48 protein-coding genes and 1 other RNA gene are annotated in these 44,621 nt (G+C 69.6%); 12 read left to right on the top strand and 37 right to left on the bottom strand.

What is annotated here, in order from left to right; genetic code table 11:
* Positions 1–243: 243 nt before the first annotated feature.
* The 15 genes from C472_RS05995 to C472_RS06060 all read right to left on the bottom strand — a co-directional run bounded on the left by C472_RS05995 (position 244) and on the right by C472_RS06060 (position 10,841).
* Entirely contained in the window at positions 244–444 is a 201-nt protein-coding gene (locus C472_RS05995) for a dodecin (protein ID WP_006628913.1), read from the bottom strand.
* Between the two features lie 87 nt (positions 445–531).
* Positions 532–870 (bottom strand): DUF7116 family protein, encoded by a 339-nt coding sequence (locus C472_RS06000; protein ID WP_006628914.1) that lies wholly within the window; start codon positions 868–870, stop codon positions 532–534.
* 102 nt (positions 871–972) lie between these two features.
* A complete protein-coding gene (locus tag C472_RS06005; protein ID WP_006628915.1) occupies positions 973–1,218 on the bottom strand; it encodes a DUF5816 domain-containing protein in 246 nt (81 codons plus the stop codon).
* 106 nt (positions 1,219–1,324) lie between these two features.
* Positions 1,325–1,699 (bottom strand): HesB/IscA family protein, encoded by a 375-nt coding sequence (locus C472_RS06010; RefSeq protein WP_006628916.1) that lies wholly within the window; start codon positions 1,697–1,699, stop codon positions 1,325–1,327.
* A gap of 121 nt (positions 1,700–1,820) precedes the next feature.
* Entirely contained in the window at positions 1,821–2,567 is a 747-nt protein-coding gene (locus C472_RS06015) for an HAD family hydrolase (protein ID WP_006628917.1), read from the bottom strand.
* The gene (gene phnE, locus C472_RS06020) at positions 2,564–3,364 is read right to left on the bottom strand and encodes a phosphonate ABC transporter, permease protein PhnE (RefSeq protein ID WP_006628918.1); all 801 of its coding nucleotides are present in this window, start codon (positions 3,362–3,364) and stop codon (positions 2,564–2,566) included. The genes C472_RS06015 and phnE (C472_RS06020) overlap by 4 nt, the downstream gene beginning before the upstream one ends.
* Positions 3,361–4,161 carry a phosphonate ABC transporter, permease protein PhnE gene (gene phnE, locus C472_RS06025; RefSeq protein ID WP_006628919.1) on the bottom strand — a complete coding sequence of 267 codons (801 nt, stop codon included), beginning with the start codon at positions 4,159–4,161 and terminating at the stop codon, positions 3,361–3,363. Before phnE (C472_RS06025) ends, phnE (C472_RS06020) begins: the two co-directional genes overlap by 4 nt.
* Before the next feature lies 1 nt (position 4,162).
* Entirely contained in the window at positions 4,163–5,131 is a 969-nt protein-coding gene (phnC, locus tag C472_RS06030; RefSeq protein WP_006628920.1) for a phosphonate ABC transporter ATP-binding protein, read from the bottom strand.
* 4 nt (positions 5,132–5,135) lie between these two features.
* A complete protein-coding gene (gene phnD / locus C472_RS06035; RefSeq protein ID WP_006628921.1) occupies positions 5,136–6,356 on the bottom strand; it encodes a phosphate/phosphite/phosphonate ABC transporter substrate-binding protein in 1,221 nt (406 codons plus the stop codon).
* Between the two features lie 192 nt (positions 6,357–6,548).
* Complete coding sequence (gene hisD, locus C472_RS06040) at positions 6,549–7,826, bottom strand: histidinol dehydrogenase (RefSeq protein WP_006628922.1); 1,278 nt, start codon at positions 7,824–7,826, stop codon at positions 6,549–6,551.
* A 168-nt stretch (positions 7,827–7,994) separates the two neighbouring features.
* The gene (locus C472_RS06045) at positions 7,995–8,204 is read right to left on the bottom strand and encodes a hypothetical protein (protein ID WP_006628923.1); all 210 of its coding nucleotides are present in this window, start codon (positions 8,202–8,204) and stop codon (positions 7,995–7,997) included.
* A 10-nt stretch (positions 8,205–8,214) separates the two neighbouring features.
* Positions 8,215–9,180 carry a phytoene/squalene synthase family protein gene (locus C472_RS06050; RefSeq protein WP_006628924.1) on the bottom strand — a complete coding sequence of 322 codons (966 nt, stop codon included), beginning with the start codon at positions 9,178–9,180 and terminating at the stop codon, positions 8,215–8,217.
* A 159-nt stretch (positions 9,181–9,339) separates the two neighbouring features.
* Positions 9,340–9,471 carry an HVO_2523 family zinc finger protein gene (locus C472_RS17990; protein WP_006628925.1) on the bottom strand — a complete coding sequence of 44 codons (132 nt, stop codon included), beginning with the start codon at positions 9,469–9,471 and terminating at the stop codon, positions 9,340–9,342.
* Positions 9,472–9,588: 117 nt separating this feature from the next.
* Entirely contained in the window at positions 9,589–10,146 is a 558-nt protein-coding gene (locus C472_RS06055; protein ID WP_006628926.1) for a hypothetical protein, read from the bottom strand.
* 116 nt (positions 10,147–10,262) lie between these two features.
* Complete coding sequence (locus tag C472_RS06060; protein WP_006628927.1) at positions 10,263–10,841, bottom strand: cysteine hydrolase family protein; 579 nt, start codon at positions 10,839–10,841, stop codon at positions 10,263–10,265.
* Positions 10,842–11,087: 246 nt separating this feature from the next.
* On the opposite strand from C472_RS06060, the gene C472_RS06065 reads away from it, so the two are divergent.
* The 3 genes from C472_RS06065 to dpsA all read left to right on the top strand — a co-directional run bounded on the left by C472_RS06065 (position 11,088) and on the right by dpsA (position 14,858).
* Positions 11,088–12,938: an Hvo_1808 family surface protein gene (locus tag C472_RS06065; RefSeq protein WP_006628928.1), complete on the top strand. Its 1,851-nt coding sequence runs from the start codon at positions 11,088–11,090 to the stop codon at positions 12,936–12,938.
* Positions 12,939–13,013: 75 nt separating this feature from the next.
* The gene (locus C472_RS06070) at positions 13,014–14,174 is read left to right on the top strand and encodes a nicotinate phosphoribosyltransferase (protein WP_006628929.1); all 1,161 of its coding nucleotides are present in this window, start codon (positions 13,014–13,016) and stop codon (positions 14,172–14,174) included.
* Between the two features lie 138 nt (positions 14,175–14,312).
* Entirely contained in the window at positions 14,313–14,858 is a 546-nt protein-coding gene (gene dpsA, locus C472_RS06075; protein WP_006628930.1) for a DNA starvation/stationary phase protection protein DpsA, read from the top strand.
* Positions 14,859–14,904: 46 nt separating this feature from the next.
* On the opposite strand, the gene C472_RS06080 is transcribed toward dpsA, so the two are convergent.
* From C472_RS06080 to C472_RS06090, 4 genes are all read right to left on the bottom strand, one after another.
* A complete protein-coding gene (locus C472_RS06080; RefSeq protein WP_006628931.1) occupies positions 14,905–15,318 on the bottom strand; it encodes a metal-dependent transcriptional regulator in 414 nt (137 codons plus the stop codon).
* Entirely contained in the window at positions 15,315–15,479 is a 165-nt protein-coding gene (locus tag C472_RS17270; RefSeq protein ID WP_161612616.1) for a hypothetical protein, read from the bottom strand. The genes C472_RS06080 and C472_RS17270 overlap by 4 nt, the downstream gene beginning before the upstream one ends.
* 2 nt (positions 15,480–15,481) lie before the next feature.
* Positions 15,482–16,297, bottom strand: coding sequence for a DUF7260 family protein (locus tag C472_RS06085; RefSeq protein WP_006628932.1), 816 nt, complete (start codon positions 16,295–16,297; stop codon positions 15,482–15,484).
* 258 nt (positions 16,298–16,555) lie between these two features.
* Complete coding sequence (locus tag C472_RS06090; RefSeq protein ID WP_006628933.1) at positions 16,556–17,158, bottom strand: TIGR00296 family protein; 603 nt, start codon at positions 17,156–17,158, stop codon at positions 16,556–16,558.
* A 129-nt stretch (positions 17,159–17,287) separates the two neighbouring features.
* Between C472_RS06090 and rnpB the strand changes: the two genes are divergently transcribed.
* An RNA gene (rnpB, locus tag C472_RS06220) (RNase P RNA component) lies at positions 17,288–17,620 on the top strand.
* 528 nt (positions 17,621–18,148) lie between these two features.
* Here rnpB and htpX read toward each other — a convergent pair.
* The gene (gene htpX / locus C472_RS06095; RefSeq protein WP_006628934.1) at positions 18,149–19,021 is read right to left on the bottom strand and encodes a zinc metalloprotease HtpX; all 873 of its coding nucleotides are present in this window, start codon (positions 19,019–19,021) and stop codon (positions 18,149–18,151) included.
* A 110-nt stretch (positions 19,022–19,131) separates the two neighbouring features.
* Between htpX and C472_RS06100 the strand changes: the two genes are divergently transcribed.
* Complete coding sequence (locus tag C472_RS06100; RefSeq protein WP_006628935.1) at positions 19,132–20,067, top strand: NAD-dependent epimerase/dehydratase family protein; 936 nt, start codon at positions 19,132–19,134, stop codon at positions 20,065–20,067.
* 77 nt (positions 20,068–20,144) lie between these two features.
* Here C472_RS06100 and flaJ read toward each other — a convergent pair whose 3' ends face one another.
* From flaJ to C472_RS06150, 10 genes are all read right to left on the bottom strand, one after another.
* Positions 20,145–21,881 carry an archaellar assembly protein FlaJ gene (gene flaJ, locus C472_RS06105; RefSeq protein ID WP_006628936.1) on the bottom strand — a complete coding sequence of 579 codons (1,737 nt, stop codon included), beginning with the start codon at positions 21,879–21,881 and terminating at the stop codon, positions 20,145–20,147.
* Between the two features lie 63 nt (positions 21,882–21,944).
* Complete coding sequence (locus C472_RS06110; RefSeq protein ID WP_006628937.1) at positions 21,945–23,618, bottom strand: type II/IV secretion system ATPase subunit; 1,674 nt, start codon at positions 23,616–23,618, stop codon at positions 21,945–21,947.
* A 71-nt stretch (positions 23,619–23,689) separates the two neighbouring features.
* Positions 23,690–24,439, bottom strand: coding sequence for an ATPase domain-containing protein (locus tag C472_RS06115; protein WP_006628938.1), 750 nt, complete (start codon positions 24,437–24,439; stop codon positions 23,690–23,692).
* Between the two features lies 1 nt (position 24,440).
* A complete protein-coding gene (locus tag C472_RS06120; RefSeq protein ID WP_006628939.1) occupies positions 24,441–24,935 on the bottom strand; it encodes a flagellin in 495 nt (164 codons plus the stop codon).
* Positions 24,936–25,412, bottom strand: a complete 477-nt coding sequence (locus tag C472_RS06125; RefSeq protein ID WP_006628940.1) for a flagellin — start codon at positions 25,410–25,412, stop codon at positions 24,936–24,938. It abuts the gene before it with no gap.
* Entirely contained in the window at positions 25,402–27,339 is a 1,938-nt protein-coding gene (locus C472_RS06130; protein WP_006628941.1) for a FlaD/FlaE family flagellar protein, read from the bottom strand. Before C472_RS06130 ends, C472_RS06125 begins: the two co-directional genes overlap by 11 nt.
* A 149-nt stretch (positions 27,340–27,488) precedes the next feature.
* Positions 27,489–28,070, bottom strand: coding sequence for a chemotaxis protein CheD (locus C472_RS06135; protein WP_006628942.1), 582 nt, complete (start codon positions 28,068–28,070; stop codon positions 27,489–27,491).
* A complete protein-coding gene (locus tag C472_RS06140; RefSeq protein WP_006628943.1) occupies positions 28,067–29,269 on the bottom strand; it encodes a chemotaxis protein CheC in 1,203 nt (400 codons plus the stop codon). The genes C472_RS06135 and C472_RS06140 overlap by 4 nt, the downstream gene beginning before the upstream one ends.
* A complete protein-coding gene (gene cheY / locus C472_RS06145) occupies positions 29,269–29,625 on the bottom strand; it encodes a chemotaxis protein CheY (RefSeq protein WP_006628944.1) in 357 nt (118 codons plus the stop codon). The genes C472_RS06140 and cheY overlap by 1 nt, the downstream gene beginning before the upstream one ends.
* Positions 29,626–29,730: 105 nt before the next feature.
* Complete coding sequence (locus tag C472_RS06150; protein ID WP_006628945.1) at positions 29,731–32,052, bottom strand: BGTF surface domain-containing protein; 2,322 nt, start codon at positions 32,050–32,052, stop codon at positions 29,731–29,733.
* Between the two features lie 221 nt (positions 32,053–32,273).
* Between C472_RS06150 and C472_RS06155 the strand changes: the two genes are divergently transcribed.
* Positions 32,274–32,720: a zinc ribbon domain-containing protein gene (locus tag C472_RS06155; RefSeq protein ID WP_006628946.1), complete on the top strand. Its 447-nt coding sequence runs from the start codon at positions 32,274–32,276 to the stop codon at positions 32,718–32,720.
* Positions 32,721–32,755: 35 nt separating this feature from the next.
* Here the strand turns inward: C472_RS06155 and C472_RS06160 are convergent, their stop codons facing one another.
* The 5 genes from C472_RS06160 to C472_RS06180 form a co-directional block, all read right to left on the bottom strand.
* Positions 32,756–33,520 carry a DUF7500 family protein gene (locus C472_RS06160; RefSeq protein ID WP_006628947.1) on the bottom strand — a complete coding sequence of 255 codons (765 nt, stop codon included), beginning with the start codon at positions 33,518–33,520 and terminating at the stop codon, positions 32,756–32,758.
* An 81-nt stretch (positions 33,521–33,601) separates the two neighbouring features.
* Positions 33,602–34,321: an archaellin/type IV pilin N-terminal domain-containing protein gene (locus C472_RS06165; RefSeq protein ID WP_006628948.1), complete on the bottom strand. Its 720-nt coding sequence runs from the start codon at positions 34,319–34,321 to the stop codon at positions 33,602–33,604.
* 2 nt (positions 34,322–34,323) lie between these two features.
* Positions 34,324–34,950: an archaellin/type IV pilin N-terminal domain-containing protein gene (locus C472_RS06170; protein ID WP_006628949.1), complete on the bottom strand. Its 627-nt coding sequence runs from the start codon at positions 34,948–34,950 to the stop codon at positions 34,324–34,326.
* 308 nt (positions 34,951–35,258) lie between these two features.
* Positions 35,259–35,846, bottom strand: coding sequence for an SHOCT domain-containing protein (locus C472_RS06175; protein WP_006628950.1), 588 nt, complete (start codon positions 35,844–35,846; stop codon positions 35,259–35,261).
* 220 nt (positions 35,847–36,066) lie between these two features.
* A complete protein-coding gene (locus tag C472_RS06180; protein WP_006628951.1) occupies positions 36,067–36,405 on the bottom strand; it encodes a hypothetical protein in 339 nt (112 codons plus the stop codon).
* A gap of 186 nt (positions 36,406–36,591) precedes the next feature.
* Between C472_RS06180 and C472_RS06185 the strand changes: the two genes are divergently transcribed.
* Complete coding sequence (locus tag C472_RS06185) at positions 36,592–36,930, top strand: helix-turn-helix domain-containing protein (protein WP_004597591.1); 339 nt, start codon at positions 36,592–36,594, stop codon at positions 36,928–36,930.
* A gap of 27 nt (positions 36,931–36,957) precedes the next feature.
* Here the strand turns inward: C472_RS06185 and C472_RS06190 are convergent, their stop codons facing one another.
* Positions 36,958–37,689 carry an RAD55 family ATPase gene (locus C472_RS06190; protein WP_006628952.1) on the bottom strand — a complete coding sequence of 244 codons (732 nt, stop codon included), beginning with the start codon at positions 37,687–37,689 and terminating at the stop codon, positions 36,958–36,960.
* A 144-nt stretch (positions 37,690–37,833) separates the two neighbouring features.
* Here C472_RS06190 and C472_RS06195 point away from each other — a divergent pair, with 144 nt between their 5' ends.
* The 3 genes from C472_RS06195 (at position 37,834) to C472_RS06200 (ending at position 40,242) form a co-directional block, all read left to right on the top strand.
* Positions 37,834–38,397: a HalX domain-containing protein gene (locus tag C472_RS06195; protein ID WP_006628953.1), complete on the top strand. Its 564-nt coding sequence runs from the start codon at positions 37,834–37,836 to the stop codon at positions 38,395–38,397.
* Positions 38,398–38,568: 171 nt separating this feature from the next.
* Positions 38,569–38,721 carry a hypothetical protein gene (locus tag C472_RS17350; RefSeq protein ID WP_162471229.1) on the top strand — a complete coding sequence of 51 codons (153 nt, stop codon included), beginning with the start codon at positions 38,569–38,571 and terminating at the stop codon, positions 38,719–38,721.
* Between the two features lie 3 nt (positions 38,722–38,724).
* Positions 38,725–40,242 carry a molybdopterin-dependent oxidoreductase gene (locus tag C472_RS06200; RefSeq protein WP_006628954.1) on the top strand — a complete coding sequence of 506 codons (1,518 nt, stop codon included), beginning with the start codon at positions 38,725–38,727 and terminating at the stop codon, positions 40,240–40,242.
* Positions 40,243–40,270: 28 nt separating this feature from the next.
* Here C472_RS06200 and C472_RS06205 read toward each other — a convergent pair whose 3' ends face one another.
* The gene (locus tag C472_RS06205) at positions 40,271–41,689 is read right to left on the bottom strand and encodes a single-stranded-DNA-specific exonuclease RecJ (RefSeq protein ID WP_006628955.1); all 1,419 of its coding nucleotides are present in this window, start codon (positions 41,687–41,689) and stop codon (positions 40,271–40,273) included.
* Positions 41,690–41,841: 152 nt separating this feature from the next.
* Here C472_RS06205 and C472_RS06210 point away from each other — a divergent pair, with 152 nt between their 5' ends.
* Positions 41,842–43,179, top strand: coding sequence for an O-acetylhomoserine aminocarboxypropyltransferase/cysteine synthase family protein (locus C472_RS06210; protein ID WP_006628956.1), 1,338 nt, complete (start codon positions 41,842–41,844; stop codon positions 43,177–43,179).
* Positions 43,176–44,480, top strand: coding sequence for a homoserine O-acetyltransferase MetX (metX, locus tag C472_RS06215; protein ID WP_006628957.1), 1,305 nt, complete (start codon positions 43,176–43,178; stop codon positions 44,478–44,480). Before C472_RS06210 ends, metX begins: the two co-directional genes overlap by 4 nt.
* Positions 44,481–44,621: the final 141 nt, after the last annotated feature.

Raw genomic sequence — 44,621 nt, forward strand, 5'->3', positions numbered from 1 at the left:
GCGGTCGCTGTGCGGTGCGGGGCGGGACTCGAAGGGGCAGCCGGGAGGCGGGCAGAGGCGACGTAAGCACCGCAGGAGCGAACGGAGTGAGCGACGAGGAGCACAACGAGCGTCTGCCCGCCTCGCGACTGGGGCTTCGGTGGTGTTCGTGGCGATCGGTCGTTTATAAATAGCAACCTCGTATCGCCGAGCGACTGGGGCTTCGGCGTGTTCACTCCAAAAATGAAAACGCGATCCGGCCGCTCAGCCCTCCAGCTCGAACGCGACCTCGACTTCGGCCTGATACTCGCGGTCGGCGTCCCCCTGTAGCTCGACCCCGAACTCCTCCACCTCGGCCCAGTAGACGTTGTCGAGGGTGTCCTCGGCGCGGTCGAGGGCGTCGTCCGCCGCGGCGTCGAAGCTCTCCTCGCTCGTCCCGATCAGCGTGATCTTCTTGAACACCATGTCGCGTGTGGGTAGGGCGCACGGTGGCATAAAAATACGCGTCCGGCGGGTCGACCCGCGGCCGGGTCGGCCCTCAAAAGGCGGCGGCTACGGACTGCCCGGCGCGCCTTCCATCACGGCGAAGTCCTCGCCGTCGCGGTCGACGCCGATGACCGCCCAGTCGTAGGGCGGCTTCGCGGAGACGAGCCGTTCCTGGAGGTCGGCCGCGCGGTCGCGCCACGTGACGAAACACCGGAGTCGCGGTGTCTCGCCGCCGTCTGCGAGATACGGGTCGAGGTCGTCGTCGTCCAGACACAACACCGTCACGAGCACGCGCCGCCACTTGCGTTCCGCGACGAACTCTCGTCCGCCCTCGGAGACGGTGTATCCCAGTTCGCGGAAGACGTCTCTGGCCTCGGTCGTCGGGGGGATGCTCGCAGTGGCCATCTACCTCGGAGTTGGTCGCCATCCGTGATAAACTTTCTCACGATTTCGCTCGCGGAGAATCGGCGCGCCGCCGAGAACGGTCGAGAGCGGCGCGAGCGCGGCTCACTCGTGCGCGGCGTCCCACTCGTCCGGCTTCCGGAGGTTGCCGCACTCGGTGCACTGGATCCGGCCCATCGTGTCCATCGCGGTGTCGAACGACTCGCAGTTGCCGCAGCGGAACCCCCAGCGCGACTCCCCCGCCTCGTCGGCGAACACGACGTAGAAGGGACCGTCCGCCCCGCGCTCGGTGTCCGATCGATCGGTGTACACCCGCTCGCCGCTCGGCGTCGTCGTCGCTTCCAGAGTCATGACTCCCGCTACCCGACGGAGCGACTTAAGCGGGGGACTCGCGCGTCGCGAAAAGGAATCGGAAATGACGGACCGGAGATGGCGGGGCGCTGCGCGGACGGGACGACTACGTCCGGAACGACTCGCCGCAGCCGCACTCGGAGACGACGTTGGGGTTCTCGACCTCGAAGCCGGCGGCCTGAAGCCCGTGTTCGTAGTCGAGCGTGCTGCCGCCGATGTAGTTCTTGCTCGCGGGGTCGACGAACACCCGAAGCCCGTGGTGTTCCACGACGAGGTCGTCCTCCTCCGGTTCGGTGTCGAAACGCATCCCGTACGACAGCCCCGCGCAGCCGCCCTGCTGGACGAACAGCCGCAGTCCGGCGATGTCCGTGTCGAGCCCCTCGCCCTGAAGGAGCGAGATCGCTTCTTCGGCGGCGTCCGGCGTGACCTCGATCGCCGGGTCGGTTCCCTCGGTCCCGGTGTCGGCCGGTTCGGTACTCATGCGAACGGGTTCGGCACGGACACTCAAAACCCTGCCGGCGGAAGCGATCCGTTCGTCCGGGATGTCGACCGCCGCGACCGAGACCGCCGTAGACCGGTCGAAAAGGGCTCGGAGGGCCGCGTCAGGGGGCGTCGCCGGGCGGGTCGGTCGTCGCGGAGTCGGCCGCCGCGAGATCGACGAACTCGACGAGGTCGTGGAGGCTCCCGACCTCGACTGTGGGGTCCACGTCGAGGTCGCGGTCCGCGTTGTGGTCGCGCCTGAGGAACGCGCTGTCGAGGCCGGCGCGCTCGGCGGCGATCACGTCGGTCGCGCGGTCGCCGACGTAGACCCCGCCGGCCGCGCCGAGCGCGTCGAGCGCCTCGTTCAGGTAGTGCGGGTCCGGCTTCCGCCGCCGGAAGCCGTCCGGGCCGAGGTCGCGGCCGCGGACGAACGAGAACGCGTCGAGCCGGAAGTGGTCGACGACGAACTCGACGGTCGGGTGGTAGTTGTTGCTCACGAGTCCGATCCGCGCGCCCTCGGCCAGCTCGTCGAGGGCGTCCACGTCGCGGTGGAGCCGCCTCGCTCCGGCCGAGAGGCGCGCGACGGCGCGCTCGGCGGTCCGCTCCTCGCGCGCCCGGAAGAACGCCGGGGCGTCGACGCCGAGCTCGTCGCAGGCGGCCCGGAACGCCCCGTCGTAGGCGGCGCGCTCCAGCGGCCGGCGGAGCGCCCCCGACGCCGTCAGCCCGCGGTCGGCGAGGACGTCGTCGAGGGCGCGCGAGCGGACCGCCGGATCGGTCTCCCGGCCCTCGAGGACCACGCCGTCCATGTCGAAGAGGATCACCGCGTCGTCGCCGGCGAGCGTCGTCGCGTCGTCGCCGGCGAGCGTCATCGCGTCATCCTCCGTGCGGACGCCGATACCCCCTCGCTGACGAGGACGACGCCGAGGATCACGATCAGGATCGTCGCGACCGACTGCCAGGCGAAGGCGTTGACGGCGCGGAACAGCTGGACGCCGATCCCGCCCGCCCCGACGAACCCGAGGATCGTCGAGTCGCGGACGTTGATGTCCCACCGGTAGACGCTGAGGCCGACGAGCGCCGGCTTCACCTGCGGGAGGACGCCGTACAGCAGCACCTGCGTCGACGACGCGCCGGCGGCGCGGACGGCCTCGACCTGCCCGAAGTCGATCTCCTCTATCTCCTCGCCGAGCAGCTTCCCGAGGAAGCCGACCGACCGGAAGGCGATGGCGACCGCGCCCGCGAGGGGGCCGCTGCCGAACACCACGACGAAGATCAGCGCCCAGACGATCGTGTTCACCGACCGACTCACGGTGACGATCAGCTTGCCGAGCCAGTAGGTGCCCGCGTTCGGCGTCGTGTTCTCGGCGGCGAGCAGCGCGACCGGGACCGCGAGCACGAGCGCGCCGAGCGTCCCGAGCGCCGCGATGTGGATCGTCTCGACGAGCGGATCGACGATCTCCGGCGCGTACGCGAGGTCCGGCGGGTACATCCGCGTGAGGAGGTCGCGGATCTCGCGGGGGACCGTCTCGACGTTCGTCACCCCCATGTCGAGGAAGCGCCACGAGACGGCGAACGCGACGAGCGCGACGAGGACGGCGGAGAACCGACCGATCCGGCGGCGGCGGTCGAACCGTCGCCACGAGCGCGCGGCGTCGGCCTCGCTCATTGGTACCTCCGTCTGACGACCGCGCTGACCCCCTCGGCGACGAGGACGACCGCGATGATCGCCACGAGGATGGCGGAGACGTACTGGTAGGAGTAGCGGTTGAACGCGGTGAGCAGCACCGAGCCGATGCCGCCCGCGCCGACGATACCGACGACCGTCGAGGTGCGGATGTTGATGTCCCAGCGGTAGACGCTGAGGCCCGCGAACCGCGGGATTATCTGCGGGACGACGCCGTACGCGAGCGTCTGGACCGGCGACGCGCCGGTCGCCCGCACGGCGTCGACGCTCCCCATGTCGATGTCCTCTAAGTCTTCCGCGAGCAGCTTCGCGAAGAACCCGACCGTCTTGAAGGTGATCGTGATGATCCCGGCGAGGGGACCGAGCCCGACCGCCTTCACGACGAGGATGGCGACGATGATGGCGTTGAGCGCGCGGGAGAGCGAGATGAACCCGCGGTTGAGGTAGTACAGCGGCCGCGGCGAGAGGTTCTCCGCGGCCATGAACGCGACGGGGACGCTCAGGGCGATCCCGGTGACCGTCGAGATCATCGCCATGGCGACGCTCTCGACCATCTTGTCGACGATCCGCCGGGCCTGCCGCGGGGTCGCGTCCGGCGGGAAGAAGTCGCCGAGCAGCGTCAGCCCCCGGCCGAACCCGCTGGCGATCCGCGCGGGATCGGCACCGATCCCCCACGCCGACCAGAGGAAGAAGCCGACGACCGCGAGGTATCCCGCCCACTTGAACTCCCGCCGGCCGAACGCCGTCGGTCGCCGCCAGGTGCGCTCTTCCGTCGCCATCTCAGGACCCACCCGAGGTCGACCGGTCCGGCGCGCGGCCGTCCGCCGAGACGACGCCGTTTCCGACGGCGCGGTCGCCCGCGGAGCCGTCGTCCGCGGTGCCGTCCGCGGCCGTCGAGTCGCTTCCGTTTCGGCTCGGACTGCCGGGCGCGGTCGAATCACCGGGCGCGGTCGAATCACCGGGCGCGGTCGAGCCGCCGGGGGCGGTCGCGTCGCGCGACGCCGGCGGGTCGCCGCCGCGGTACACCCGGTCGAGCGCGCCCTCGTCCAGTTCGCTCGTCAAGCCCTCGAAGACGACCTCGCCGTCGTGGAGCCCGACGATCCGGTCGGCGTGTTCGACCGCGAGGTCCACCTCGTGGATGTTGATCAGCACGGGCACCTCGCGCTCGGCGGCGATCTCGGTGAGGAGTCGCATCACCGTGTTCGACGTCTCGGGGTCGAGGCTGGATGTCGGCTCGTCGACGAGGAGGATCTTCGGCTGCTGGACGACGGCGCGGGCGATGCCGACGCGCTGGCGCTGGCCGCCCGACAGCTCGTCGACGCGCTTGTTCTCCATGTCGCCGAGGCCGACGCGCTCCAAGATCTCGTAGGCGCGCTCGACGTCCTCGGGCGGGAAGTTCCGGCGGAAGGCGCGCCAGGCGGAGACGTAGCCGAGCCGCCCGGTGAGGACGTTCTCCATCACGGTGAGCCGCTCGACGAGGTTGTACTCCTGAAATATCATCCCGATGTCGCGGCGCGCCGCGCGGAGCCCGTCGTCGTCGAGCGCGGTCAGGTCGGTGCCGTCGAGTTCGACCGTCCCCGCGGTCGGCTCCGTGAGCCGGTTGATACACCTGATGAACGTGCTCTTCCCGGCACCGCTCGGGCCGATCATCGCGGTCGTCTCGCTGCCGCCGACCGAGAGGTCGACGCCCTTCAGCGCCTCGTCGCCCGACTCGTACGTCTTGCGCAGGTCGGTCACGTCGAGCGTCATCGGATCACTCGCTCAGCGCGCCCTGCGTGTACTCGACGTCGTTGTACCGCTGGATGACCATGATGTCGTACCAGTGCCGCCGGTACTCGATGGGGACGTACTCCTCGTACCCGGTGCGCTCGGCGTAGGCCGTCCCGGCGAAGTCCGAGTCGAGCCACGCGGCCCGGATCCCCTCTTGGATGTCCGGGTGGAGGTTGTACCGGTACGTGATCGGGCCGTTCGGGAACGGATTCGACGCCCAGACCACTTTGAAGTCGTCGAAGCGCAGGCTGCTGTCGGCCTCGACGGTGTCGAGGAAGCAGGTCGAACAGATCGGGCCGGCGTCGTAGTCGCCCGCGGCGATGCCGCGCGTCGTCTGGGAGTGCCCGCCGGAGAAGTTGATCTCGTAGTCGTCGCCCGCCGTCACGTCGAAGTACTGGTCGAACAGCGCCGAGGGGGCCTGGTGGCCGGAGTTCGACGCCGGCTCGGCGTGGGCCATCCGCACGTCGTCGCTCGCGAAGTCCTCGACGCCCTGGACCCCGTCGGCGTCGGCGCGCGTCGTGGCGAACAGCCGGTAGCCGAAGGAGCCGTTCGGCGCGATGCCGGCCGCGAACGGAACCGCTCCCGCGAGGTTGACCGCGAAGCAGGTCGTCCCCGTCGAGAAGTTCGCGATGTGGGCGCGCTCGGAGCGCATCGCCTCCACGGAGGCGGCGTAGCTGTTGACGCGGTTGTACTCGACCGGGATGCCCGTCTCTTCCTCGATGCGGTCGAAGACCGCCTGGAAGTCCTCCTCGTAGCGGCCCTGAACGTCCTCGCTCGGGCTCTCGGTGAACACGAGCGTGTCCGGTTCGAGCCACTCGCTCTCGTCCTCCGGCGTCTCCCGGACCGGCTCGCCGTGGGGGACCTCGTCGACCTCGCGGTTCCCCATGCTCTCTAAGTCCGCGCGGGTCCCGCGCTCGTACCCGGCGTCGATGAGGGGCGTCGAGAGGTAGTTGTTCTCCTCCCAGTTCGGGTTCTCGGGGTCGAACTCGCTCGCGTCCGCCAGCAGCGGATCGCCCGACGCGTCCGACTCAGACCCGTCCGAGCCGGCCGAACTCGTCGTCGCGCTCGCGTCGGAGCCGTCGCCGCCTCCGCCCCCCGACCCACCGGAACACCCGGCGAGCGCGGTGACCGCCGCCGCGCCTCCGGCGAGGACGACCCGCCGCTTGAAGCTCGATTCGCGTCCGCCGTCGGTGTCTTCCACCATTACGGGTACACGGGCCGTTCTTCGGAGTAAGAAGGCTGCTATGACCCGAACGTAGCCGGTCCGTTCGGTCCGTTCCGGTCCGAAACGGAACGTACCGCTCGGAGGGATACGGAGAGTTCTGGTCGGTACGATCCGCTATATATCGATCAGGAAACAGGTATCAGAGGGGAAAGAGAGACGCTCCGGCCGGTCTTACTCGAACCGCTTCCGCACGCTCTCGGCGTGGCCCTCCAGCCCCTCCGCCTCCGCGAGCGACGTGACCGTCTCGGAGAGGTCGTCGAGGGCGTCGCGGTCGAGCCGCTGGACCGTCGACGAGCGGAGGAAGGTGTCCACGGAGAGTCCGCCGTAGCGCTTCGCGCCGCCGTTCGTCGGCAGCACGTGGTTCGTGCCGGTCGCGTAGTCGCCGGCCGCCACGGGGGAGTACGGCCCGAGGAACACCGAGCCGGCGTTGGTGATCCGGTCTAACAGCGCCTCGTCGTCCTCGGCCACGATCGAGAGGTGCTCGGCGGCGTACTCCTCGGCGAACAGCACGGCCTCGGGCATCGAGCGCGCGCGGAGGACCCCCGACGCCTCGTTGTCGAGGGCGGCCCGGATCGTCTCTTCCCGCTCGCGCTCGCCGGCCTGCGCGTCGACCGCGTCGGCGACGGCGTCCGCGAGGTCGGCGTCGGCGGTGACCGCGACCACGGAGGCGTTCGGGTCGTGTTCCGCCTGCGCGACGAGGTCGGCCGCCACGAGGTCCGGGTCCGCCGTTTCGTCGGCGAGGACGAGCACCTCGCTCGGCCCCGCGAGGAAGTCGATCCCCACGTCGCCCTGCACGATCGACTTGGCGGCGGTGACCCACTTGTTGCCCGGGCCGACCACCTTCTGGACCCGGGTCACGGTCTCCGTGCCGTACGCGAGCGCGCCGACGGCCTGCGCGCCGCCGACCTGGTACACCGCGTCGGCCCCCGCCTCGTGGATCGCCGCGAGGGTGACGGGGTCGAGCTCCTCCGCCGGCGGGGTCGCGACCGCGACGTGGTCGACGCCCGCGACGACCGCGGGGATGACGCCCATCAGCGCGCTGGAGGGGTAGGAGGCCGCGCCGCCGGGCACGTACACGCCGACGCGGTCGAGGGGGCGGAACCGGCGGCCCAGCTCCCGGCCGCCGAAGTCGTCGCGCCAGTCCTCGGGGCGCTGTCGCTCGTGGAACTCGCGGACGTTCGCGGCCGCCGCCTCGACCGCGTCGAGGACCGGGTCGTCCGCGTCGGCCAGCTCCTCGTGTGCGCGCGCCGCGTCGTCGGTGATGTCGACGTTGCCGACGGCGACGCCGTCGAACTCCTCGGCGAACTCGCGGACCGCGACGTCGCCCTCCGCGCGGACCCGCTCGACTATCTCCCGCACGTCTTCGCGGACCCCCTCGACGCCCGCGTCGCGCTCGAAGAAGGCGCGCCGCTCGGCCGGCGAGAGGTCCGCGACGGTTCGTACGTCCATACGCCTCGTCGGGCGCGGCGGGGCAAGGGCGTTCCGACTCGGACGGGGTGTTCCGACTCGGACGTGGCGTTCCGACTCGGACGTGGCGTTCCGACTCGGACGGGGTGTTCCGACTCGGACGTGGCGTTACGGGCGCGTCAGTTCCCCGGTTACCCGTGGGCCGTCGGACTACTCCATCGGGCGGATCCCGATCGCGTCGAGGACCGCGAGCGCGAAGAGCCCGGCCAACAGCGCAGCGGCCGCGAAGAGGACCGGTGCCGACGCGGCGACGGCGACCCCGTAGGGGGCCACCAGTCGGGTCAGGCCGCGGATGAGGAAGGAGACGAACACGAGCCCGAACGCGGCGATCGCGAGCGAGACGAACCGGGAGCGCTCCATGCGGGCCGGCTCAGTCCGTCTGCGGGACGCCCGCGCCGTGCGGGCCGTGGCCGTGGTGTTCGCGGCTCGGCTCGAAGTCGGTGCACATGTCGTAGAACACCGCTTCCGGGTCGCGGTTCCACTGCCACTTCCAGCGGGTGCGGACGAGCAGCGAGATTTTCCGGGCGAACGACAGCTCCGGCGTCGCCGAGACGGTGTCGTAGCCGCGGTTACGGATGAGCCGGTGGTGGTCGACGTACAGCACCGCCGCGAGCAGCACCGCGAGCTGGCAGTCTTCGGGGAGGTACTTGATCCCCGCGACGCCCTCCTCGTAGAGGCGTTCGGTGCGAGCCATCTCCTCGCGGACCGCGGCCGCGACGTGCTCGTCGAACTCCAAGTCGAGGATCTGCTCCTCGCTCACGCCGTGGCGGCGGAGCGTCTCCAAGGGGAGGTAGATTCGGTCGCGCTCGACGACGTCCTCGCGGACGTCCCGGAGGAAGTTCGTCATCTGGAACGCCTCGCCGAGCTTCGTGGCGTGGGGGAGCGCCTCGGCCTCCTCCTCCGGGTCGAGGTCCATGATCGCCGTCATCATCCGCCCGACGGCGGCCGCGGAGCCGTCCATGTACGCCTCCAGGTCGGCGTACGTCTCGTACCGGTCGGTGTCGATGTCGCTCGCCATCGCGTCCACGAACGAGTGGACGTCCGAGTCGGGGATGTCGTTCCGGTCGACCACCTCGGCGAACGCCTCCAACACCGGGTCGTCGGTCGGCTCTTCGCCGAGCGCGGCCGCCCGGAGCCGGTCGAGCTCGGCGCGCTGCTCGGCCGGGGGCGCGGTGTCCTCCGCGTCGACGACCTCGTCGGCGATCCGGAAGAAGCCGTACAGCACGTACGTCGGATGACGGATCCGCTGCGGCAGCAGCCGGGTGGCGACGTGGAACGTCTTCCCGGTGCGGCGCTGGATCCGCTTGCTCCGGGCAACCTGATTTTGCTCTACCATGCTGACCCCAGGAGGTCGGCAGGGAGGGTCACGTACGGGTCGCCCATCATGTCTGAAAAGTCGGACTCCAAGAACATAACAGTTCGCACGGCTCAGTTTGGTCCCCTTGCGGACCCGTTAATTCCGCCCGCGATCGGGGCGTGCGAACCGACCGTTCGGTCAGTAGAACGTGTCGCTACAGTCGTAGACGACGCCGTGCGCCGGACAGACGTACTTACAGTGCCGGTGGTACATCGGCGTCTCGCAGACCGGACACGGGCGACCGCCGTCGTCCGCGGTTGCGTCGCTCACGGCTGAGACACGGGGGCCGGAGGCAAAACGCTGTCCACCCGCCTCGCCGGGACCTGACCAGTCAGCCGTCGGGGGCGGACCCGCGACGAGCCGCTCGCCCGAACCGCCCGCGGCGACTCACTCCTCGGCGGCGAGGCGCTCGAAGACGGACTCGGCGACCGACTCCTCGCCGAACGGGAGCGTCAGCACGCCGCCCCACTCGGAGGCGGTGAGGGAGTCGGCGGTCTCCTCGTCGAGTTCGACGCGCCTGACTTCGGTCCCGTCGAGCGCCATCGACACCACGAACGCCGCCGGGTCGTCGGTCGCGCCCGCGTCGCTGAGGCGGCTCCGGAACGACTCGACGCCCGCCTCGGAGAGGACGACCTGAACGAGGTACTCGCCGTCCTCGGCGAAGACGCCCTTGACGCGGTCGAGGTCGCTCGCGTCGAACAGCCGCGCCTCGGTCCCGTCGTCGCCGGTGAGCGTTGCCGCGAACGGCGCGTCGGGGTCGACGGGAGCCGCGGTCGGCCCGTCGTCGCTCCCGTCTTCCTCGCCGCCCGCCGGTCCCGGCCCCTCCCCGCCGATGCCGTCGAGCGCCTCGCCGTCCGTCACCCGCGTCGCGCCGGCGAACCCGACGGCACCGACCCCACAGACCGCGCCGAGACCGCCGAGTACGCCCCGCCGAGAGATGTCCATACCTCGCGGTTCCGGCGAGCGGCAAAAAGGGTTACACGCCGATTGCCGCGCGTGATAATCGCGGTCTCGACGGATCGGGGAGCGGACTCCCGTCTCGCGGGCGGGCGCGACCCCCGCTACGCGGAGTCGAAGGCGACCTCGTCGCGGGTCGCCGTCTCGCCGAACAGCCAGTCGGCGTGGTCGACCGCGTACTCGCGGTGCTCCTCGGTGATGTAGCCGAGCGCGTCCTCGACGACGACCGGGCGGTAGTCCCGGAGCCCCGCGCTGCCCGCGGTGTGGAGGACGCAGACGTTCGCGAGCGTGCCGCAGATCAGGAGGTCACGGATTCCGTGCGCGTCGAGGTACCCCTCCAGATCGGTCTGATAGAAGGCGTCGTAGGTGTGTTTCTCGACGACGTGGTCCGCGTCGCGCACGTCGAGAGCGTCGAGGAGCTCGGCGTCCCACGACCCCTCGACGACGTGTTCGCCCCAGCGGTCGAACTCGTCGTAGTAGTGCGCCCCGTCGAACTGCTCGGGCGGGTGGACATCGCGGGTGTAGACGACCGACGCGCCGGCGTCGCGGGCGCGGTCGACGAGGGCCGTCACCGGCTCGACCGCCGCCTCGCTCGGCTCGGCGTAGAGGCTCCCGTCGGGGTGACAGAACCCGTTTTGCATGTCGACGACGACCACCGCGGCCTCGGTCGGATCGAACGCCATGCCGAGGGTTGGGGCGCGGTCCTCAAAAACCGTGGTCCGGACTGCCGGGTTCGTCCTCCGGACTGCCGAGTCGGTCCTCCGGACTGCCGGGTTCGTCGAGCGACCGGCGAGTCCGCCGCGTCGAACCGAGCGCCGGGTCCGCCGACCCGACCGCCGTCGGCGGGGATCGAACCCGCGGAAAAATCCGCCGGCCGCGGCCCCGAAGGAACCGACAGACTACTTACCGGGGCGTCCGATACGGTTCCTATGCGACGGGTTCTCACCCCCTCGACCGCGGCCGCCGTCGTGGCCGCGTTCGCCGTCCTGTGTGTCGCGTTCAGCGCTGGTGCCGCCGCCGCGCCGGACGCCGGCGTTTCCCACGCCGCGTCCGTCGGCGACCCGGGGGCGTCCGAGCCCGTGCCCTCCGCGTCCGCAGACGAGTGCGACGCCGGCGACGGCACCGAGTTGGTCGGCTGCTGGAACGGGACGCACTACGAGGAGTCGGTCGACTTCGAGGAGACGGACGGGCTCAACGAGACGCAGTTGTCGGCGCTGACGGACCTGACGATGGCGCGCGTCGAGCACGTCCGGCAGCGCCCCTTCAAGCAGGACGTCCCGGTCGAGACGGTGTCGCGCAGCGAGTACGCGAACGACACCGCGGGCGGCAACCAGTCCGAGGCGTACCGCCGCTGGAACGACCAGGTGTGGGAGGCGCTGTTCGTCGTCGGCGACGAGGAGAACGCGAACGACGAGATCGACTCGGTGCTCGGCGGCGCGGTCTCCGGCTTCTACTCGCCGTCCGAGGACCGGATCGTCATCGTCGTCCCGGACGGCGAGTCGCCCGACATCGACCCCTCGACGCTCGCGCACGAGCTGCTCCACGCGATGCAAGACCAGTACCACGACCTCACCGACCCGCGCTACGTCGGCGTCACGCAGGACGGCGACCTCGCGGTCGACGGGATCGTCGAGGGAGAAGCGGTCCACGTCGAGGAGCGGTACGACGCCCGCTGTGCGGACAACTGGACCTGCGTCGAGCCGTCCGAGAGCGACGGGGGCGGTGGTGGCGGATTCTCCGGGAACATCGGCATCCTCCAGACCGTCCTCCAGCCGTACGGCGACGGGGCCCTCTACGTCCGCGAACTCGTCGACGAGGGGGGCTGGGCGGCGGTCAACGAGACGATGAACGACCCGCCGGCGTCGACCGCGGAGGTGATCCACCGGACCCCCGACTACGAGACGACCGAGGTCGCCTTCGAGGACGCGGCGACGGGCGGGTGGGAGACGTACGCGGACCAGGGCGTCGACGGCGCGGAGACCGCGGGCGAGGCGTCGATGTTCGTGATGTTCTGGTACCAGAGCGCCGGCGTCCAGTTCGACGGCGCGTACGAGTACTCGGTCCTCGATCCCGACCGCTCCCCCGGGGCGAACTACAACACTCACCTCCAGACCGACGCGACGCTCCAGACGCGGGGGACCTACAACTACGCGCACCCCGTGACGGACGGGTGGGCGGGCGACGAGCTGTACCCGTACCGGAACGGCGACCGGGACGGGTACGTCTGGGCGACGGAGTGGCAGACCGAGGCCGACGCCGCCGAGTTCCGAGACGCCTACGTCCGGATGCTGAACGCGCACGGCGACGGCGGCCACGAGGAGGGGACCGTCTACGCGATCGGCGACGGGAGCGACTTCCCCGGCGCGTACGGCGTCGAGCGCGACGGGACGAGCGTGACGGTGATCCACGCGCCGTCCCCGGAGGGCGTCCTCGAACTGCGCCCGGACGCCGACCTCGCGCTCCCGGACGCCGACGGGACGGACGGAGCCGACGGGAGCGACGGCGGTGACGACACCGACGGGAGCGACGGCGGTGACGACACCGACGGGAGCGACGACGGTGACGACACCGACGGGAGCGACGACGGTACCGGCACCGACGGCGGCGACGGCGAGAGCGGAAGCGACGGCGAGGACGGGAGCGCCGGCACCGACGGCGACGACGGCGAGAACGGAAGCGACGACGGCAGCACCGGCGGCAGCGCGCCCGGGTTCGGCGTCGCGGCGGCGCTCGTCGCCCTCGCGGCCGTGCTGGGGCTGTCCGCGCGGCGGTCGTCGTAGTCCGAGTCGGCGGCGCGGCGCTGGCGGGCGCTCCGACACGGGTGGCTTTTCGTCCCCGCGGCCGAACGATCGGCCATGAGCGAGTTCGACATCGTCGACGCGGCCGCGGTCCGAGAGGGGCGCGCGACCGACGCGTATTTCGAGCGGACCGAGGCGGCGCTCTCGGCCGCGGGCCGGAACCCCCGTGTCGTCGCCGAGGTGACCGCGGACCAGTTCCCCGACGGAGAGTTCGAGGTGTTCGCCGGGCTGGGGAACGCGGTCGAACTGCTGGCCGGCCGCGACGTCGACGTCCACGCGATCCCGGAGGGGCGGCTGTTCGACGGCGGCCCGGTGATGCGGATCGAGGGCCCGTACCTGGAGTTCGCGCGGCTGGAGACCTCCCTCCTCGGCTTCCTCTCGCACGCGTCCGGGATGGCGACGGCGGCGCTGGACTGCCGGCTCGCCGCGCCGGAGTCGTCGGTGCTCTCGTTCGGCGCGCGCCACGTCCATCCCGCGATGACCGCGGCGGTCGAGCGCTCGGCGCTCGTCGGCGGGTTCGACGGCTTCTCGCACGTCGCCGCCGGGGAGCTGATCGGGCGAGAGGCGTCCGGGACGATGCCGCACGCGCTCGCCATCTGCTTCGGGCGGGGCGAACAGGAGGCCGCGTGGCGCGCCTACGACGAGGGCGTCCCGGCGGACGCGCCTCGGATCGCGCTGTGTGACACCTACTCCGACGAGGTGGACGAGGTGCTGCGGGCGGTGGAGACGCTCGGCGACGACCTCGACGGCGTCCGCCTCGACACGACCGGTTCCCGGCGCGGCGACTTCCGGCACATCGTGCGGGAGGTCCAGTGGGAACTCGACGCGCGCGGCCGCGGAGACGTCGACGTGTACGTCTCCGGCGGGCTCGGCCCCGCGGACCTCCGGGGGCTGCGCGACGTCGTCGACGGGTTCGGCGTCGGCGGGTACGTCTCCAACGCGGACCCCGTCGACTTCGCGCTCGATCTGGTCGCCGTCGACGGCGAGCCGGCGGCCAAGCGCGGGAAACTCTCGGGCGCGAAGTCCGTCTACCGCACCGCAGACGGTGCACACGCCGTCGGGCTCGCGGACCGCTCCGGGCCCGAGGGGGCCGAGTCGCTCATGGAGCCGGTGATCCGCGACGGCGAGGTCGTCGCCGGCGACGCGTTCGACCTGTCGGCGGCGACGGAACGGGCGCTCGCGGACGGGGAGGCGGTGGGCTACGGGAGCGGCGAGTAGTTTCAGATATCGTACAACGGTTCTCGGATCGGCGCTGATAGCGCTTCAGTCCCGCACTCTGTCGACTTTTAGGCAGCACGAAAAGTTGTTTGTATGTTGATAAGATATAAGACGGGGGCGCACGAAGCGGAGGACGTAATGAGCACCCAGAAGTCAACGCGCCAGCGGGCGGGGACCGTCGACGAGAACGCGCTGCGGCTGGACACGGAGAAGGCGGAACAGATAATCGAGGCGCTGAACGGCGACCTGGCGAACGCGTACGTCCTCTATCACCAGCTCCACAAGCACCACTGGAACGTCGAGGGCGCGGAGTTCCTCGAGGTCCACGTGTTCCTTCAGGAGGTGTACGAGGACGTCGAGGCCGCCGCCGATGAACTCGCGGAGCGGCTCCAGGCGCTCGGCGGCGTGCCGCACGCGAGCATGACGACGCTGGCCGACGAGGCGACGGTGGAGCCGGAAGACGAGGACGTGTACGACGTGCGGACGTCGCTCGCGAACGACCTGGAGATGATGGGCGACATCATCGAGAGCTACCGCGAACACGTCGCGCTCGCGGACGGGCTCGGCGACTACGCGACGAGCCAGATGCTCCGCGAACAGCTCGAAACGCTCGAAGAGCACGCCCACCACATCGAGCACTACCTCGAGGACGACTCGCTCGTCGTCGAGTCCGCGACGAACTGAGCCGACGGGGCGGCGGCGGCCGACAGCCGACCGATTCCGAACTTTTTCAGTCCGCGTCCGACCGCTGGAGCGACGGCGCTCCGGGATCGGACGGGTCGTCCGGCACCTCGTCGAGCAGCAGGTCGACGAGCCGGTCGGCGACCGTCGGGCTCACCTGCGCCGCCATCTCCATCGCCTCGCGCTCGTGGGCGTCGAGCCTCAGCGCGTCGCGGAAGAACCACGAGAGCGCGACGTACGCCTCGTGGCGGGCCGCGGCGCGCTCCCGGCCCGCCTCGGTGAGTGCCACGCCGTCGTACGGCTCCCGGGCCACGAGCCCACGGTCTTCGAGCCGTTGGAGCATCTCCGTCGTCGCGGCGGGCGACCGCCCGACCGCGTCGGCGATCCGCCCCGGCGGGACCGGCGGCGACGACCGCTGTTCCGCGATGTACAGCGCGAGCAGGTACTCCGTCTCGCTCGTCATTCCGGGGTGGTCGAACCAGCCTCGCTCGCCCCGTCGTCTCTCGATTCGTCCTCGCGCGGGTCGGTGCTCTCGGCGTCGACGCTCTCGGCGTCGCCGCCGAACAGCGCGAGGCAGGCCCACGCCCAGCCGGTCGCCCGAGTGCGGCGCGGCGAGTCCGACACGGTCACGCCCTCCGCGTCAGGTGGTCGCGGACCGCCCGCTGGCACTCGGTGAGCGTCTCGACGAGCCGCGCGACCGTCGAGAGGACGGGGTGTGACACCGGGAAGTCGTCGTAGAGGTACGCGACCGTCGAGCGCTGCCGGAGCCCGACCGACGCGCCGCGGCTGGCGGTCCGGTCGAGGTCTGCCTGCCGGTCCGCGAGCAACGACTCGCAGGTCGCGATCCGGTCCGCGAGCGCCTCGTGGCGGCGGCGTAGCTCGTCGAACCCGAGCGTCAGGAGGGGCGTCTCGTCCGCGGCCGCCAGCCAGTCGGTGAGTTCCCGGACCGTCTCGCCCGCCGACCGGAGGGACGCGGCCTCCCGCTCTAACGTCCGGTCGAACACCGCGATCTCCGCGATCCGGTCGTCGACGGCGGACCCGATCGCGGACGCGACCGGCGGGGTGAAGTCGTGGTCCGTCTTCGGCGAGAGCGCGACCGCGACGGCGTCGCCCAACTCTTCGCGGACCGTCGCCAGCAGCGGCTCGTCGGCGGCGCGGTCGGCGACGCTGTGCGGGCGCACCGTCTCGGCGAACGCCTCGCGGACCCGCCGGCAGCCGTCGGTCGCCGAGGCGGTGCGTCCGCCGACGGCCGCGCGAACGCCGCCGGTCCCCGGTCCGGTGCCGGCGGTCGGCTCCCCGCCGGCGGCCGTCGGCCCGGAAGTCGTGGGGATCGACGCGACGGCGGATCCGAAGCGCTCGTAGGCCCGCCGCTCGTCGGCGACGGCGTCGCGCTCGGCGGCCACGCGGTCACGAGCGCGGTCGACGTGAGTTTCGACGCTCATCGCGGATCACCGCCGTCGGAGGGGGCTGGGCGCGCGTCGTCCGAACGTCTCATGAATATTAGGCCCGCCTAAAACATCAAAAAGCCACCGATTTTTAGGACGGCCTAAGAAATCGGGCGTCGCGAGCGTGGCGCGACGGAGCGGGGCGCGACGGACGGGGCCGCGGCTCTGCGGTCGGCGTCAAGCGGGAGGACGCGGTCGGGGGGCGGTCGATCGGACGGGCCCGTACGGGGTGGCCGGGCGGTGCGTCGGGGCGGCTTACAGCTCCTCGACGGCACCGCCGTCGGCGCGCTCTCGGAACACCTGTCCCTCGATGAGCGTCACCATCGTGTCCTCCTCCTGCCACGCGGTGGGCGAGAGCTTCGCCTTCCGGCAGGCGCGCGAGAGGAACTCCGCGCCGGACCAGCCGTTCTCGACGGGGACCGTCGGATAGAGCCAGCCGTGGGCGTTGCCGCTGTCGACGGCGACGCCGTGGGTGCCGATCTCGAGGTCTTCGAGCGGATCGTTCGTGAGGACGGAGTTCGAGACGACGAACACCGAGACCGTGAGGTTGTCGAGCTCCTTGGGCTCCACCTCGGAGCCGCAGGAGTCGTCGGAGGCCGCCTTGATGGCGGCCTCGACGATGGCGTGGCCGAGTTGGTCGGAGGTCTCCCACGCGCCGGCGCAGCCGCGGAGGCGACCGCGACCCCGGGTCGATTCGAGTCGAACGAAGGCTCCGGTGCGGGCGTAGAACGCCTCCCGCATGCTGCCGGGTTGTTCGCGTTGTCCGTGTTGGACGAACGACTCGACCGCTTCCCGCGCGAGTTCGACCGCTCGTGCACCGTCGTCGTACGACAGCTGAACGGTCTGAGCCTCGGACATGAGAGACTATTACGTTGCTGACGACTTGAACGCTTCCCTTGGAACAGCGTTCTCGCGGCGCTTCCAACGTCTCGCCGGAGACGCGCCCGACCGAACCGCTTATTCGCCGGCGGGCGAAAGGCCGAACCGGACAGAGGGAGCCCGACTCCCGTGCCTCCGGCATGAGGAAAGTCCCCCCACCGGCCGGACAGGCGACCGGGCACACGCCCGGAGTCGGAGACGGCTGGCGCTGGAACAGCAACGACACCCCCCGCCCCGACCGATGATCCGTGCGAACCGACCCGCGAGGGAAGGGAGTTAACCCGGAGAGGGCGCGTGGCTCCGCCACGCCACGGACGGGCGGGAACGGATGGAACGGCGAATCCTCGCCGGTGCAAGTCCGTGCCACAAGGTAGTCCGGCCACGGCACGGACGCTCAGCCGAATGTCGGGACGAACCGAAGGGGGCTTACTCCCCTCAGTCCGCTCGCACCGACGAGCGGCGCGACTGTCCCGTGATCGTTTATAAACCGACAGCGGTGGCGCGCGCCTCCGAGGCCGCATCGCGGCCGAGGAGCGTCGCGCGAGGGAGTCAGTCGCCGGAGCGAAGCGACGGCGACTGACGAGGCTGGGGAGGCGCGAGGTGCTGTGCGGAGCGGTGCGGGCGGGACTCGAAGGGGCAGTCGCGAGGCGGGCGGAGGCGTTCACGAGAGCGGAGCTCTCGTGAGCCAATCAGAACGCGGAGCGCTCTGCCGACGACGGAAGCAGCGTGGCGCTACGCGCCACGGGCAGCCGGCGGCTTCGCCGCCGGCGGCACCGCAGGGAGCGAGCAGCGCGAGCGAGGAGCACAGCGAGCGTCTACCCGCCTCGCGACTGGGGCTTCGGCGGTCGTCATCGCCGATCCGCGGTTGGTTATTTATAAGTGGACGACTGGGCTTCGGCAGTGTCCGTCGTCGATCCCGGTTTCAATAGCTCATAAACAACCGGGTGAAAAGTACACCTCAGGCCCGTATCAGGCCGTTTCGAGTTCCTTCTCCATCTCGCGGAGCCGCTCGATGCGGTTCTCCGTCGACGGGTGCGTGGAGGCGATCCGGCCGACGAAGCCGGCCTTGATCGGGATGATGAAGAACGCGTTCATCTCCGCCTCCTCGCGGAGGTCCTCCTTGGGAACCTTGTCCATCCGGCCGTCGATCGTCATCAGCGCCGAGGCGAGCGCGCCGGGCTGGCCCGTGATCAGCGCCGCGCCGCGGTCCGCGGAGTACTCGCGGTAGCGCGAGAGCGCGCGGATGAGCAGGAACGATATCACCCAGACGACTAGCGACACGAGGATGGCGACGATGACGGGCGCGCCCTGCCGGTTGTCGCCGCTGAACAGCCACCCCCACCGCACGATGAAGAAGGCGATGGTCGAGAGGAACGACGCGATGGTCATCACCATCACGTCGCGGTTCTTCACGTGCGCGAGCTCGTGGGCGAGGACGCCGTCCAGTTCGTCCTCGTCCAAGCTCTCTAAGAGGCCGGTCGTCACCGCGACGGTGGCGTTCTTCTTGTTCCGGCCGGTCGCGAACGCGTTCGGCACCTGCGTGTTCGCGACCGCGACCGCCGGCTTCGGGAGGTCGGCCTGCTGGCTCAGCCGCTCGATCCGGCGGTGGAGGTCGGGGTACTCGTCGGGGTCGACCTCGCGAGCGCCCATGCTCCGCAGGGCGAGCTTGTCGCTGAAGAAGTACTGCGCGAGCGAGAACCCGCCGAGCATGAGGAGGATCGTCAGCCTCCCGACGTCGAAGAACGTCAGGAGGACACCGACGAAGGCGACGTAGAGGGCGAACAGGAGGAACATCGTCAGTCCCATCCGTCCGCGGAGTCCCCAATCTGTCTTCCAGTCCATAGCCGTGAGTTACCGTTCGGTGCGTTAAAGCCTGCCGGAGGCTACGCCGTCCGGCGGCCCGGACCCGACGAGTGCGGTGCGTTTTTCGCCCGTCCGCACGACCGACCGGCATGGAAACGGTACTCGTCACGGGCGGCCGCGGGGTCTCCGGGCGCTGGGTCGTCGATCGGCTCGCCGGCGACTACGAGGTCGTCGTCGTCGACTACGACCACCCGGGACTCGGCGTCGACCCCGCCCCGAACGTCTCGTTCCGCGCGGCCGACCTCGCCGAGCGCGGCGAGGCGCTCGACGTGGTCGCCACCGTCGACCCCGACGCCGTCGTCCACTGGGCCGCGATCCCCGTCGCCGGCACCCACCCCGAGGGCCGGGTGTTCGAGACGAACGCGCTCGCCGCGAAACACGTCCTCGACGCCGCCGGGCGCGCCGGCGCGCGGGTCGTTCAGGCCTCCAGCGACGGCGCGTACGGCTTCTTCTTCGCCGACCCGACGCCGCTCCCGGACGAACTGCCGGTCACCGAGGCGCACCCGCTCCGCCCGGAGGACCCGTACGGCCTCTCGAAGGTGACCGCGGAGGCGGCGGCGGGCGCGGTCGCGCGCCGCCACGACGTCCCCGCCGTCTCGATACGTCCGTCGTGGATCCAGTACCCCGGCGCGTACGCCTGCCGCGCGGACGAGTACGTCGACGATCTCGACGCCGGCGCGGGCAACTTCTGGTCGTACGTCGACGTCCGCGACGTGGCCGACCTCGTCGCGGCCGCGCTCGCGGAGACAGCAGAGGCGACGGGCGGCGGCGACTCCCCCGTCGGACCGGGGACCCACGAGGCGGTGAACTGCGTCGCGGCCGACAACGCCCTCGGCCGCCCGCTGCTCGACCTCGTCCGGGAAGCGTACGGCGGCGTCCCCGACGACTGCGTCGTCGACGAGGGCGACGACCGCGGCGCGTACGCGATCGACAAGGCCGAGCGGCTGTTCGACTGGGAGCCGTCGCGCTCGTGGCGCGACGCCGCGGACGAGTCAGTCGCCGAGCCGACGCTGTTCGAGGAGTAGCGCGGAGGTCGACCGGGCGGATCGACCGGAGCGGGTCGAGCGGGGCTAACCGACCGAATCGGACCGACCGAGACCGTTCAGATCGACAGGATCGCGTTGACCAGCGTCCGCGTCGCGATGGCGGTGACCGAGCCGAGCCACGTCAGGAGGACGAAGTGGATGTAGCCGTTCGCGGGGTTGCCGCCGTCGATCCGGCGGATCATCTGCGAGGAGAGCGCCGCGTTGAACAGGACGACCGTGAGCAGCAGGTACTCGATGAGCGGGATGTCGTAGGCCCCGGGGTAGACGATCTGCGCCATGTCGATCTCATCGAGTCCGAAGTCGGCGGTCAGGTCCGCGAGGATGGCGACGACCTCCAGGCCGATGAAGAAGGCGAACGTCGCCGCCGCCGTGATCCCGTACAGCAGCCCGATGAACGTCATCGCCGCCTGCCGGCGCTGCTCGCGGAGCTGGTTGACGGCGTTCATGTTCTTCGAGATCAGCTCGCCGAGCATCTTCGGGTCCCCGCCCATCTGGCGACCGACGAGGTACATCTCGGAGAACTTCTGAATGAGGTACGAGCGCGTGTCTCGCGTGAACGCTCGCCACGCGCCCTCGGTGCTGATTCGCATGTTGAGCCGGCGGTAGAGCCGCTCGATCGACTCGGAGAGCTTCCCGAAGTTCTTGTCGCGGAGGGTGGTGAGCACGTCGGTCGTCGTCGACTGCTTCGCGCTCTCCGTCGCCCCGAGCGCGCGGATGAACGACGGGAACTCGCCGTCGCGGGCGGTGATCGCCTGCTCCTCCTGCCGGAGCACGACCCCGGTGACGATGAGCGGCGAGATGGGGACCGCGAGGTACAGCGGCAGCCGGACGTCGTCGAGGAAGAAGAGGAGTCCCGGCAGCCCCGGCCCGTATCCGAACATCCCGGCGGCCGTGATCCCGATGATCGCGAACGAGAGCGTGCCGCCGCCGATCAGCGACGCCCACAGCTTCAGGTCGCCGGGAGCGCGCTCGTCCGGGTGGTACCAGATCGGGTCGTAGGGGGACGTCGCACGGATCATCGCGTAGAAGCCCAGTTGAACGAACACGAACAGCACGATGACGGCCGCGACCGTCGCGGTCGGGTCGTTGCCGGTGAGGATCGGGAGGACGACGGCGAACACTAAAGCGAACGTCATCGAGAGGATCATGGACATGTACAGGTCCTTCATCACCTCCAGGTTCGAGAGCGCGGACTCGTAGCGGGTCTCGTACTGCGCCAGCATGACGTCCTGCTCGGAGACGAGGAACTCCTGTAGGGACTGCCCCGCGCCCATCGTGTAGCCGAGCCGGTCGAAGAAGTCGGCCATCGCGTCGGAGGGGACCTCCTCGGCCCGGCGGCGACACGCGTCGTCGAGGCTCTGGTTCCACGTGTCGACGAGGTGGACGACGCGACCGATCTCCTCGGCGGCGACGCCGTACTCCTCCTGTTTCGCCAGCGTTCGGAACACCTCCATACGGTCGATGTTCGTCGTCGACAGCACCGTCATGTGCGTCATCACGAGGTGCAGCTGGTTGTCGATCTTCGTCTCCAGACTGGAGAGGTAGATCTTCGGGTAGATGACGGCCGCGAACAGAATGAGCGCGCCGAACATCGGGATCGGCACCCGGGCGGCGATCGGGAGCGGGAGCGCGACCAGCCCGACGATACTCGCGAGGAACACGAGAAGCGCCGGCACCAACACCAGCCCGACGTACCTGCGCTTGGAGATGTCGAGCTTGTCGTACGACTCCATGACGTCGGAGGTCAGCTGCGCGGCCGTCGCGAGCCCGTCGCCCATCTCCTTTACCGCCATCTCAGTACGCCCTCCTCGCGGTCGTCGCGTTCGCCTCGGTCGTCGCGCGTGCCTTCATGATCGCTACCTCGTGTTCCGGTGCATGTCGAAGGGAAGCCCCTCGACGCCGTCGCGCTGGAAGGAGTTGATCGCGTCGTTCACCTCGTGGTAGCCCAGAATGCCCTCCTGGATCATCCGCTCGATCAGCTCCGCGCGGAAGTCGAGGTCGTCGTAGATGTCGCGGGTGTCGGCGTACCCCAGCAGCGTCGCGATCTGCTCTTCTAACACGTAGGAGTTGTTCATCCCTTGGAAGACGATCTCGTCTTCGACGGGGTCCCAGCTGAACACCTCGCGGGTGACGACCCCCTCCATCTCCTTGGAGTACCCTTCGATCTCCTGAACGCTCGTCACCCGGCGCAGGACCTGATCGCCCTGTTTCACGCGGTTCTGGAACAGCGCCACGTCGGCGTTGTCCATGAACGTCTCGGGGACGTTGATCGGCTCGGAGGTGAACCGCTGGATCATCGAGACGATGTCCGAGGCGTGGAACGTCAGCATGACCGGGTGGCCCGTCTGGGCCGCCTGGAACGCCATGCGCCCCTCGGCACCGCGGACCTCGCCGACGATGATGTAGTCGGGGCGCGACCGCAGCGCGGCGGCGACCAGGTCGAACATGTCGACGTCTGAGGACCCCTCGTCGCCGCCCTCGCGGGTCAACAGCTGCTGCCAGGTGTTGTGCGGCGGGATGACCTCGGCGGTGTCCTCCGCGGTGTAGATCTTCGAGTCGTCGGGGATGTACGAGAGGATGGCGTTCAGCGTCGTCGTCTTCCCCGAGGCCGTCTCGCCGACGACGAACACGGTCTGCTCGTTCTCCAGACAGAGCCAGAGGTACGCGGCGAGCTGGGGAGAGAGCGTCCCCCAGTTCGTGATCTGGTTGATCGACAGCGGCACCTCGTCTCCCTGCCGGATCGTGAGCGAGGAGCCCTTCAGCGAGACGTCGTCGGAGTAGATGATGTTGATACGGGAGCCGTCCGGGAGGGTGGAGTCGACGATGGGGTCCGAGTCGGAGAGCGGGTCGCCCATCCGCTCGCCCATGTTCCGCAGCCAGTTGTCGAACTCCTGTGGCGTGCCGAAGTCGACGGTCGTCTCCAGCATGCCGTAGGTCCCGTGGTCGACGTGACACTCCTTGGGACCGATGACGTGGATGTCCTCGTTGGCCGGGTCGCGCATGATCGGTTCGAGGGGACCGAGCCCGACGATGTCGCGGTTGAGCCGATACCGGATGTTCTCGTAGGTCTCCTCGGTCACCGACAGCTTCCCGAAGTTCTTCAGCTTCGAGATGCCGCGCCGCCAGCCGGAGGAGGTGTCGTCGACGTGGGTGACCTCCTCTAACAGCTCCTCGATGAGGTCGTCGTACTCCGCCTCGTTGTCCGGTGCCGTGTGCTGGCCGCTGGCGGTGAGCAGCCGGTTTTTCACCTCGTTGAGCACCTCCACCTGCGGGCCGGTGACCTCCGGCTCGATGGCGTAGTACTTCGTGTCCTGTCCGAGGTCGCCGTAGATGTGGCTGTAGATGGGACCGCCCACAGGGTAGATGACGTTCGGCCGGTCGGACTCGTACTCGTCTTTCGGCTCCTCAACGAACTGCGGGAACTCCCCCGTGATCTGTTTGAACTCGCGGAGGTGTTCCCGGAGGTGGGGCCGCCGCATGGCGGCCTTTCGGAGCTCGTCGGACGGTTGTGCGGTGCCGTGTTCGGTCATGTCCCACGCCGTGTCGCCGTGTTGGTCGCGGTCCGGGCGCGCGGACCGACTGTGCGTCTGCGGGCCATGTGTCAGGCGACGCTGCGGCTCTCTATCACGATACCGGTTCCGGACCGGACCGAGAACCCGATCGTGTCGCCGACCTGCTCGCCCATGCCCGCGAACCGCTTGACGTTGATCTGTCGCCGGATGTCGTTACCGACCTCGATCATCTCCAGTTCCAAGAACACGTCGGCGATGGAGCGGAAGGGGCCAATCGCCTCGTCGTCGACCGCCGAGGGGTCGACGGTGAGCACCACCACCTTCCCCTGCGAGATGATCTCGCGGAAGAAGGAGATGATCTCCAGGGCGGCCTGCCGCTCCTCGTTCTTCCGGACCAAGGCCTCGAACGTGGGGTCGTTCCGGAAGATGGCGTCGAACGTGTCGAGGAACACCACGTCGGAGTTCCACATCGCCTCGGCGTCCATCAGCCGCTTGAGCAGCTCCTTGCGCTCGCCGTCGTCGTCGGAGAACGCACCTCCTGAATCGAAGTCGGCGTGGAGGAAGAGCAGCTCCTCCTGAAGCAGCGGTTTCACCATGTCGTACTCCAGCGAGTGCATCTGGTCGATGAACCCGCGGACGGTGAGCTCCGTCGACATCATCGTCACCGACGCGCCCTCCTGAACCAGTCCGTAGGCGAACCGCTGGGAGATGGCGCTCTTGCCGGCCCCGTAGTCGCCCTCCATGAGGACGATGCTGCCGCGCGGGATGCCGCCGCCGAGCTCCTTGTTCAGTCGGTCGCGCTCCCCGAGTCCCAGAGAGAGTAGGTTGTCGTGTGGCATTTCAGTTCTCCTCCACGCGGAACTGGAACAGCTCTTCGTCGCCGTTCACGGTGAGGAACAGCCGGTGGTCGCCGTCGTCGAGGGTACCGTCCGACCCCTGGATCGCGTCCACGTTGATCGTGAGCCGGAGCACGTCGCCGCGGCTCCACGCGTTCGCGCCGTCCGCGGAGACGAGTTCGCCGGAGGTCGCGTCCGGCCCGACGTACGCGCCGTCGAAGACGACGTCGAGGTCGGAGCCGTCTGGGGCGAGCCGGTAGGTGCCGGTGTTCTTGATCAGCAGGGTCACGTTGTCGTTGCCGCTCGCGTTGTACACCCCCGCGCTCGCGTCGGAGATGATCGTCACGTCGGTCCGGAGCGTCTCGGTCGCGTCGAGTCCCGCGTCGTCGACGGCGGCGCTCACCCGGTCGACGCCGGTGGTGATCGTGCCGACGACGCCGGCGGCGATGACGAGGCTCGCGATGAACAGGATGAGGTGCGAGACGGGAACGCTGGCCATCTATGCGCTCACCTCCGTCACTGTCCCGGCGTCGCGCACGCCGGACTCGACGACGAGGATGACCCGGGTCTCGTTCCCGACCACGTCGGTCGAGAGGTCGCTCTCGGCGATCTCGACGCGCAGCGTCTCGTCGCCGAGCCAGAGCGCGGTGTCGCCGTCGCCGTCGACGGTGGTCGTGGCGTTCGCCCCGCCGACGTCGACGTACTCGTTGCCGACGACGAGCGTCGCGTCGTCCGCGACGAGCCCGACGGATCCCTCGTTGGTGGCGTTGACCGTGAGGACGCCGCTCGACCCGTTGAACGTCGCGTTCGTCACGGTGAAGTCGGTGTTCTGTCGCTCCAGCGCGCGCTCGTTGACGCCGTGTTGGGCGTCGGAGACGCGGTCGAGCCCGTTGGCCGCCACGGGGTAAAACGTCGTGAACGCGAAGAACAGCCCCGCGACGATGATGGCCGTGGACGCGGAGACGCTAACGCCCATCTCCCCACCCTCCGTCGGCCGGATCGGCGCGGTCGGAACGGGGATTCGGGTCGTTCATCGGTCGCGTCGAGCCGTTCCGATCGCGTCGGTCGTCGCGGTGGTCCGCATCGGCGTGGTCCGCGCCGTTCGTCCGCCGCTCGCGGGCGTCGGGCGCGTCGCCGCGCTCGGACGTGTCGTGACCGTTCCGCTCCGGTGCCGGCCGCTCGCCGCGGCCGTCGTGGCCGTTGCGGTCGGCGCGGTTCGCTCGGCCGTCGTGGCCGGAGTCGACCCGCCCGCGGTGTCGGCCGTCCCGGCGACCGCCGACCGGCCGTCCGCCGCCGACGAGCGACCCGCCGGCCAGGTCGTCCCAGCGGTCCAGGAGGACCGTCTGGCTGTTGGTGCCGTTGAGTTGGGTCACGTACCGGAGGCTGCGGGTGTGGTGCTCGCGGACGAGCCGGTCGGTGCCCGGCCGGTCGACGAGGTTGCGGTCGATAGTGCCGAACCCGGAGAGGAAGTCCCGGAGCCGCGCCGCGGCGTCGGGGCCGATCCACTCTATCCGCTCGTAGTAGTTGATCGCGCGCACCGCGTCGGTGACGTCGCTCTCGGAGACGAGGAACTCCAGCCACTCCATCACGAGGAGGTCGCCCACGTAGTCGCCGGGCAGCTCGGTGAGGTACGGCTTGCCGCGGCCGCTCCCGCTCGAGAGGTCGTCCTCGCCGACGTACTGGAAGCCCCCGGAGGCCTCGGCGGGGTCGCCGCCGGGCTGTCGGTCGGGCGCGGAATCTGCGGCCGGTTCGGGGTCGGCCGCCGCGCCGGCCGGCTCCGGATCGGCCGGTTCGTCGAAGCCGTCGTCGACGCCGCCGAGGTCGTCCCCGAGGCCGTCGTCCTCGAAGCCGTCGTCCCCGAGGCCGTCGTCGGCCTCGTCGAACGAGTCGGTCTCGTCGCCGGGGTCAGCGAACGAGTCGTCCCCGTCGTCGAACGGGCCCTCGTCCGCGGCGTCGTCGCCCTCCTCGGCCCAGTCGGCCTCCCCGGAGTCGTACTCTTCTTTCAGTTCGCTGAAACTCTTTCCATCGTCGTTCATATCGTCTCCGTCGTCCGCCGTTTCGGTGTCGGACGCGGCGTCGTCCGTGCTGTCGTCGTCCAGTTCCTCGAACTCCTCGTCGAAGTCGTCGTCGAGGTCATCGTCGAGGTCGTCGAACCCGTCCCCGTCGTCGAGGTCATCGTCGAGCTCGTCGTCGAGGTCGTCGAAATCGCCGTCGTCCTCGGCCTCGTCGTCGAAGCCGTCCGGCTCCTCCTCGTCGAGGAGATCGTCGTCGAAGAACCCGTCCGCGTCCGCGTTCGCCACGTCCTCGTCGAGGTCCTCCTCCTCGCCGCCGTCCTCGTCGTCGAAGATGCCGAACGACCCCTCGCCGCCGCCGGCGACGCTGTCGAAGCCGCCGCCGTCGTCGACGAAGGGGTTGATGCCGCGCGTGACCATCTCGTAGATGTCGAGGAGGTTGCGGACGTCCTCCTCGATGTCGTCGACCGCGGCGGAGATCTCCTCGTTCTCGGAACGGACCGTCGAGACGGTCGAGGAGAGCGAGGCGACCTCGTTCTCCAGTTCGTCGAGCCGGTTCTCCAGCTCGTCGGTCGCGGCACCGCCGCCGCCACCGCCGCCGCCGTCGTCGAACTCGTCGTCCCACTCGTCCATGCCGTCGAAGTCGTCGAAGCCGTCGCCGCCACCGTCACCGCCGCCCATGCCGCCGCCCATCCCTCCGCCGCCCATGTCGCCGCCGCCGCCCATGTCGCCGCCGAAGGGGTCATCGTTACCGTCCATACCACCGGAACCGTCGTCGTCGGATCCGTCGTCGTCGAGGAACCTGTCGAGGACGCTCGCACCGACGAGCCCCAGCGTGGCGACTGCCCAGGCGGCGGTTGGAGCTCCCCACACCGGTAGTTCGAGGCCCATTACCGTGTACGACCCGCAGAAGCTACTTCAATTCACCCCTCAAAATATCAGCCATGAGAAAGCACGTCACGAGACGGAGGTCGCTCCGACGGAGCGCTGTAACGGGGAACGCGGAACACACGGGAGAGAAGTCGGCGGCCGAACGGCTGTCAGATCGCGCGTTCGAACCCGTCCGCGGCCCGGACGACGAGGCGACCGTCGGGACCGAACCGAACTGTCCGGCCGACGGTGTCCCCGACGTCGCTGGCGACGATCGGAACGCCGGCCGCGTCGAGCACTTCGCCGACCCGTTCGACGTTCCGCGGCCCGACCGCGTCGGTGAGGTCGAGCATCTCGGCCCCGCCGGCGACCCGCGCCTCCAATCGCCGGGGGTCGCCGCCGGCGTCGTCGATGGCCGCGATCAGGGTGTCAACCCCGGTGTCGACGTACTTCGCGGGCCGCGAAGCCGCCGTGGTTCGCCCCTCACCCGCCGGCAGCATGGCGTGGAGGAGCCCGCGGACGCCCGCCCGGTCGTCGACGAGCGCGACCGCGACGCAAGAGCCGAGGCCGCTGGTCGTCAGCGTCGCGTCCTCGCTCGTGACCGCGAGCTCGCCCACGCCGACCTTGATCCGGCCGCGGTCGTCGGCCGAGGGACCACCGGTGACGGCGGCCGGCTCCGCGTCGGCGACCGCGTCGCTCCCCGTTCGGTCCGCCGGGTCGTCCGGCCGATCGTCGGAGAGCGAGCGGGTCACGGCTCCGAGAGTCTATCGAGCGCCCGGGCCAGTTCGCGCTCGTCGGGGAGCGCGTACACGTCGCACCGCGCCTGAATCCCCTCCGTCCGGATGGCGGTGTCGATCACGAACCCGTAGTCCTGTCGCTCACTCAACTTCGCGACGAGCGGGCTGATCGTCGACGCGCCGATGTCGTGGACGAACTCCGGCGGGGAGTGCGTGATGGTCGTGCCGAGCACGTTCGCCCAGCCGTCGATGAACCCGCTCGTCATCACGTTGCCGAGCTCGCAGAGCGCGTTCTCGGCCATGTCGCCGAGCGGCTCGTCGGGCTCCATCGGGAGCATCGCGTCCGCGACGGCCGCCGCCGACGACTCCTCGAAGAGGATGGCGAGGTAGCCGCTCGGCTGCCCCTGTAGCTCGAACACCGTGCCCGCGTGCGGCTCGGTGCCGACCTCCGCGGGCACGTCGGCGAGCGGGACGAACCGGAGCCGGCTCACGTCGACGCTCGTCTCCAGCCCGGTCATCATCGCGATGTTGTCGGCGGCGTTGGCCGACCCCTCCTTCGCCAGCGACGAGAACGTCGACAGCGACTCGTAGGGGACCGCCGTGCTGGTGGTGCCGTCGTTCGCCGCCGCGCCGGGCGCGTCACCGGCCGCCGCCGCGGGGGCCGTCTTCCCGACGATGAGGTCCCGGAACGGGCCCGAGTCGGGCAGCATGTAGATGGAGAAGTCGAGGTCGGTCGTCGTCGCGTCCAGCCGGCTCTCGAAGAGGAACACGCCGTCGCCGGCGAGCGCCCCGTCCGGCAGCACCGCCGCGCCGTCCGCCTCGAAGTACCGCGGCGGCGACATGTCGATCGCCTTCCCGAGGTAGTTCGCCCAGCCGTCGAGGAAGCCGCCAAGCGCGATGTTGCCGACCTCCGTCACCGCGCTCCGCTCCATCGACTGCCCGCCCGGTAAAAGCGAGAGCAGCGCGTCGGCGTTGACGGCGTCGAACGCGAGGACCGCCTCGCCGTCTAACCCGCCGCGGAGGCCGACGCTCACGCCGATGGACTCTCGGCCCGCGAACGACTCCGCGAGGTCCTGCCCGCTGGCGACGCTCGCGCCGGTCACCTCGACCGCGAGGTCCGTCCCGGTGAGATCCGAGAGCGCACCCGCGGCCTGTTTCGCCCCCTGCTCCGCGAGGCGGTTACAAGCGCCGAGCGCGCGGACGTCGACGCGCATTATACCGCCGAACCGATGGCGTCGAGCACGTTCGGCTTCTGGAACGGCTTCGTGATGTACCCCTCAGCACCCGCCTTGATCGCCGCCTTCATCTTCTCCTCCTGTCCGACGCTGGTACACATGATCACCGTCGCGTCGGGGTTGTCCTCTAAGATCTCCGTCGTCGCCTCGATCCCGTCGCGGATCGGCATCACGATGTCCATCATCACGAGGTCCGGCCCGTGCTCTTCGTACATGTTGACCGCCTCGACGCCGTTTTCCGCCTCCCCGACGATCTCGAACTCCCCTTCGAGGATCTCCCGGAGGAGGTTCCGCATGAACTCCGAGTCGTCGGCGATGAGTACCCGCGTAGCCATTGTTGTCTGAATCGGGGTGTAGCGATCACTTAATCGCTCCCCCGCGGTTCTCAGCGCTGAGAATGGATCGGGGAGGCGAGGAGCAGCTGCGAACCGAACGGCGAGTCACACCCAGTGACCGAGGAGGTACGTCGCCCCGACGAGGACCGTTCCGCCGAACGTCTCGCGCGTCCCGATGCCGAACGGGAGGAACGTCGCCGCCCCGTCGTCCCCGTCCTCGCCGCCCGGCTCGCCGTCCGGGTCCGGGGAGTCGCCGTCCGACTCCGAGCCGTTATCCTCCGACTCCGAGCCGTTCTCGCTTCCCGTCGACGAGCCGTCGGCCGACCCGCCCTCTCCCGCGTCTGAGGAGTCGGTCGAATCCCCGTCGTCGGTACCGTTGCCGTCGTCGCCCGCGTCGTCATCGTCGTCGAGCGTCGTCTTCGCCGGGTCGTCGGTGACGACGAGCGTCCCGTTCCGGACATCGTTGTCGAGCGCGACCGAGAACTGGTACTCGCCGGGGTCGAGACGGTCGACGCTAACGGACGAGAACGCCACGGTGCGCGACTCGTTCCCGGACAGCGTCAGGTCGCGCGAGGCGGTGAGGTTCCCGTCGTCGACGTCGAGCGCGAGGGTTCCCTCGCCTTCGACCCCCCCGACGTTGCGAACGTCGACATCGAGCGCGGAGAGGTTCCCGTCCTCGATGACGGTGACGTTCGCGGTGACGTTCTCGATCGCGAGCCGGTCCGGCTCCGACGTGTTGGAGACGACGACGACGTTCCGACTGTCCTTGAGTGACGTGCCTTGGTACAGCTCGTAGTTCAGGCGGGTGCCGGGCGAAACGTCGTCGAGGTCGGCGTCGATGGTGAAGTTCCCGTCCGAGACCTCCATCGACGCCTCCGTCCGGATCGGCTCGCCGGCGTCATTCACGAAGTTCGCGGCCATCTCCTCGACCGGAATTATCGAGGTCGTCCCCGTAACCGTTCCGCCGTCCGCCTCAACGAGGAGTTCGCCGTCGTCGGTGACGTGGTCGTACCGGATGTACCGCTCCCGGACACTGAACGACGCCTCGGCGCTCACGGTCTCGTCCGCCGCCTCCCAGTAGGGGAACTGCCCGGACGCCGACGAGGTTCCGTCGAACGCCGCGGGCGGCTCGCCGCCGTCGGCGAACGCGTACCGCTCGCCCTCGGTTCCCTCCAGCGCGAACTCGACGGCGAACTCGTCGCCGGGTTCGGGGTCCCTCGTGAACGGCCCCCCGTCGCTCGTGTCCAAGACGAGGTAGAAGCGGCCCGCAGTCGGGTCGTCGTCGCCGGCCGTTCCCTCGCTCGCGTCGGCCAGGATCAGGGAGACGTCGTCCGAGTCGGCCGCCGAGAGATCGAACTCCGACGCCGCTTGGTTCCGGCCGGGGTTGGTCTGTCGGACCCGGAGCGAGACCCCCTCCTCGGCACCGAGGAAGCTGTCCAGGACGGTGTGGTCGAGTTCCGTTCCCGCCTCTACGTCCTCGGTCGACCCGGCGAAGTGCGAGAGCGCGCCCCAGATCCCGCTCGACTCGAAGCCGAGCACGACGCGGTCGCCCTTCGTCACCGCGGTCCGGTCGAGCCCGTTCTCCCGGAGCGCGTCGAGCGACTCCTCGGCGTCGGGGTCGGTATCCGGAATGTCGTTACGGTCCGCGGTGGTGAACACCTCGATTTCGTCGTGGAACGTCGGCTTCTGCAAGACGAGCTCCGCCCGCCCGGCCATCTCGACCGGCGTCACCTGCCCCGAGTCCTCGACGACGAACGTCCCGTTGGTGATCGCGAGCCGGTACCGCTGCGGGGCTATCGGGCGCGGGAGTCCACCGGCACCGGTCGCGCCCGACAGTTCGGAGAGGTTCTCTGCGATCACGTCCCCGTCCTCGTTCTGAAATTCGATGTTACAGTCGACCTCGCTACAGCTCTCGACGTTCGTCGCGTCGGTCCCGAGGGTTCGCGTGTTGATCGTGGTTTCGGAGCCGGTCACTCTGACGACGTCGACGAATCCGACCGACTGTCCAGTGTCGGTGAGTCGGTTCCCCCCGATGAGCAGGTACGCCTCGTCGCCGTCGGAGGCGTCGACGGCGTGTCTGATCCTGACGGGGTCGCCGGCGATGCCCGTGTACACGTCCCGGCTGAACCCGCCGCTGATCTCGGCGCGATCAGACGACCTGGCGTCGATTGCCTGACGGTTGTCCGCGGTGAGCGGGGCGGCGTCGCCGGCCTGAGCCGTCGGAGTCGGACCCTCGGGCGAGAGGGCGACGGCTCCGGGGCCGGCGGCCGCGGCGGCGACGAGCGCGAGGCAGGCGACGAGCGCGAGGCCGGCGGCCCGGTGCGTCGAGCGCCGCGCGGTCGGCTCCGCAGCGGCGGGGCGCTCGTCGCGCGAAGTCGGGTCGTCCGCGGGGCGGTCAGCGTCGTCCGGAGGGCGTTCGGATGTCATCGTGTGTGAATTTTCGAGTGGCGGGCCGCGGCCCGGCCCACCGTCGGTTAGGCAAGAGTCCGCGAGTCACCGACTAAAGCGTACCCTCTCGATTATCACCGACAAAAATCGCAGCGCGAGTTCGGACGCCTCGATCCGGAAGATCGGAAGACGACGGCGTGGTCCGGCGATCGAGCGGTCCCCGAAGAATTAAATCCGACGGGAGTGGGATTTCGATCAGAATGCCATCGTGTCCCCGCTGTGACGCGCCGACCGACGACGGAGACCGATACTGCGCGGAGTGCGGCGCTCCGCAGACGGAGGACGCGGCCGAGGAGCTCGACGAGTACGTCCAGCGGCAGGCGCAACAGGTCGCCGGCGGCGGGGGCGGCGGAGAGGGGGGCGGCGACAGTGGCGGGGGCGACGGCTTCGCGGACATGGCCGACCTCAACGACCGCGAGCAGCTCTGGCGGCGCGGCTGTTACGCTGTCGGGTACGGAACGATTGTCGTCGCGCTCAGCATCGGAGCGATTAGCTCCATCCCGCTGATCCTCGCGGGGATCGCGATCCTCCCGCCGATCCGGCGGCTCACCGCCCGACCGCTGGGGAGTTCCCTGAAGCGAGAGGTGATGGCCGGCCTCTACGTGATATTCGCCCTGATCGGCGTGGCGCTGTACGTGCTACTGTGAGGACCGAAGCGGGCGTCCCGGTCCGCTGACGGGCGTCACTCGATCCTGAACCCGCCCTGCTCTTCGGCGGCGCGCACCAGGTCGCCGATGCTGTCGCTCGCGGAGAGTCCCTGACTCGCCGCGAACCGCTTTATCATCACCGGCGGGATGTCGACGGTGGTCTCGCTCGCGGCGAGCAGCAGCCCGATCGCCTCCGGGGTCGGCGAACTCGGGCCGGCGTTCGACGCGAACCACGAGACGAGCGTGTCGAACATCGCCGTCACGTCGTTCGAGACCATCCGCTGCCGGGTGGTGTCGCCGTTCGCGTGGAGCGTCGCGTCGATGCCGTACGCGAACCCGTCGCCCTCGAAAGAATCGGCCAGCCACCGGCTCACCGCCTGTCGGTCGACCTCGTTGCCACCGGCTGCGGACCGATTCTGACGCTGCCCTCCAGGGGCGTTCGGCGGCGGTTGTCCGCCGCCGGGCTGTCCTCCGCCGGAGGGCTTGCCGCCGGAGGGTTGCCCCCCGGCGTTGGGTTGGCCGCCAGTGGGGTGACCGCGTTCGCCGACGCCGGGACCGGCCGCACTCGCCTGTGGGTCGTCGCCGGCCGGCCGGCGGTCCGAGGGGTTCGCCGGATCCGCCGCGGTGAAGTCGGAGTCGTCGTCCGCGGGCGGCGCGCGGCGCTGCCCGCGCGACCGGCCGACGTTGGGCCGGCCGTTCGTCCCGACGACGTAGCGCCCGTCCCCGATCTCGACGACGTTCTCGTCGTCGGTGAAGTCGAGCTCCTCCGGGTCGGCCGGCAGCGCCTCGTCGTCACTCATGGGTCGTGGTAGCGCACGCCGAAAAATAGGTGTTGCGGGCGGCCGAGCCGCCGCAAGGTGGTTACCGCGTTGTTCGGGCTCTTAGAGCCGGACCGCTTCGCCGTCCTCGGTGAAGAGGTCGGGCGCACTCAGTTCAACCGAAGTCGTCGCCGACGACGGCGAGACGATCTCAAGCGATGAGGTGTCCCCCTGACCGAACGACTCCTCAGAACCGCTCAGATGCGCGTAGGTGTAACTTCCGTCACTAGCATTGACGCTGTCCGCATCGAGACTACCGAACGGCTGTGCACTGGGATTCACTACGATTGCGTAGTCCTGCTCGCCGTCTAGGACCGCACTATCCGCCGAGATGAACGACCCGGAACTGTCCTGTACCGCAAATTTGCTCGCGTTGAGCTGGCTTGCGTTGACAGCGCTACTAGAAGTCAGATCCGTACCATTGGCAGACGTATCCGTGAACACGAGATTCGCCTGTCCGTTCGGACCAACTGCTTGGATAGTTGTCTCTGACAGATCGATCTGACTTGAGCCGGCCGCACCGGAAACGCTCACTCGAATTGCGTCAAGTTCGCCCGAATCTGCATTACCGACAATCCCGACTTCACTGGAAACATCGATTCGCTCCGAGACAAGGTCTGTACTTTCTTGACCCGTTGCTTCAGCCTGTGATTGGAGGAAGCCGGCCGTGTTGATCAGCACGCCAGCGGCGATCGCCGCCACCAGCACCATCGCGATGAACACGATGAGGGTGCCGATACCCACCTGACCGCGCTCCTCGTTGTTAGTTATGAATTCGAACATTGTTACAGCCTCACCGAAGTCTGTTCATCAGTCAGCGTCGTCGGGACACGAAGTTCGACGCTCGTCGTCGCGCCGGAGGCAGTCGTGAACGTCACCGAGAGGCTATCACCGGCGTTGAGACCGCCATCGCTCCCATCCGGCTCCAGATTGTAGCCGAACTCACCCGTGCTATTGTTGAGATTCAGCGTGATCTCCGCACGATCACCGCTGTCGGTCAGAACGACATCGTCGGAGTCTCCGGTGAAAATGTCGATCTCATTCTGGCTGAGTTCGCCCGTGACCTGTCCACCCGTTCCGATCAGTTCCACAGTCACTTCGGTGAGATCGATGTTCCCAGCACCCGGAGACTGCGCGACGGTGACTTGGAGCTCGTCGATCGCACGCTCTGTACTCGTGTTGCTGATGTTAAGATCCGTCACATTCCCGGAAGTGCTCACCACCTGAAGCCGGTCTGAGACCTGACTTGTACTCTCCTCGCCCGTTGCTTCCGCCTGCGTCTGGAGGAACCCGGCCGTGTTGATCAGCACGCCGGCGGCGATCGCCGCCACCAGCACCATCGCGATGAACACGATGAGGGTGCCGATCCCCACTTGACCGCGCTCTTCCTCGTCCAGTATGGTTTCGAACATTGTGTGTTGCGTCGGCCCCCGGCCTGCCCGGCGGGCGTTATCGATAGCGATGGGAAGTTCCTACTTAAGATCACTTGCCCGGTTATTCAAACTGATAAACGGCTGCGGTCATGCGATTTCTGCGCTATTTTCAGATTTATAGTTACAGAATTTATCAACGATCTCGTCACGGCAGTATCAGGACTGGATCTGTCGTAGATTAACGGTAACACGCCTGAAGGTCGAAGCTTGGCTGGGAGACGGACAGTCGAGGGTGAGCAAGACGGACAGACGAGAGAGAACGGCGGGGCTCGCGGTTTCGGAGCGCGTCAGCGCTCGCGATCGCGGACCGGTGAGTCGACTCGTTCGGACCGGCTTCGCGACGCGGGGCCCTCGCGGTCGTCGTCATCGGCCAGCAGCCGGTCGAGGCGTCGCTCGAACTCCGCGTCGGTGAGTTCGCCCTCGACGTAGCGGTGTTTGAGGCGCTCGATCGGTGGTTCGGTCGCCGCGTCGGCGGGGACCGGAGAGCGCTCGCGGTCCGCCGCGATCCGGTCCGCGAGGTAGCCGCCGAGCGCGCCGCTGCCGACGACGTACGCCGCGCCGAGGAGCGTGAGTCCGAGGACGCCGACGGTCGCCGCGGGCGACACGGCGGCCGCGATCCAGACCGCGAGGAACGTCAGCGGCAGCGACAGCACCGCGACGAGCGCCCCCGTGGCAGCCCCGATCCGCGGGCCGCGAGCGGCCGCGGACTCGTCGGTCCAGGTGGCCACGCCGCCGCCGACGGCGGGGGCGATCAGTCCGACGAACGGCAGGACGCTCACGAGGACCGTGACCCCGGCACCGATGCCGGCGCGCGCGGCGAGGTCCGAGACGCGGGCGACCGTCGAGCGGTCGCCGCGGGCGTCAGGGGCGGTCATCGTCGCGGCCTCAGGGGTCGAACCCGTTCGGTCTGCCGACACCTCCGCGGAGCCGGCTCCGCGCTCTCGCCCGCGACCCGATCTCGACAGGGAACTGTCATCGCCATCCGTACGGGATCCGAAATCAAAAGCGCGTCGGGGAGGGTATTACGCCCCTTTTATCCGGGTCACGAGGTCGAACTGACGAGGGTCTGGCGACTGCGAGACGGCGGCCACGTCCTCACCGGTCACGCAGGCGCGACAGCTCCGATTCGGGAATGACGAACTCCTGTGTCCCCGGCTCGTAGACGGCGAGGCTCCCGGCGACGAGCGCCATCGACGCCGCCAGCAGCCCGGTGTTGACCAGAAACAGCGCCTCCGGGTTCGCGAACCCCGTCCAAAACGCGACCGCGGGCGTGCCGACCGCCGCGAGGACGACGAGTCCGAAGCCGACCGCCAGGTACGCCATCGCCGTGCGACCGGACGATCGATAGGCCGCGACCGCGAACGCGACGAGCGTCGCGCTCGCGCCGGCCAACACGGTGGTCGTCATCAGGTACAACCCTTCGATGAGCTCCATACTGCTCCTGCTCGAACGCCGATAATAAACCCACGGGGGCGGGTATCAGCGGCGATAACACAGTCGAGCCGAGCGTCGCGTCGAATCGGGCGTGGTTCCCTCCCGTCCGCCGAAGCCGGAGCGTTCGCCGATCGAGGCAACGACCGGTACCATTATAAGAGATAAAAATCAATCTCGATAACGTGAATGGTGGGGGACGATCTGATCACCGTACTCGGTAACAAATACAACACGGACATCCTGACGGCGACGGGCGACGCGAAGTCGGCGCAGGACCTCAGCGACCAGCTGGACGTCCCGATCGCGACGTGTTACCGGCGGATCAACGAGTTGGAGGAGGCGGACCTACTGGAGTTACACGATCGCCCGCTCTCGGACGAACACCGGCGGGTGAAGGTGTACCGCCGGAAGGTCGACGGGGTCGAGGTCGACTTCCGGGACGGGCTCACCGTCGAGGTGGAGGAGCGGTCGGCGGTGAAGAACCGCCTCGACGACGTCTGGCGCGACCTCTCCTCGCGGGAGTAGTCGGTCGAACCGGCGGCCCCCGCTCTGTCAGAACGACGGCCGGTCGTCGGAGCCGCCCATCATCGAGAAGCCGCCCGCGCGCTCGTGGACCGTGATCCCTCCCTGTCCGATCTCCATCGGGAAGATGTCGGTGTCGATGTCCTGTTTCCGCATCTTCGCCACCCAGACGTATCGGTTGACGCCGGAGTCGGTCGGCGTCTGGATGAAGTAGATGTTCCCGTCAGTGAGGAAGTTCTCTAGGCCGACCTCGGTGTCGGGGAAGACAGCGCCCTGCTCGTTGATGAGCAGCGAGGTGAGCCCGTTCGCCTTGAGGATGTCCGAGAACTTCAGCAGGTACGTGCGCTTCTCCTGTTCGGCGTCGAAGAAGAGCTGGAACATCGACAGCGAGTCGAGGACGAGGCGGTCGAAGTCGCCGTCCTCGACGGTGTCAAGCAGCCGATCGACCGCCGTCGAGAAGTCGGTCTCGCGGAGCATCTCGCGTTTGTCTAAGATGACGATGTCGCCGTCGTCGACCATCTCGTCGAACCCCTCGAAGCCGACCGACTCGGCCGCGCCGCGGATGTCGGCCTCGTCCTCCTCGAAGGAGACGTAGACCCCGCGCTCGCCGTGCTCGGAGACGCCGTGGTGGAGGTACTGGATTCCGAAGATGCTCTTGCCCGTGCCCGGGTTCCCCGAGACGAGGACCGTCGATCGCTCGGTGATGCCGCCGGTGAGAATGGAGTCGAGCCCCTCGACCCCGGTGGAGACGAGTTCTGACATTCGTCTCCCCTTTGGCGGCCGGTGTATATAAAAGACGGTTCAGTACATCGGGCGAACGAACGGCGACAGTTTTATCTCTCGACATACCGCTCCTTCGTGTATGCCCGGTGAAGCGTCCCCCGTCACGCGCGACGGTGATCGACGGTGAGCGAGCCGTCGATACTCGTCGTGGAGGACGAGCCCGACATCGCGGCGCTGTACGCCGGCTTCCTCGAGGAGCAGTACGCGGTCGACGTCGCCGAGACCGCCGCCGAGGCGATCGATCGGGTCGACGCCGCCGTCGACGTGGTGCTGCTCGACCGGCGGCTCCCGGACGGGAGCGGCGACGACGTCTTAGCGCACATCCGCGAGGAGGGGTACGACTGCCGCGTGGCGATGGTCACCGCGGTCGAGCCGGACTTCGACATCATCGATATGGGGTTCGACCTGTATCTCACCAAGCCGGTGAGCCGCTCGAAGCTGCTCGCGGCCATCGACACGCTCCTGACACGCAGCGAGTACGACGACCTCGTCCGGGAGGCCGCCGCGCTCGCCAGCAAGCGCGCCGTGTTGAGTTCACAGAAGCCGGCCGCACAGCGCGAGGGGAACGAGGCCTACGCCGAACTCGTCGAGCGGCTGGAGGACTTGGACGCCGACATCGACGACCTCGGCGAGTCGCTGTCGACCGACGACTACCGCGCGATGTTCCGCGACCTCGGCGAGGCCTGACGCGGCGCTTTTCGTTCGTTTGTCCGTCGATACTGTTCCGCCGTCCCGTCAGGGAACCCGCCGACAGCGACGCGATCCGGGACGAAGTTTGAACGGACCTCGCCCCGACTCCGCCCCGAATTTGTCCGGTAGTTGAAAATATATCTCCCCGCTATCGCCCTCGTGGAGACCATGACGAGACGAGACGCGCGACGGCGGTTCCCGGCGACGAGCGGCGGACTCGCGACGCCCGCACTCGCCGGATGTCTCGGCGGAGCGACGGGGGACGGCCACGAGTGCCCGACGGTCGAGGACGTGGTTCAAGTGACCGTGACCGCTACGTAAATCATGATCAACGTTACCGAGAATCGAGAGACGCTCCTCGCGGCGGCGGCCGGCGCGGCCGGGGTCGCCGGGTCGTACCTCGTCACGGGGTGGACGCCGTCGTTCGTCGTTCGGCCCATCGACCAGACCATCGTCAACCTGACCCCCGGTCCGGTCGTGACGACCGCGATCGAGACGCTCGGCGACGCGGGACACCTGATCCACATCGCCATGGCGGTCACGGTCGCGACCGGGCTGTTCGGTGCGATCGCGTTCGCGGGCCTCCGGATCGCCGCACGCACCGAGCGGCGGGCCGCGGGCGTCGCCGTCGCCGGCGTCGGGTCGTGGCTGCTCGCCGCGGGTCTGACCGGCGTCTCGACCGGGGCGCTGGGCGCGGCGCTCCCCGCGGCGACCGTCGTCGGGACCGGGTGGCTCCCCCCGTCGGCCGCGCCGTCCGGAGACGATCCCGCCGCCGTGAGGAACTCGTCGGCGGTCGTCGACGCGGTGCGCCGCCGGACCCTCGGCGTCGTCGCCGGGGCGCTCGGGTTCGTCGGCGCGACGGCGGTGGGGCGACGGGCGCTCGCGTCGGGCGACGGCCCGCTCCCCGACGCCCCGCGGTCGGAGGGCGCGGCCACGCGGCTTCAGGAACTCGACGCGGCGTCGCTGTCGGTCGAGAGCGACGACCTCCACGGGATGGTGAGTCCGATCGGGGAGTTCTACAACGTCGACATCGCGGAGTTCGACCCCGAGGTCACCGCCGAGGAGTGGTCGCTGACGTTCACCGGCGAGACGGAGTCCGATCGGACGGTCACCTTCGACGAACTGATCGACCGCCCGGTCGAACACCGGGCGATAACGCTCCGCTGCGTCGGCGAGGACCTGAACGGGCCGAAGCTGGACAACGCCGTCTGGACCGGGACTCCGATCCGGCCGCTGCTTGAGTCCGTCGACCCGCAGGGCGAGTGCGACTGCGCGATGCTGCGCGGCGAGGACGGGTACTACGTCCAGTTCCCGGTCGACGTCCTCGCCGAGGGGTTCCTCGCGTGGGGGATGAACGGCAAGGAGCTGCCGTCCGGTCACGGCCACCCGGTCCGGGTGCTGATCCCGGGGCACTGGGGCGAGACGAACGTGAAGTGGCTCTCGGAGATCGAGCTGCTGAACGTCGAGGACGACGGCTACTGGGAGGAGCGCGGCTGGGAGGGGACCGGCGAGGTGAAGACGGTCGCCAAGCTCTGGGACGAGGGGATCACGGAGCTGAGCGACGGCCGGACCGAACTCGCCGGCCACGCCTACGCGGGGACGCGCGGGATCGACCGCGTCGAGGTGTCGACCGACGGCGGCGACACGTGGACCGACGCCGACCTCTCCGAGGCGCTCCCCGACGCCGACGTCTGGCGGCAGTGGCGACACGTTTTCGAGCCCGACGGGGAGCGCGAGGTCGTCGTCCGCGCGGTCGACGGCGAGGGGACGCTCCAGACCGAAGATCCCACGGGGTCGGTCCCGGACGGCGCTGCGGGGTGGGTGCGCCGGACGGTCGGGTGATCGTCGGGGACGGCCGCCCGCCCACGGCTCACGAGAGCTGTTCGCCGACGATCCGGTCCGCCTCGGCGAGGAACGCGTCGCGCTCGCCGGTCGGGATGGTCGCGCCCGCGGCGACGTCGTGGCCGCCGCCGTCGCCGCCGACGGACCGGCTCGCCTCGCGCATCACCGTCGAGAGGTCGAGGCCCCGCCGGACGAGCGCGTGCGACCCGCGCGAGGACACCTTCAGCTCCTCGGCGCTCTTCTCGGCGAAGGCGATCACCGGCTTCGAGCGGTCGACCCCGGGCGAGCCGACCGCCATCCCGGCGACGATGCCGACGATGGTCTCGCGGATGCGCGACCCGGCGTCGAACCACTGGAGGTGCTCCTCGTGGGTGACGCCCTCGTTTTTGACCCACTGGAGGCCCTCCGAGAGGTTCCGGCGGTGGGTGCGGAGGAGCCGCCGGGCCTCCGCGAGGGCGTCGCCGCGGTCGCCGAGACACACCGCGAGGCCGACGTCGCCGCGCTCGTAGCGGGCGGTCGCGTTGAGCAGGGTCGAGAACTCGCTCACGTCGCGCAGTTCGGTGCCGACCTCCTCGTCGACGAGCGTGTACGCCGTGCCGACGAGCGCCTCGATCCGGTCAGAGGGGACGCCCGAGGCGACCGCGCGGCGCATCAGCGCGGAGGCGACCGCGCGGCGCTCGTCGGCGTCGAGGTCGACCCAGCGCCGCCACTCCCCGTCGCGTTTCACGTCGACGTCGAGGTCGGTGAGGAAGGAGATCGCCCCCGCCTCGTCGTTGGTGATCCCGGGAATCTTCACGTCGGAGGCGTACTCCAGGAACTTCGGGAGCGGGCGGGTCTGTCTGCCGTAGAGGTCGAGGTCGGTCCGCGCGTCGAGGACGCCCGCGTCGACGCCGTCGGCGACGACCGCCTCGTTGGCACCGACGAGGCCGTCGGTCGAGTCCTGCATGTCGCCGACCGCGCCGACGACCGCCAGCCCGGCGAGGTCGCGGTTGTCGCCGTCGGGTCCCTCCAGCGCGCGGGCGAGCAGGTAGCTCGCGCCGGCCCCGGAGAGTTCGCTCGCGCCGTCGATTCCTTCGAGCAGCGGGTTGAGGTGGTACCGCGTGTCGCGGTCGGCGGGCTGGTGGTGGTCGGCGATGACGGGCACGAAGTCCCCGGCCGCCTCGTGGTCGGCGATCATGTCCAGCTGGCCGGAGCCGAAGTCGGTGAAAAGCACCACGTCGTACTCGCGGGCCGCGATCCCCGCGATCGACGCCTCGTCCAGCTGCTTCTCGAAGACGACCTCGTGGTCGACCCCGGCCCGAGCGAGCGCGGTGGACGCGATCGCGGCGCTCGTGATCCCGTCGGCGTCGATGTGAGAGGCCAGGAGGACCCGACCGGCCTCGCGCAGTCGGTCGGCGCAGTCGGTCGCGCGGTCGGCGAGGTCGGGGACTGGGGCGGCGACTGCCATTACCACCGCTTGGCGCTCGATCGGTCATAAACGCACGCTTCGGGGAGACGGGAGCGGCGCGGTCGGCGGGACGGGACCGCGGCCCCCGTCGAAGGGGCATCAATTGCCGTAACTGACGATTATAGAAGTACGTAGACGTATGAGCAACAAACATGACACGTGGGTTTTCCACCCGGAGTCTCCACGCCGGAGCCGAGCCCGACTCGGCCACCGGTGCCCGCGCTACGCCGATCCACCAGACGACCTCGTACGTCTTCGACGACGCGGACACGGCGGCGGAGCTGTACGCGCTCCGGGCGGAGGGCCACATCTACTCCCGGCTCTCGAACCCGACGGTGAACGCCTTGGAGGACCGGCTGGCGGACCTCTCGGGCGGGTCGGACGCGGTCGCGACCGGCTCGGGGATGGCCGCGTTCGACGCGATCACGACGGTCCTCGCGAGCGCGGGCGACAACGTCGTCGCCAGCTCGGAGATGTACGGCGGCACCGCCGCGTACCTCACGAGCATCGCGGACCGCCGGGGGATCGAGGCGCGGCTCGTCGACACGCTCGACTACGAGGCGTACGCGGACGCGATCGACGACGACACCGCGTTCGTCCACGTCGAGACGATCGCGAATCCCTCGCTCGTCACCCCCGACTTCGAGCGGCTCGCCGACATCGCCCACGACCGCGCAGTCCCGCTCGTCGTCGACAACACCTTCGCGACGCCGTACCTCTGCCGCCCGTTCGAGCACGGCGCGGACATCACGTGGGAGTCGACGACGAAGTGGATCACGGGCAACGGCACCACGGTCGGCGGCGTCGTCGTCGACGGCGGGCAGTTCCCGTGGGACCACCCGGACGCCGACTACGACGAACTGGACGGCGAGTCGCCCGCGTACCCGATCGACTTCGTCGAGCAGTTCGGCGACGCCGCGTTCGCCAACGTCGCCCGCCAGCGCGGGGTGCGGCCGACCGGCGGCCAGCAGTCGCCCTTCGACGCGTGGCAGACGATCCAGGGGCTCAACACCCTCCCGCTGCGGATGGAGCGCCACTGTGAGAACGCGCGGGAGGTGGCCGAGTTCCTCCGCGACGACGAGCGCGTCGACTGGGTGTCGTACCCGGGGTTCGAGGACCACGAGAGCCACGCCAACGCCGCCGAGTATCTCGACGGCTTCGGTGGGATGGTCACCTTCGGCGTCGACGGCGGCTACGAGGCCGCGAAGACGTTCTGCGAGTCGGTCGAGCTGACGAGCTTCCTCGCGAACATCGGCGACGCGAAGACGCTCGTCATCCACCCGGCCTCCACGACGCACGCGCAGATGGACGAAGAGCAACGGCGGCTCGCGGGCGTCTCCCCCGAGATGCTCCGGCTCTCGGTCGGCATCGAGGACGCCGACGACGTGATCGCCGACCTCGACGCGGGGCTGGCGGCGGGCGAGCGCGCCGCGACGGGTGAGGCCGGAGACGACGGGGGCGCGGCCGGGGAGGGAGGGGAGGATCGATGAGCGCCGTCCCGACCGACCACGGCGTCGCCTCGCTCGGCGAGTTCACCTTCGAGTGCGGGCAGTCGGTGCCCGACTTCGAGGTCGCCTACGAGACCCACGGCGAGTTCGACGGCGACAACGTCGTGTTAGTCTGTCACGCGCTCACCGGGAGCCAGAACGTCGCGCGGTCGCCGGAGCCGGAGCGCGACGCGGAGACCGCCGGGGCCGGACAGGCCGGACAGGCCCGCGCGTGGTGGGACGACGTCGTCGGGCCGGGGAAGGCCATCGACACGACGGAGTACTACGTCGTCTGCGCGAACGTCCCCGGATCCTGTTACGGCACGACCGGGCCGGCCAGCGAGCGGCCCGCGGACCTCGACCTCCGCGAGGAGCCCGATCACGACCGGTGGGGGACCGCGTTCCCGCCGGTTCAGGTCGAGGACTGGGCGCGGGCGCAGCGGCGGCTGCTCGACCACCTCGGCGTCGGGCGGCTCCGGGCGGTCGTCGGCGGGAGCGTCGGCGGGATGAACGCCCTGGAGTGGGCGAAGCGGTACCCCGACGACGTCGACCGCGTGGTCGCCATCGCGACCGCCGGGCGGCTCGACGCGCAGTGTCTCGCGCTCGACGCGGTCGCGCGGCGGGCGATCCGCGCGGACGCCGACTGGAACGGCGGCGACTACTACGGCGACGACCGGCCGGACCCGACGGAGGGGCTCGCGATCGCCCGTCAGATCGGCCACATCATGTACCTCTCGAAGGCGTCGATGGAGCGGAAGTTCGGGCGGCGCTCGGCGGGCCGCGACTCGCTCACGCGCGAGGACGGCGACCTCGGGCTGCCGCCGGAGCCGACGGCCGGCTTCTTCCCGTACCGCGAGGTCGAGTCGTACCTCGACTACCAAGCGGAGGGGTTCGGAGACCGCTTCGACGCGAACAGCTACCTCTACCTGACGCGCGCGATGGACGAGTACGACCTCGCCGCGGGCCACGGCACCGACGCCGACGCGCTCGCCGCCTTCGAGGGCGAGGCGCTCCTCGTGAGCTTCACCGCCGACTGGCACTTCACCGTCGAGCAGTCGGCCTCCCTCGCCGACGCCTTCGGCGAGGCCGAGGTCCCGGCCGCGCACCACGTGATCGACTCCGACCACGGCCACGACGCGTTCCTCGTCGAGCCCGAACACGTCGGGCCGCCGGTCCGCGACTTCCTCGCGGACGGCGTCGACGGCCGGGCGGTCTCGGACGAGGGCGACGACGAGGGCGACAATCGCCCGGACCGCGGCGACGCCGACCACGCCCCGGTCCACGCGAGTCTTTTCAGGGGGTAGCCGAGTTTCGAGGAGGATCGAGATCGTGTGGTTAGCGGTGGCGCGTGCCTGTGAGCGGCCGGAGGCCGCGAGTAGGGAGGGACCTCCGATTCTCGCTGGAGTCGGTCGCCGAGCGAAGCGACGGCGACCGACGAGGCTGGG

Origin of the sequence: Halorubrum tebenquichense DSM 14210 (assembly GCF_000337415.1) — an archaeon.
GTDB lineage: Archaea > Halobacteriota > Halobacteria > Halobacteriales > Haloferacaceae > Halorubrum > Halorubrum tebenquichense.

Coding starts and splice junctions, on each gene's coding strand:
- flaJ (WP_006628936.1), bottom strand. CDS start 21,881: ATGGCGGTAAAGGAGATGGGCGACGGGCTCGCGACGGCCGCGCAGCTG.
- cheY (WP_006628944.1), bottom strand. CDS start 29,625: ATGGCTACGCGGGTACTCATCGCCGACGACTCGGAGTTCATGCGGAAC.
- C472_RS06160 (WP_006628947.1), bottom strand. CDS start 33,520: ATGAGTGACGACGAGGCGCTGCCGGCCGACCCGGAGGAGCTCGACTTC.
- C472_RS06085 (WP_006628932.1), bottom strand. CDS start 16,297: ATGAGCGTCGAAACTCACGTCGACCGCGCTCGTGACCGCGTGGCCGCC.
- C472_RS05995 (WP_006628913.1), bottom strand. CDS start 444: ATGGTGTTCAAGAAGATCACGCTGATCGGGACGAGCGAGGAGAGCTTC.
- C472_RS06170 (WP_006628949.1), bottom strand. CDS start 34,950: ATGTTCGAAACCATACTGGACGAGGAAGAGCGCGGTCAAGTGGGGATC.
- phnE (WP_006628918.1), bottom strand. CDS start 3,364: ATGAGCGAGGCCGACGCCGCGCGCTCGTGGCGACGGTTCGACCGCCGC.
- C472_RS06155 (WP_006628946.1), top strand. CDS start 32,274: ATGCCATCGTGTCCCCGCTGTGACGCGCCGACCGACGACGGAGACCGA.
- C472_RS06150 (WP_006628945.1), bottom strand. CDS start 32,052: ATGACATCCGAACGCCCTCCGGACGACGCTGACCGCCCCGCGGACGAC.
- C472_RS06210 (WP_006628956.1), top strand. CDS start 41,842: ATGACACGTGGGTTTTCCACCCGGAGTCTCCACGCCGGAGCCGAGCCC.
- C472_RS06185 (WP_004597591.1), top strand. CDS start 36,592: ATGGTGGGGGACGATCTGATCACCGTACTCGGTAACAAATACAACACG.
- C472_RS06120 (WP_006628939.1), bottom strand. CDS start 24,935: ATGGCCAGCGTTCCCGTCTCGCACCTCATCCTGTTCATCGCGAGCCTC.
- C472_RS06090 (WP_006628933.1), bottom strand. CDS start 17,158: ATGTCCGAGGCTCAGACCGTTCAGCTGTCGTACGACGACGGTGCACGA.
- C472_RS06065 (WP_006628928.1), top strand. CDS start 11,088: ATGCGACGGGTTCTCACCCCCTCGACCGCGGCCGCCGTCGTGGCCGCG.
- C472_RS06175 (WP_006628950.1), bottom strand. CDS start 35,846: ATGACCGCCCCTGACGCCCGCGGCGACCGCTCGACGGTCGCCCGCGTC.
- C472_RS06190 (WP_006628952.1), bottom strand. CDS start 37,689: ATGTCAGAACTCGTCTCCACCGGGGTCGAGGGGCTCGACTCCATTCTC.
- C472_RS06080 (WP_006628931.1), bottom strand. CDS start 15,318: ATGACGAGCGAGACGGAGTACCTGCTCGCGCTGTACATCGCGGAACAG.
- C472_RS06125 (WP_006628940.1), bottom strand. CDS start 25,412: ATGGGCGTTAGCGTCTCCGCGTCCACGGCCATCATCGTCGCGGGGCTG.
- C472_RS17350 (WP_162471229.1), top strand. CDS start 38,569: ATGACGAGACGAGACGCGCGACGGCGGTTCCCGGCGACGAGCGGCGGA.
- C472_RS06115 (WP_006628938.1), bottom strand. CDS start 24,439: ATGCCACACGACAACCTACTCTCTCTGGGACTCGGGGAGCGCGACCGA.
- C472_RS06140 (WP_006628943.1), bottom strand. CDS start 29,269: ATGCGCGTCGACGTCCGCGCGCTCGGCGCTTGTAACCGCCTCGCGGAG.
- C472_RS06130 (WP_006628941.1), bottom strand. CDS start 27,339: ATGGGCCTCGAACTACCGGTGTGGGGAGCTCCAACCGCCGCCTGGGCA.
- C472_RS06005 (WP_006628915.1), bottom strand. CDS start 1,218: ATGACTCTGGAAGCGACGACGACGCCGAGCGGCGAGCGGGTGTACACC.
- phnD (WP_006628921.1), bottom strand. CDS start 6,356: ATGGTGGAAGACACCGACGGCGGACGCGAATCGAGCTTCAAGCGGCGG.
- C472_RS06070 (WP_006628929.1), top strand. CDS start 13,014: ATGAGCGAGTTCGACATCGTCGACGCGGCCGCGGTCCGAGAGGGGCGC.
- metX (WP_006628957.1), top strand. CDS start 43,176: ATGAGCGCCGTCCCGACCGACCACGGCGTCGCCTCGCTCGGCGAGTTC.
- C472_RS06000 (WP_006628914.1), bottom strand. CDS start 870: ATGGCCACTGCGAGCATCCCCCCGACGACCGAGGCCAGAGACGTCTTC.
- C472_RS06165 (WP_006628948.1), bottom strand. CDS start 34,321: ATGTTCGAATTCATAACTAACAACGAGGAGCGCGGTCAGGTGGGTATC.
- C472_RS06200 (WP_006628954.1), top strand. CDS start 38,725: ATGATCAACGTTACCGAGAATCGAGAGACGCTCCTCGCGGCGGCGGCC.
- C472_RS06015 (WP_006628917.1), bottom strand. CDS start 2,567: ATGACGCTCGCCGGCGACGACGCGACGACGCTCGCCGGCGACGACGCG.
- C472_RS06010 (WP_006628916.1), bottom strand. CDS start 1,699: ATGAGTACCGAACCGGCCGACACCGGGACCGAGGGAACCGACCCGGCG.
- C472_RS06055 (WP_006628926.1), bottom strand. CDS start 10,146: ATGGACATCTCTCGGCGGGGCGTACTCGGCGGTCTCGGCGCGGTCTGT.
- hisD (WP_006628922.1), bottom strand. CDS start 7,826: ATGGACGTACGAACCGTCGCGGACCTCTCGCCGGCCGAGCGGCGCGCC.
- C472_RS06205 (WP_006628955.1), bottom strand. CDS start 41,689: ATGGCAGTCGCCGCCCCAGTCCCCGACCTCGCCGACCGCGCGACCGAC.
- phnE (WP_006628919.1), bottom strand. CDS start 4,161: ATGGCGACGGAAGAGCGCACCTGGCGGCGACCGACGGCGTTCGGCCGG.
- C472_RS06045 (WP_006628923.1), bottom strand. CDS start 8,204: ATGGAGCGCTCCCGGTTCGTCTCGCTCGCGATCGCCGCGTTCGGGCTC.
- htpX (WP_006628934.1), bottom strand. CDS start 19,021: ATGGACTGGAAGACAGATTGGGGACTCCGCGGACGGATGGGACTGACG.
- C472_RS06180 (WP_006628951.1), bottom strand. CDS start 36,405: ATGGAGCTCATCGAAGGGTTGTACCTGATGACGACCACCGTGTTGGCC.
- phnC (WP_006628920.1), bottom strand. CDS start 5,131: ATGACGCTCGACGTGACCGACCTGCGCAAGACGTACGAGTCGGGCGAC.
- C472_RS06050 (WP_006628924.1), bottom strand. CDS start 9,180: ATGGTAGAGCAAAATCAGGTTGCCCGGAGCAAGCGGATCCAGCGCCGC.
- C472_RS06100 (WP_006628935.1), top strand. CDS start 19,132: ATGGAAACGGTACTCGTCACGGGCGGCCGCGGGGTCTCCGGGCGCTGG.
- C472_RS06060 (WP_006628927.1), bottom strand. CDS start 10,841: ATGGCGTTCGATCCGACCGAGGCCGCGGTGGTCGTCGTCGACATGCAA.
- C472_RS06110 (WP_006628937.1), bottom strand. CDS start 23,618: ATGACCGAACACGGCACCGCACAACCGTCCGACGAGCTCCGAAAGGCC.
- dpsA (WP_006628930.1), top strand. CDS start 14,313: ATGAGCACCCAGAAGTCAACGCGCCAGCGGGCGGGGACCGTCGACGAG.